Source organism: Microlunatus phosphovorus NM-1, from assembly GCF_000270245.1.
Lineage (GTDB): Bacteria > Actinomycetota > Actinomycetes > Propionibacteriales > Propionibacteriaceae > Microlunatus > Microlunatus phosphovorus.
Genome location: NC_015635.1, coordinates 1,555,938 through 1,612,726, shown reverse-complemented (window position 1 = coordinate 1,612,726; position 56,789 = coordinate 1,555,938). Strand labels below are relative to the sequence as shown.

The 56,789-nt window shown below is 67.5% G+C and carries 58 protein-coding genes and 1 pseudogene (2 of these 59 cut by a window edge); 29 read left to right on the top strand and 30 right to left on the bottom strand.

The features are described from left to right. The 3 genes and pseudogenes from MLP_RS07230 to MLP_RS27315 all read left to right on the top strand — a co-directional run. On the top strand, positions 1–560 hold the 3' portion of the coding sequence (locus MLP_RS07230) for a hypothetical protein (RefSeq protein WP_013862382.1). The gene continues 7 nt to the left of window position 1, outside the view; only the last 560 of its 567 coding nucleotides appear in the window; its start codon lies off the left edge, out of view; its stop codon occupies positions 558–560. A gap of 59 nt (positions 561–619) precedes the next feature. Further along, positions 620–1,189, top strand: coding sequence for a YbaK/EbsC family protein (locus tag MLP_RS07225; RefSeq protein WP_013862381.1), 570 nt, complete (start codon positions 620–622; stop codon positions 1,187–1,189). A 13-nt stretch (positions 1,190–1,202) separates the two neighbouring features. Beyond that, positions 1,203–1,859 (top strand): annotated as a pseudogene (locus MLP_RS27315) (DUF817 domain-containing protein); the annotation flags it as partial. Between the two features lie 129 nt (positions 1,860–1,988). On the opposite strand, the gene MLP_RS07220 reads toward MLP_RS27315, so the two are convergent. The 4 genes from MLP_RS07220 to MLP_RS07205 all read right to left on the bottom strand — a co-directional run bounded on the left by MLP_RS07220 (position 1,989) and on the right by MLP_RS07205 (position 5,376). Next, complete coding sequence (locus tag MLP_RS07220; protein WP_013862379.1) at positions 1,989–2,756, bottom strand: sulfite exporter TauE/SafE family protein; 768 nt, start codon at positions 2,754–2,756, stop codon at positions 1,989–1,991. Further along, positions 2,753–3,970, bottom strand: a complete 1,218-nt coding sequence (locus MLP_RS07215) for an SPFH domain-containing protein (protein ID WP_331442782.1) — start codon at positions 3,968–3,970, stop codon at positions 2,753–2,755. The genes MLP_RS07220 and MLP_RS07215 overlap by 4 nt, the downstream gene beginning before the upstream one ends. A gap of 51 nt (positions 3,971–4,021) precedes the next feature. Beyond that, positions 4,022–4,498 (bottom strand): NfeD family protein, encoded by a 477-nt coding sequence (locus MLP_RS07210; protein WP_041789820.1) that lies wholly within the window; start codon positions 4,496–4,498, stop codon positions 4,022–4,024. 92 nt (positions 4,499–4,590) lie between these two features. Continuing rightward, positions 4,591–5,376 carry an ABC transporter ATP-binding protein gene (locus tag MLP_RS07205; RefSeq protein ID WP_013862376.1) on the bottom strand — a complete coding sequence of 262 codons (786 nt, stop codon included), beginning with the start codon at positions 5,374–5,376 and terminating at the stop codon, positions 4,591–4,593. Between the two features lie 80 nt (positions 5,377–5,456). Between MLP_RS07205 and MLP_RS07200 the strand changes: the two genes are divergently transcribed. From MLP_RS07200 to MLP_RS27025, 4 genes are all read left to right on the top strand, one after another. Beyond that, entirely contained in the window at positions 5,457–6,176 is a 720-nt protein-coding gene (locus MLP_RS07200) for a hypothetical protein (protein WP_013862375.1), read from the top strand. A gap of 24 nt (positions 6,177–6,200) precedes the next feature. Then, a complete protein-coding gene (locus tag MLP_RS07195) occupies positions 6,201–7,163 on the top strand; it encodes a cyanophycinase (RefSeq protein WP_013862374.1) in 963 nt (320 codons plus the stop codon). Positions 7,164–7,247: 84 nt separating this feature from the next. Beyond that, on the top strand, positions 7,248–10,073 hold the full coding sequence (gene cphA, locus MLP_RS07190; RefSeq protein WP_013862373.1) for a cyanophycin synthetase: 2,826 nt from the start codon (positions 7,248–7,250) through the stop codon (positions 10,071–10,073). Between the two features lie 122 nt (positions 10,074–10,195). Next, the gene (locus MLP_RS27025) at positions 10,196–10,654 is read left to right on the top strand and encodes a superinfection immunity protein (protein ID WP_013862372.1); all 459 of its coding nucleotides are present in this window, start codon (positions 10,196–10,198) and stop codon (positions 10,652–10,654) included. Positions 10,655–10,777: 123 nt separating this feature from the next. Here the strand turns inward: MLP_RS27025 and MLP_RS07180 are convergent, their stop codons facing one another. From MLP_RS07180 to MLP_RS07170, 3 genes are read right to left on the bottom strand one after another with little or no spacing between them, the layout of a single operon-like run. Continuing rightward, positions 10,778–12,511, bottom strand: coding sequence for a Mur ligase family protein (locus tag MLP_RS07180; protein ID WP_041789819.1), 1,734 nt, complete (start codon positions 12,509–12,511; stop codon positions 10,778–10,780). A gap of 22 nt (positions 12,512–12,533) precedes the next feature. Beyond that, complete coding sequence (gene fabI, locus MLP_RS07175) at positions 12,534–13,304, bottom strand: enoyl-ACP reductase FabI (protein WP_013862370.1); 771 nt, start codon at positions 13,302–13,304, stop codon at positions 12,534–12,536. 46 nt (positions 13,305–13,350) lie between these two features. Further along, positions 13,351–14,070, bottom strand: a complete 720-nt coding sequence (locus MLP_RS07170; RefSeq protein WP_013862369.1) for a beta-ketoacyl-ACP reductase — start codon at positions 14,068–14,070, stop codon at positions 13,351–13,353. Positions 14,071–14,145: 75 nt separating this feature from the next. Here MLP_RS07170 and MLP_RS26165 point away from each other — a divergent pair, with 75 nt between their 5' ends. Both MLP_RS26165 and MLP_RS07160 read left to right on the top strand, forming a co-directional pair. Beyond that, entirely contained in the window at positions 14,146–14,583 is a 438-nt protein-coding gene (locus MLP_RS26165; protein WP_049804488.1) for a DUF3099 domain-containing protein, read from the top strand. Further along, positions 14,564–14,806, top strand: coding sequence for a hypothetical protein (locus MLP_RS07160; protein WP_013862367.1), 243 nt, complete (start codon positions 14,564–14,566; stop codon positions 14,804–14,806). Before MLP_RS26165 ends, MLP_RS07160 begins: the two co-directional genes overlap by 20 nt. Here MLP_RS07160 and moaA read toward each other — a convergent pair. Genes moaA through fdhD form a run of 3 tightly spaced genes read right to left on the bottom strand, consistent with a single transcriptional unit; the run spans position 14,803 to position 17,314 of the window. Further along, the gene (gene moaA / locus MLP_RS07155) at positions 14,803–15,867 is read right to left on the bottom strand and encodes a GTP 3',8-cyclase MoaA (RefSeq protein WP_013862366.1); all 1,065 of its coding nucleotides are present in this window, start codon (positions 15,865–15,867) and stop codon (positions 14,803–14,805) included. The two genes, MLP_RS07160 and moaA, sit on opposite strands and share 4 nt — an antisense overlap. 20 nt (positions 15,868–15,887) lie before the next feature. Further along, positions 15,888–16,460 carry a DoxX family protein gene (locus MLP_RS07150; RefSeq protein WP_013862365.1) on the bottom strand — a complete coding sequence of 191 codons (573 nt, stop codon included), beginning with the start codon at positions 16,458–16,460 and terminating at the stop codon, positions 15,888–15,890. A gap of 38 nt (positions 16,461–16,498) precedes the next feature. Then, a complete protein-coding gene (gene fdhD, locus MLP_RS07145) occupies positions 16,499–17,314 on the bottom strand; it encodes a formate dehydrogenase accessory sulfurtransferase FdhD (RefSeq protein ID WP_013862364.1) in 816 nt (271 codons plus the stop codon). Between the two features lie 45 nt (positions 17,315–17,359). Here fdhD and MLP_RS07140 point away from each other — a divergent pair, with 45 nt between their 5' ends. The 4 genes from MLP_RS07140 to MLP_RS07125 are packed head-to-tail and all read left to right on the top strand — an operon-like array spanning position 17,360 to position 19,982. Then, entirely contained in the window at positions 17,360–17,632 is a 273-nt protein-coding gene (locus MLP_RS07140) for a DUF6457 domain-containing protein (protein WP_013862363.1), read from the top strand. Between the two features lie 10 nt (positions 17,633–17,642). Further along, positions 17,643–18,416, top strand: coding sequence for an SURF1 family cytochrome oxidase biogenesis protein (locus MLP_RS07135; RefSeq protein WP_013862362.1), 774 nt, complete (start codon positions 17,643–17,645; stop codon positions 18,414–18,416). Continuing rightward, entirely contained in the window at positions 18,397–19,158 is a 762-nt protein-coding gene (locus MLP_RS07130) for an SDR family oxidoreductase (protein ID WP_013862361.1), read from the top strand. Before MLP_RS07135 ends, MLP_RS07130 begins: the two co-directional genes overlap by 20 nt. Then, positions 19,155–19,982: a methyltransferase domain-containing protein gene (locus MLP_RS07125; RefSeq protein ID WP_013862360.1), complete on the top strand. Its 828-nt coding sequence runs from the start codon at positions 19,155–19,157 to the stop codon at positions 19,980–19,982. Before MLP_RS07130 ends, MLP_RS07125 begins: the two co-directional genes overlap by 4 nt. 47 nt (positions 19,983–20,029) lie before the next feature. Here MLP_RS07125 and MLP_RS07120 read toward each other — a convergent pair whose 3' ends face one another. Continuing rightward, complete coding sequence (locus MLP_RS07120) at positions 20,030–20,257, bottom strand: helix-turn-helix domain-containing protein (protein WP_013862359.1); 228 nt, start codon at positions 20,255–20,257, stop codon at positions 20,030–20,032. A gap of 101 nt (positions 20,258–20,358) precedes the next feature. After that, positions 20,359–21,957: an ABC-F family ATP-binding cassette domain-containing protein gene (locus MLP_RS07115; protein ID WP_013862358.1), complete on the bottom strand. Its 1,599-nt coding sequence runs from the start codon at positions 21,955–21,957 to the stop codon at positions 20,359–20,361. Between the two features lie 92 nt (positions 21,958–22,049). Here MLP_RS07115 and MLP_RS07110 point away from each other — a divergent pair, with 92 nt between their 5' ends. From MLP_RS07110 to MLP_RS07090, 5 genes are read left to right on the top strand one after another with little or no spacing between them, the layout of a single operon-like run. Next, on the top strand, positions 22,050–22,616 hold the full coding sequence (locus MLP_RS07110; RefSeq protein ID WP_041789817.1) for a GNAT family N-acetyltransferase: 567 nt from the start codon (positions 22,050–22,052) through the stop codon (positions 22,614–22,616). After that, positions 22,613–24,538 (top strand): HNH endonuclease signature motif containing protein, encoded by a 1,926-nt coding sequence (locus tag MLP_RS07105; protein ID WP_231851431.1) that lies wholly within the window; start codon positions 22,613–22,615, stop codon positions 24,536–24,538. Before MLP_RS07110 ends, MLP_RS07105 begins: the two co-directional genes overlap by 4 nt. Before the next feature lie 30 nt (positions 24,539–24,568). Continuing rightward, positions 24,569–25,063, top strand: a complete 495-nt coding sequence (locus MLP_RS07100) for a GNAT family N-acetyltransferase (protein WP_041789816.1) — start codon at positions 24,569–24,571, stop codon at positions 25,061–25,063. A gap of 23 nt (positions 25,064–25,086) precedes the next feature. Further along, entirely contained in the window at positions 25,087–25,680 is a 594-nt protein-coding gene (locus MLP_RS07095; RefSeq protein ID WP_156821068.1) for an alpha/beta fold hydrolase, read from the top strand. 12 nt (positions 25,681–25,692) lie between these two features. Further along, positions 25,693–26,112, top strand: a complete 420-nt coding sequence (locus MLP_RS07090) for a DUF1810 domain-containing protein (protein ID WP_013862353.1) — start codon at positions 25,693–25,695, stop codon at positions 26,110–26,112. On the opposite strand, the gene MLP_RS07085 is transcribed toward MLP_RS07090, so the two are convergent. The 8 genes from MLP_RS07085 to MLP_RS07050 are packed head-to-tail and all read right to left on the bottom strand — an operon-like array spanning position 26,113 to position 32,802. Continuing rightward, positions 26,113–26,496: a metal-sulfur cluster assembly factor gene (locus MLP_RS07085; RefSeq protein WP_013862352.1), complete on the bottom strand. Its 384-nt coding sequence runs from the start codon at positions 26,494–26,496 to the stop codon at positions 26,113–26,115. It abuts the gene before it with no gap. After that, positions 26,493–26,951: a Fe-S cluster assembly sulfur transfer protein SufU gene (sufU, locus tag MLP_RS07080; RefSeq protein ID WP_013862351.1), complete on the bottom strand. Its 459-nt coding sequence runs from the start codon at positions 26,949–26,951 to the stop codon at positions 26,493–26,495. Before sufU ends, MLP_RS07085 begins: the two co-directional genes overlap by 4 nt. Positions 26,952–26,953: 2 nt before the next feature. Next, a complete protein-coding gene (locus MLP_RS07075) occupies positions 26,954–28,186 on the bottom strand; it encodes a cysteine desulfurase (protein ID WP_041791535.1) in 1,233 nt (410 codons plus the stop codon). A 53-nt stretch (positions 28,187–28,239) separates the two neighbouring features. After that, complete coding sequence (sufC, locus tag MLP_RS07070; RefSeq protein WP_013862349.1) at positions 28,240–29,013, bottom strand: Fe-S cluster assembly ATPase SufC; 774 nt, start codon at positions 29,011–29,013, stop codon at positions 28,240–28,242. Positions 29,014–29,019: 6 nt separating this feature from the next. Continuing rightward, entirely contained in the window at positions 29,020–29,361 is a 342-nt protein-coding gene (locus MLP_RS07065) for a non-heme iron oxygenase ferredoxin subunit (protein WP_013862348.1), read from the bottom strand. Beyond that, positions 29,358–30,596, bottom strand: coding sequence for a Fe-S cluster assembly protein SufD (gene sufD / locus MLP_RS07060; protein WP_013862347.1), 1,239 nt, complete (start codon positions 30,594–30,596; stop codon positions 29,358–29,360). The genes MLP_RS07065 and sufD overlap by 4 nt, the downstream gene beginning before the upstream one ends. Before the next feature lie 51 nt (positions 30,597–30,647). Further along, positions 30,648–32,117 (bottom strand): Fe-S cluster assembly protein SufB, encoded by a 1,470-nt coding sequence (gene sufB / locus MLP_RS07055; protein ID WP_013862346.1) that lies wholly within the window; start codon positions 32,115–32,117, stop codon positions 30,648–30,650. Between the two features lies 1 nt (position 32,118). Further along, the gene (locus MLP_RS07050; RefSeq protein WP_070100541.1) at positions 32,119–32,802 is read right to left on the bottom strand and encodes a helix-turn-helix transcriptional regulator; all 684 of its coding nucleotides are present in this window, start codon (positions 32,800–32,802) and stop codon (positions 32,119–32,121) included. A gap of 225 nt (positions 32,803–33,027) precedes the next feature. Here MLP_RS07050 and MLP_RS07045 point away from each other — a divergent pair, with 225 nt between their 5' ends. Genes MLP_RS07045 through MLP_RS07020 form a run of 6 tightly spaced genes read left to right on the top strand, consistent with a single transcriptional unit; the run spans position 33,028 to position 38,586 of the window. Next, positions 33,028–34,107, top strand: a complete 1,080-nt coding sequence (locus MLP_RS07045; protein ID WP_013862344.1) for an inositol-3-phosphate synthase — start codon at positions 33,028–33,030, stop codon at positions 34,105–34,107. A gap of 17 nt (positions 34,108–34,124) precedes the next feature. Beyond that, positions 34,125–35,207, top strand: coding sequence for an ATP-dependent DNA ligase (locus MLP_RS07040; protein WP_041791527.1), 1,083 nt, complete (start codon positions 34,125–34,127; stop codon positions 35,205–35,207). 31 nt (positions 35,208–35,238) lie between these two features. Then, entirely contained in the window at positions 35,239–35,961 is a 723-nt protein-coding gene (locus tag MLP_RS07035; protein WP_013862342.1) for an ABC transporter ATP-binding protein, read from the top strand. Beyond that, positions 35,958–36,722 (top strand): ABC transporter permease, encoded by a 765-nt coding sequence (locus tag MLP_RS07030; protein ID WP_013862341.1) that lies wholly within the window; start codon positions 35,958–35,960, stop codon positions 36,720–36,722. Before MLP_RS07035 ends, MLP_RS07030 begins: the two co-directional genes overlap by 4 nt. Beyond that, the gene (locus tag MLP_RS07025) at positions 36,710–37,612 is read left to right on the top strand and encodes a COX15/CtaA family protein (RefSeq protein ID WP_013862340.1); all 903 of its coding nucleotides are present in this window, start codon (positions 36,710–36,712) and stop codon (positions 37,610–37,612) included. Before MLP_RS07030 ends, MLP_RS07025 begins: the two co-directional genes overlap by 13 nt. Next, positions 37,609–38,586, top strand: coding sequence for a threo-3-hydroxy-L-aspartate ammonia-lyase (locus tag MLP_RS07020; protein ID WP_013862339.1), 978 nt, complete (start codon positions 37,609–37,611; stop codon positions 38,584–38,586). The genes MLP_RS07025 and MLP_RS07020 overlap by 4 nt, the downstream gene beginning before the upstream one ends. A 125-nt stretch (positions 38,587–38,711) precedes the next feature. On the opposite strand, the gene MLP_RS07015 is transcribed toward MLP_RS07020, so the two are convergent. Both MLP_RS07015 and MLP_RS07010 read right to left on the bottom strand, forming a co-directional pair. Then, positions 38,712–39,602 carry an alpha/beta fold hydrolase gene (locus MLP_RS07015; RefSeq protein ID WP_013862338.1) on the bottom strand — a complete coding sequence of 297 codons (891 nt, stop codon included), beginning with the start codon at positions 39,600–39,602 and terminating at the stop codon, positions 38,712–38,714. After that, a complete protein-coding gene (locus MLP_RS07010; RefSeq protein WP_013862337.1) occupies positions 39,599–40,366 on the bottom strand; it encodes a 3-hydroxybutyrate dehydrogenase in 768 nt (255 codons plus the stop codon). The genes MLP_RS07015 and MLP_RS07010 overlap by 4 nt, the downstream gene beginning before the upstream one ends. A gap of 56 nt (positions 40,367–40,422) precedes the next feature. Between MLP_RS07010 and MLP_RS07005 the strand changes: the two genes are divergently transcribed. Together MLP_RS07005 and MLP_RS27020 are read left to right on the top strand one after the other, a co-directional pair. Further along, positions 40,423–41,484: an alpha/beta hydrolase gene (locus MLP_RS07005; RefSeq protein ID WP_013862336.1), complete on the top strand. Its 1,062-nt coding sequence runs from the start codon at positions 40,423–40,425 to the stop codon at positions 41,482–41,484. Between the two features lie 364 nt (positions 41,485–41,848). Next, the gene (locus MLP_RS27020) at positions 41,849–42,814 is read left to right on the top strand and encodes an aminoglycoside phosphotransferase family protein (RefSeq protein ID WP_013862335.1); all 966 of its coding nucleotides are present in this window, start codon (positions 41,849–41,851) and stop codon (positions 42,812–42,814) included. Between the two features lie 656 nt (positions 42,815–43,470). Here the strand turns inward: MLP_RS27020 and MLP_RS06995 are convergent. The 5 genes from MLP_RS06995 to MLP_RS06975 form a co-directional block, all read right to left on the bottom strand. Further along, positions 43,471–43,968 (bottom strand): hypothetical protein, encoded by a 498-nt coding sequence (locus tag MLP_RS06995; protein WP_041789814.1) that lies wholly within the window; start codon positions 43,966–43,968, stop codon positions 43,471–43,473. Continuing rightward, entirely contained in the window at positions 43,965–49,829 is a 5,865-nt protein-coding gene (locus MLP_RS06990) for a polymorphic toxin-type HINT domain-containing protein (RefSeq protein WP_156821067.1), read from the bottom strand. Before MLP_RS06990 ends, MLP_RS06995 begins: the two co-directional genes overlap by 4 nt. An 87-nt stretch (positions 49,830–49,916) precedes the next feature. After that, positions 49,917–50,669, bottom strand: coding sequence for an HpcH/HpaI aldolase family protein (locus MLP_RS06985; RefSeq protein WP_013862332.1), 753 nt, complete (start codon positions 50,667–50,669; stop codon positions 49,917–49,919). A gap of 119 nt (positions 50,670–50,788) precedes the next feature. Next, positions 50,789–51,520 carry an HAD family hydrolase gene (locus MLP_RS06980; protein ID WP_013862331.1) on the bottom strand — a complete coding sequence of 244 codons (732 nt, stop codon included), beginning with the start codon at positions 51,518–51,520 and terminating at the stop codon, positions 50,789–50,791. Beyond that, complete coding sequence (locus MLP_RS06975) at positions 51,517–52,767, bottom strand: MFS transporter (protein ID WP_013862330.1); 1,251 nt, start codon at positions 52,765–52,767, stop codon at positions 51,517–51,519. The genes MLP_RS06980 and MLP_RS06975 overlap by 4 nt, the downstream gene beginning before the upstream one ends. A gap of 71 nt (positions 52,768–52,838) precedes the next feature. Here MLP_RS06975 and MLP_RS06970 point away from each other — a divergent pair, with 71 nt between their 5' ends. Continuing rightward, complete coding sequence (locus tag MLP_RS06970) at positions 52,839–53,099, top strand: type II toxin-antitoxin system Phd/YefM family antitoxin (protein ID WP_013862329.1); 261 nt, start codon at positions 52,839–52,841, stop codon at positions 53,097–53,099. A 69-nt stretch (positions 53,100–53,168) separates the two neighbouring features. Here MLP_RS06970 and MLP_RS06965 read toward each other — a convergent pair whose 3' ends face one another. After that, on the bottom strand, positions 53,169–54,083 hold the full coding sequence (locus MLP_RS06965) for a phosphotransferase family protein (protein WP_013862328.1): 915 nt from the start codon (positions 54,081–54,083) through the stop codon (positions 53,169–53,171). Positions 54,084–54,118: 35 nt separating this feature from the next. Between MLP_RS06965 and MLP_RS06960 the strand changes: the two genes are divergently transcribed. Beyond that, positions 54,119–54,580, top strand: a complete 462-nt coding sequence (locus tag MLP_RS06960; protein ID WP_197536516.1) for a GNAT family N-acetyltransferase — start codon at positions 54,119–54,121, stop codon at positions 54,578–54,580. Positions 54,581–54,738: 158 nt separating this feature from the next. Here MLP_RS06960 and MLP_RS06955 read toward each other — a convergent pair whose 3' ends face one another. Both MLP_RS06955 and MLP_RS06950 read right to left on the bottom strand, forming a co-directional pair. Beyond that, positions 54,739–55,248 (bottom strand): 2'-5' RNA ligase family protein, encoded by a 510-nt coding sequence (locus MLP_RS06955; protein ID WP_013862326.1) that lies wholly within the window; start codon positions 55,246–55,248, stop codon positions 54,739–54,741. Between the two features lie 11 nt (positions 55,249–55,259). Further along, on the bottom strand, positions 55,260–56,192 hold the full coding sequence (locus tag MLP_RS06950) for a heme o synthase (RefSeq protein WP_083843996.1): 933 nt from the start codon (positions 56,190–56,192) through the stop codon (positions 55,260–55,262). A 296-nt stretch (positions 56,193–56,488) separates the two neighbouring features. Here MLP_RS06950 and tkt point away from each other — a divergent pair, with 296 nt between their 5' ends. Then, on the top strand, positions 56,489–56,789 hold the 5' portion of the coding sequence (gene tkt / locus MLP_RS06945; RefSeq protein ID WP_013862324.1) for a transketolase. Its footprint extends 1,883 nt past the window's final position; only the first 301 of its 2,184 coding nucleotides appear in the window; the start codon lies at positions 56,489–56,491; the stop codon falls past the right edge of the window.

Genomic DNA, 56,789 nt, shown 5'->3' with positions numbered 1-56,789 from the left:
GTTCGGCCATTGCCCTGCTCGCCCTCTGGCTGGCGCTGTCCGTGCTGAGCCTGTGGATCTGGTTGCCGGCCGGACGCGGACCCGCGGCTGCGCCGCGCACGAGCCGGTCGGTGCGCATTGCCGTCCTGACCGCGATGGTCGTGCTGATCGGCGCATGTGCGGTCTTGTCAGCCGTCTCGGGCCGGCTCGATGAATCCTGGCGCTGGGTGGCCGGCGCACTCGGCATCGCTGTCACCGTGCTGGGCGGCGGTGCCCTCACGACGATCATCTTGGCCCTCGCCGGCGACACCACCGGCAGCAGCGCCCGGGTGCAGCGTGACGTGCTCCGCGGTGGCGCGTGGATCGGCGCCCTGGAGCGCCTGGCGGTGCTCGGCGCCCTGATCGCCGGCTGGCCCGAGGGCCTGGCAGTGATCGTGGCGATCAAGGGATTGGCTCGCTATCCCGAACTCCGGACGGCATCCAGCGCCGGCAGCGGCGCCAGCGAGCGGTTCATCATCGGCACGTTGGCCAGCCTGGGCTGGGCGGCAAGCTGTGCCTGGGTGCTGACCAACCTGCTCTAGCAACCTGACTCAACCCCACCCAGCCCGATATAGCCCCACTTCTGCCTTAGCCTCGATGGGTGACCACCCCAATCCTCGGCACCCCAACACTCGGCACGCTGACTTGGCAGCCGGCCGCCGAACGCGCCGATCTCCTCGCCGAACCCGTGACGGCCGCGGTCAGCAACGTCCCTGCCGACCTGCGGGCCCGCCTCTATGTGGCAGAGATCGACCCTTCGCTGGCGGACACGGCCGCGTTCTGTGCCGCGTACGAGATCGGTCTGGATGCTTCGGCCAACTGTGTCGTGGTCGCCGGGCGGCGTGGCGAGTCCAGCAGCACCGCCGCCTGCCTCGTGTTGGCAACCGATCGAGCCGATGTGAACAAGACCGTCCGCAAGCACCTCGACGTTCGCAAGATCTCCTTCGCCCCGATGGACGACGCAGTGTCCCAGACCCAGATGGAATACGGCGGCATCACCCCGGTCGGGCTCCCCCGGTCCTGGCCGATTCTGGTCGACACCCGGGTGATCGCCCAGCCCTGGCTGGTGATCGGCAGCGGGCTACGACGCAGCAAGCTCGCCATCGCCGGCGAGGACATCCCGACCCTGCCCGGCGTCGAGGTGCTCGACCTGACGATCAGCCAGTCCTAGCAACCTCGGACTGATGCGGGCAGCCGTCGCTCAACTGGTCCGCTTCGGCTGGATCGAGACCCAGTGCTGTCTGTTCGCGATCGCCATCTTCCTCGGGCTGGCGGTGAGCAGATCCGTTCCCTTGCCCATTCCGCGCTACGACGCGCTGCTGGCGTACGGAATCCTGATCACGGCGGTGTTCTTCGTGCTCCGCCTGGAGACGGCTCGCGAGGTCGCCGTGATCGTGGCCTTCCACGCCCTGGGACTTGCACTGGAACTGTTCAAAGTGCGGGTCGGTTCCTGGTCCTATCCCGAGGACGCCTGGACCAAGATTGCCGGAGTGCCGCTCTACTCCGGCTTCATGTACGCGGCGGTCGGCTCCTACATCTGCCAGGCATTCCGGCGCTTCGACCTGCGCGTGAACCGCTTTCCCTGGCTGCCCGCCGTGATCCTGGCGGCGGCGGCGTACGCGAACTTCTTCAGTCACCACTGGCTGCCGGACCTGCGGGTCCTGATCGCGATCGGCTTCGTCATCGTGCTGTGGCGGAGTCGGGTTGGCTTCACCGTGGGCCAGCAACGGTATGCGATGCCGCTCAGTCTGTCGTTCGTGCTGATCGGGTTCTTCCTGTGGGTCGCGGAGAACGGAGCCACCTGGCTCGGCGCCTGGCAGTATCCGGATCAAGCCGACTTCTGGCAGCTGGTGCACGTCGGCAAGTGGGGCTCGTGGGCGTTGCTGGTGAGCCTGAGCTTCGTCCTGGTCGCCGCGGTCAAGCTGGGCGAGGGCCGGTTTTACAGCTCACCGCCGCACCAGGTTCACGGCTCAGCGCACCAAAGAGACGATCGCGAGCACGCCAACAGTCACGATGACCACCCGATAGACGACCGGCGGCAGCTTGCGACCGATCCGTGCCCCGACCTGCGCGCCCAGGACCGAGCCGATGGCCAGGGCCAGCACGATGGACCAGTCGACCTCGGAGATGATCACGAAGACGACCCCGGCGACCGCGTTGGCGATCATCACCAGCACGTTCTTGAGCCCGTTGATCCGGGCCATGCTCTCGGCCAGCGCGACGCCCATGATGGCCATCACCAGCACGCCCTGGGCGGCGCCGAAATAGCCGCCGTACATGCCGGTGAAGACAATCGCGGGGAACAGCCAGGCCGGCCCGACCGCCGACACGTCACCGGCACCGAGTCGCTCCCGACGGGCGGCGATCTGCCGTGTCAGCCAAGGTCCGATGATCACCAGCACGCAGCCGAGACCGATCAGCACCGGCACGATCGCCTTGAACGCTGACGGCGGCAGCCAGAGCAGCAGCAGGGCGCCGACGATGCTGCCGAGCAGCGACGCAAGTCCGTAGCGGAGCACCCGCGGTCGCTGTCCGGCGAGATCCGGTCTGCTGGCCAGCGCCGCCGACAACGAGCCGGGGGCCAGGCCGATGCTGTTGGACACGTTGGCGAGCACCGGTGGCACACCGAACGCCAACAACGTGGGAAAAGTGATCAAGGTACCGGTGCCCACGACGGCGTTGATCAGCCCGGCACCGCCGCCCGCCAATGCGACGAGCAGCAGCTCCCACCAGCTCACTGCAGCTGCTGGCCCTCCGGCTGAGGCTGGGCCTCCGGCTCAGGCCAGGCCGCCGGCTCCGGCTGACCGGTGCCGATGCCGCGCTGCTCGCCCTCCCCTGGCAGTCGAAGCGACGCCGGCCTCGGTCGTCCAGCACGCTCCAGCTCCTGCGCCTCCGCGATCGCCTGCTGCATCAGCCGCGCAGACTCCTTGGCGTCTGCTTCGGCCTGCTCGGTGATCTCGGCCTGCACATCGACCGGCTCCGGTGCCGCGAACTTGGACCTGTCGACCGTCGCTGCCTGGTCGATGCCCTGCACACCGCCGGACATCGAACCGGTGAGCGAGCCGACCGCGCCGCCCAGACCCTCCAGCGCCTTGCCGATCTCGCTCGGCACGATCCAGACCTTGTTGGCGTCGCCCCGGGCGATGCTGGGAAGCATCTGCATGTACTGATAGGCCAGCAACGCCTGGTCCGGCTCACCGGCATGGATGGCATTGAAGACCGTCGTGATGGCCTGGGCCTCGCCCTCGGCGCGCAGCATCTGCGACTGCCGGTCCGCCTGGGCCCGCAGCACCGCCGCCTCGCGATCACCCTGGGCTCGCAGGATGGCCGATTCCTTCTCACCGCCGGCCGCCAGGATCTGGGACTGCCGCTGGCCTTCGGCGATCAGGATCGCGGCTCGCTTGTCCCGCTCGGCCCGGGCGCCCTTCTCCATCGCATCCCGGATGGTGGCCGGCGGCTCGACCGTACGCAGCTCGACCCGGTTGACCTTGATGCCCCACTTGCCGGTGGCCTCGTCCAGCACCACCCGCAGCTTCTGGTTGATCTCCTCGCGGCTGGTCAGGGTCTGCTCCAGATCCAGTCCGCCGATGATGTTGCGCAGCGTGGTCATGGTCAGCTGCTCGATGGCCTGGATGTAGTTCTGTGCCTCGTACGCCGCCCGCCGGGCATCCAGGATCTGGTAGTAGATCACCGAGTCGATGTTCACCATCAGGTTGTCCTCGGTGATCACGCCCTGCGGCGGGAAGGGCACCACGGCCTCGCGCATGTCGAGGGTGTAGCGGACCCGATCCAGCACCGGCACCACCAGGTGCGGTCCGGGCTCGAGGATGCGGTGGAATTTGCCCAGCCGCTCGACCACGCCGATCTGCTGCTGGCGTATCACCTTGATCGTCGCGCCCAGGAACAGCGCCACGGCCACGGCGACCGCCACGATCACGATCAGTACTGCCAGATCCATCTCACTCACCCAATCGGTTTGCTGTGCATATCAGCCGGCGAGTGCTCAGGGCAGCTCGCCGTGCTTGGGATAGACGACGGCGATCGCACCGTCGATCTCGTAGACCTCCACCTCGTCACCCTTGTCGATGACCTGGCCTGGCGTCATCGTACGAGCCGACCAGCTCAGGCCGGCGACCTTGATCTCCCCGCCGTCATAGCTGATCTGCGACACCGCAGTGCCGGTGCTGCCGACCATGGTGTCGGTGGACGACCGGTAGCCGGGCATCCGGCGTACCTTGTCGAGCAGGGTGGGCCGGAGCAACGCCAGGCTGCCAATCGACACCCCTGCCGCGACCAGCAGCTGCAGCCACCACAGGTCCGGAGCGATCAGCGCCACCCCGGCACCCGCCAGCGCGCCGGCCGCGAGCATGATCAGCACCAGGTCGAGGGACAAGATCTCGGCGACCGCGAGCAGCGCAGCAACACTGAGCCAGATGACCCAGATGTGCTCGCCCAGCCAGTCGGTCAAGTTGATCTCCATGTCGCGCCGCCTTTCCATCCATCGTGCCAGACAGCGGCAATTGATCTGATCAATGTGGTCCGATCAGAGGTGTCCCGGTCGGGCGTGCCCGATCAGGCGACCGCGCGCGCTGCCCAACGACCGTCCGTCCGCGTCAGCGCGAGCGGCAGGTCGAAGGTGGCGGACAGGTTATCGGCGGTCAGTGTCTCTTCCACCGGCCCGGCCGCGACGATCTTGCCCTTCTTCAACAGCAGGGCGTGGGTGATACCGACCGGGATCTCCTCGACATGGTGGGTGACCAGCACCGAGGCGGGTGCGTACGGATCCTGCGACAGCTCGCTGAGCGTCCGGACCAGGGCCTCCCGGCCGGCCAGGTCGAGACCCGCGGCGGGCTCGTCGAGCAGCAGCAGCTCCGGATCGGTCATCAGCGCCCGGGCGATCTGCACCCGCTTGCGCTCACCCTCGCTGAGGGTGCCGAACGTCCGGTCGGCGAACTGACCGATACCGAGCTGAGTCAACAGCTCGTCGGCGCGCTCGTGATCGAGCTCGTCGTAGTCCTCCCGCCAGCGGCCGAGCACGGCATACGAAGCGGACACCACGACGTCGTGCACCCGCTCACTGCGCGGGATCCGCTCCGCCAAAGCCGCCGAGGTGATGCCGATCCGAGGTCGCAGCTCGAACACGTCGACCAGACCGAGCACCTCGCCCAGCAGCCCGGCCACGCCATCGGTCGGGTGGATCTGCGCGCCCAGCACTTGCAGCAGGGTGGTCTTGCCAGCGCCGTTCGGGCCGATCACGACCCACCGATCTGACTCCTCGATTCGCAGGCTCACCGAATCGAGCAGGGTCGACCCCCCACGGACGATGCTCACGTCGGCCAGATCAACCACTGCCACCATGCGAGCCAACCTATCGTTCTCGCCCGGGAGCCGTTTCATGCAGGAGCGACGTGTCACGCCACCCTCCTATGCTTCGCCTCGTGACGTTGCCTGCCGCCGTTCGCCTGGTCACCCATCTCAACGCCGCCGCGACCGACCCGAGTCTGCGCGAGCGGGCGCCGTATGCCGTGCAGGGCGGCGATGTCGCCCATCACGTGATCGACGCCAACCACCTGATCGGGCTCGACCCCTGGCAGGCCGAACCGCTGGCCGAAGTCTTCGACCGACTGGTCGACCATCCCGGCCGGCCCTGGCTACTGGCGCTGCCGAGCCCTGGTCGGCTCGCGCCGTTGCGTGGACCGGCCGAGCTGACCCGGTCGGCGCTGGCCGCCGGCGCGGCCGTGGTGGCCAGCGGCGGCGGATTGGCCCTCGTACCGCATCGGGTGGGTCCGGCCGTGCAGTGGATGCTGCTGCCCGCCGAGCCTCCCGCCGGGCTGCCGACCTCGTACGAGGCTGAACGCCAGCTGAGCGAGACCGTTCTGGCCGCGGCGCGAGTGTTGACCGATCTGGACGTGGCCGGCGGCACGAGGCCGAAGGACACCGCCATCGAGCTCGCCCCGGGCATCCCGCCACGGCAACGGCTGGCCGCCGATCGCGCTGCCAGACTGTGGACCGCGTGCTCGGCGGCCCTGGACGACGACGGCAGCGCCCTGTCGGTCTACGAGGCCGACCGCCGCCGACAGGCCCTCCAAGCGGTACGGGATGCCGCCGGAGAGGCGCTGATCGCCGCCCTCAACTGGCAGCAGATCCCACGGTGCTGATCCTTCTCTCCTATCCTGTCCGGCATGCTCGACAGCCACGCCGCCGGACCGGGCGGCACCCTGGGCACCTTGTTCGCGATCGGCGGAGCGGAGGCGAAGCTGCGACGCCGCACGGTGCTGCGCGCGTTCCTGGCCGCCGCCGGCGGCTCACAGGCCCGGATCGTCGTCGTACCGAGCGCCTCCTCACTCGGCCCGGAGGTCGTGGAGGTGTACGAGGCGGTCTTCAGCACCCTCGGTGCCGCCTCGGTCGTCTCGGCCCGGCCGGAGAGTCGAGCCGACGCCCGAGACCCCGAACTGGTCGCCCTGCTGGATGACGCAACCGGCGTCTTCATGACCGGCGGCAACCAGCTCAAGCTGAGCAACTTCATCATCGGCACCCCGTTCGCCGACGCCGTCCACGCCGCCTACCAGCGCGGCGCGGCCGTCGGCGGCACCTCGGCCGGCGCCAGCATCGTCGCCGAGCACATGATCGCCTTCGGCAGCGGCGGCTCCACCCCCAAGCAGCGGATGAGCCAGCTGTCGGTGGGCCTGGGTCTGCTCCGCGGGGTGGTGATCGACCAGCACTTCGAGCAGCGCAACCGGTACGGTCGGCTGCTGTCGCTGGTGGCCCAGTCGCCGTCGCTACTGGGGATCGGCGTGGATGAGGACACCGCCGCGATGGTCCGGCACGGCGACCAGCTGGAGGTCGTCGGCCGCGGCGCGGTGACGATCATCGATGGTTCGCACCTGGTCAGCAACGCGTACGCGGCCAAGCGGACCGCGCCGCTGCTGGTGTCTGGCGCCAGGATCCATGTGCTGCCGGCCGGCAGCCGGTTCGACCTGTCCAGGCGGGTGCTGGTCGAGGAGGCCGAGCCGCTGCCCGACGCCGAGCTGGCCGATGTCCGCGCCGCCGAGTCCGACCTACGCGGGCTGGCCCGGGACATCGCCGCCGAGGGCGTCTCCCCCACCAACTACGCACGGCATCTGCGCCGCACTCGCCCGAGCTGACCGGCACAGGACACACTCCCCGATTTGGTGCAAAGATCAGCGACGGAGCCCCACCGCCGAACCACCAATCCTTCAGGAGTTCTCGTGAGTGAGAGTGAGACTGTCGCCGCTGTGCGTCGTCCTGAGTTGAAGATCTTGTCCAGCCGGGTCTTTCGTGGCCCCAATGTGTGGCACTACGAGCCGGCGATCCAGCTGGTGGTCGATCTCGGCGTGCTGGAGGACTTCCCGACCAACACCATCCCAGGGTTCACCGAGGGACTGTTGGAGCGACTGCCGGGGCTGCGCAACCACACCTGCAGCCGCGGCCACCGCGGCGGGTTCGTCGAGCGGTTGGAGGAGGGCACCTGGCTCGGGCATGTCGCCGAACATGTGGCACTGCAGCTGCAGCAGGCCGTCGGCCACGACATGCGGCGCGGCAAGACCCGCGGCGTCAAGGGTGTGCGCGGTCAGTACAACGTGATCTACGCCTACTCCGACGAGACCGTCGGCCTGGCGGCCGGCCAGCTGGCGGTCCGGCTGGTCAACGATCTGGTCGAGCACGACCCGGAGTTCGACTTCGATGCCGAGTTCGAGCGCTTCATCATCCGCGGCGAGCGGGCGGCGTTCGGGCCGTCCACCCAGGCGATCATCGACGAGGCGGTCAGCCGCGACATCCCCTACATCCGGCTGAACACGTCCTCGCTCGTCCAGCTCGGCCAGGGTGTCCACGCGAAGCGGATCCGGGCGACCATGACGTCCAACACCTCCTCGGTGGCAGTGGATATCGCCAGCAACAAAGAGCTCACGCTGACCCTGCTGGGCAATGCCGGTCTGCCGGTGCCGCGGTCGCAGTCCGTACGCCGGGTCGATGATGCCGTCCGGCTGGCGGAGCGGATCGGCTATCCGGTGGTGGTCAAGCCGCTGGACGGCAACCACGGCCGCGGCGTGATCTTGAACCTGACCGATGCCGACGCCGTCCGGGCCGGCTTCGAGGTCGCGTACGAGGAGTCCCGCAACGGCTGGGTGATCGTCGAGACATACGTGACCGGCAAGGACTATCGCTGCCTGGTGATCGACGGCAAGATCGCCGCGATCGCCGAACGGGTCCCAGCGCACGTGATCGGTGACGGGACCTCGACCGTCGCCGGACTGGTCGAGCAGACCAACGCCGACCCGCGCCGCGGCGTCGGGCACGAGAAGGTGCTGACCAAGATCAAGGTGAACGAGGCCGCGATCGAGCTCGTCGCCCAGCAGGGTTTCGCGATGGACGACGTACCGCCGCAGGGCGAGATGATCAAGCTCACGCTGACCGGCAACATGTCCACCGGCGGCATCTCGATCGACCGGACGATGGAGGCGCACCCGGAGAACATCGAGATCGCCGAGGAAGCCGCCCGGGTGATCGGGCTGGACATCGCCGGCATCGACTTCATCGCTCCCGACATCACCCAGCCGGTCCGCGAGACCGGCGGCGCGATCTGCGAGGTCAACGCCGCACCCGGTTTCCGGATGCACACCCATCCGACGATCGGCGACCCGCAGTACATCGCCAAGCCCGTGATCGACATGCTGTTCCCGCCGGGCTCGCCCAGCCGGATCCCGATCATCGCCGTCACCGGGACCAACGGCAAGACCACCACCTCCCGGATGATCGCCCATATCTTCAAGGGCATCGGGCGCAAGGTAGGGATGACCTCCACGGACGGCGTGGTGATCGACGAGCGGCTGGTGATCCGTTCCGATGCGTCGGGCCCGCGCTCGGCGAAGATGGTGCTGCAGAACCCGCGCGTCGACATGGCGGTGTTCGAGGTCGCCCGCGGCGGCATCCTCCGTGAGGGACTGGGTTATGAGCGCAACGACGTCGGCGTGGTGCTCAATGTCCAGCCAGATCACCTGGGTCTGCGCGGCATCGAGACCGTGGAACAGCTGGCCGACGTGAAGGCTGTCGTCGCCGAGGCCGTGCCCCGCAACGGCTACGCGGTGCTGAACGCCGACGATCCGCTGGTCCGAGCCATGCGCCGTCGGTGCTCCGGCCGGGTCGTGTGGTTCACCCTGGCCGAGCCGGGCACCGAGATCCGTGAGTCGGTGGAGGATCACTGCCGGCGTGGCGGCCGGGCGGTGATGCTCGACCGCAGTGAGCTCGGCGACATGATCAAGGTCGTCGAGGGCCGCCGCTCGATGCAGCTGGCCTGGACCCATCTGCTGCCGGCCACCTTCGGAGGGCGGGCCATGATGAATGTCCAGAACGCGATGGCCGCTGCGGCTGCGGCCTTCGCCGCCGGCGCGTCCTTGCACGACATCCGGCAGGGATTGCGCTCGTTCTCGACCAACTACTACCTGTCCCCCGGCCGGCTGAACGAGGTCATCGTCGAAGGTCGTACGGTCGTCGTCGACTACGCCCACAACGTCCCCGGGCTCATGATGCTCGGCGATTTCGTGGACAAGACCGGTGCGGCCTTGGACAAGGCCTCCGAGCTGGGCCGGGTGAGCCGGATCGGCGTCATCGCCACCGCCGGGGACCGGCGCAATGCCGACATGCGCGAGCTCGGCGAGGTCGCCGCCCAGCACTTCGACGTGGTGATCGTCCGCGAAGACAACGCCCTCCGCGGTCGACGTCGTGGAGAGGTTGCCGATCTGATCGCCCAGGGTGTCCACGACGCCATGGCCGAGGGCGCGCGCTGCAAGCAGGTCGAGATCGTGCTGGACGAGCTGGAGGCCACCCGGCATGCCATCGCCCGGTCCAACCCGGGCGACCTGATCGTCATCTGCGTCGACCAGCACGGCTCGGTGATGTCGGAGCTGGAGAGCTACAGCCGGCAGGCCCAGCCCGGTGCCCGCCGCGACGACCACGCCAACACCAACGCGGTGTCCGATCCTGACTTCATGGCCGAGGCAGTTCCCTCCGAGGTCGTCGAGCCGCCGCTGTTCTGAGGTGTGCGCAAGGTCCTTGTCGATCACGAGGGAGCCCGCTCATTTCTACGCGGCACGGATCTGCCTCTAGAGTGGTAAGGACGCCTGATCGCATTCCCCAGGCGTGTGTGTAGGAGTTTGTGATGAGCTATCCGCCTTCCCCGTCGCCCTACGGGTCCCCAGCGCCCTACGGCTCGTACGGCGCCCACACCCAGATCTCCGTCCGACAGCATGAGTCCTCGACCACGCACATCGTCATCGCCTGGATCGTCGCCGTGCTGACGGCCGGCTACATGCTGCCCTGGGCGATCGCGGCCACTCGGAACAAGAGCAACACCCTGGCTATTGCACTTGTCAACGTACTGCTCGGGTGGACTCTGGTGGGCTGGATCGTGGCTCTAGTGATGTCAGCGAGTAGCGAGCCGCGTCCCGTCGTCTACCTGAACACGGCGGTACTTCCGGCCCCCTATCCGGCGCCCCCAACGCAATACCGGGCCTACGCCCCGGCGCCATATCAGCCGGCGGATCAAGCCACCGAGCCCACCGCAGTCCTGCCGCCGTACGACGACCAGCCTTGGTCGAGGCAGAACGACCTCCGCTGACATCTTCGAGATCTGTCACTCCGTCTCTCGAGCCAGCACACCACGCCAACGAGAAGTAGCGTGCGGTTTCGATCCGGCACTCTTCGGAACCACACGCTACTTCTCGATGGGGTGGCGGAGGCACTACTCGGACGCCCGACGCACCTTCGTACGCAGATCGGCAATGGAGTCGCGCCGGCCGCCATGCTCGGCAAGCCAGGAGTCGACCTGGACTCGATCCTGGTGGGTCATCATCGCGATCACATCGCCGGGTCGTGCCTGGCCGACCAACGACGCCAACGCCGCAAGCTCGCCAGCGTGCTCGGCGGTGATGGTCACGCCGGCATGCGCGGCACCCTCCTTGATCAGGGCACCCAGCTCGACCATCGGACGACCCCGCAGGTACTCGTCCTTGTGCGCGATCTCGACCACATCACCGGCGAGGGCAGCAATCTCGCCCACGGTGACGAACACGTCGTCGCCGCGGTCGCCGGCGGTCCCCACCCCGAGCAGCAGCCGACCAGAAGCAGGTTTGATCCCCCGGGCGATCTCGATCAGGGCCTGCAACCCGGCTTCGTTGTGGGCGAGGTCGATCACCACCGAGATCTCCCCTCCGCCGCCGCCGTCACCGGCACCGAGCGGCACCGTCCAGATGTTCATCCGGCCGGGGTTGTTCACACCGGGATCGAAGGCTCGCAGCCCGTCGGCCACCTGGTCGACGGTCAGCCCGATGGCCAGCGCCGCCGAGGTGACCGCCAGCACGTTCTCCACGTTGACCCGGCTCAGTCCGGCCAAGGTCATCGGGACATCGACGACCTCCACCACCGGCAGCGGGTCGGACCCGGATCGGAGCACAGCCACCCAGCCGTCGATCACGGTGCTCACGCGCCCGCCGGCGTCGAGCACCGTCCGAGCAGCCGGCGAGTTCGGATCGGTGGTGAACACCCACACTCGCGCCTTGGTGCCCAGCCGCATCGCGAAGGTCCGCGGATCGTCGGCATTCAGCACGCACCAGCCGTCCGGCTTGGTGATCTTGGTGATCACCGCCTTCACCTCGGCCAGCTGATCCAGCGTCTCGATGCCGCCCATGCCGAGATGATCGGCGCTGATGTTGGTGACCACGGAGACGTCGTTCCAGGCCACACCGACGCCGCGGCGCAGGATGCCGCCGCGGGCGGTCTCGGTGACCGCGAGCTGCACACCCGGCTGACGCAGCACCTGTCCGGCGCCGCTCGGCCCGGAATAGTCGCCGGCCTCTACCAGCTCCCCGTTGAGATAGACGCCGTCGGTGCTCGACCAGCCGACGGACAGCCCGGTTCGCTGGGCAATGAACCCCAGCATCCGCGAGGTCGTCGTCTTGCCGTTCGTGCCGGTCACTGCCACGACCGGGATCGTGGGTTTGATCAGCCGCGGTCCAGAACCCGGTCGCGTCGCGGCCAGCTGGTCGGCCGCCTGCTGCAGCACTGCGCCGACATCTGCGCCCTCGGGGTCGCTGATGGCGTCCAGCACCGCCGCCAGCCCGTCGGCCAACACCTCGGCCCGGGCAGAGTTTCGCCAGGGATAGGCGACCACCAGTTCGCTCACCGAGGTCCCCGGCCGAGACCGTACGGCCAGTCGTTTCGCCCCGCCCGCGATCGCCAGCCGACGGACCAGATGGGCGATCGCCCGTGCCACGAACCGTTGCCGGAAGGCCGATCCCGCCGGCCCGGGGCGAGACCGGGGCAATCCCACCTCGTCTGCGAATCCCCGCGCTCGGTCCAAATCAAGATCGAGCAGCCGGCCGATGTCGAGCGTGACCTTGGCCGCAGGTCGCGGGAAATAGAGGTTCGGACCGTCCAGCAGCCGAACCTCGACCAGCGACCCGTCGCCCGCGCTCACGACCGGTCCTTGCCCATGGCGGTCAGGCGCCCATCGCGTGCACGCCGCCGTCGACATGCACGATCTCGCCGGTGGTGGCAGGGAACCAGTCGCTGAGCAGCGCGACCACGGCCTTGGCGGTCGGCGCCATGTCGCGGGCGTTCCAGCCGATCGGCGCCCGCTGCTCCCAGACCTCGTTGAACTCGTTGGCGCCGCCGATCGCCTTCTTGGCCAACGTCTCCAGCGGCCCGGCCGCGACCAGATTGACCCGTACGCCGTCCGGCCCCAGATAGCGCGCCAGATAGCGGCTGGTGCTCTCCAACGCCGCCTTGGCCACGCCCATCCAGTCGTACACCGGCCAGGAGATCGTGGCGTCGAAGGTCAGGCCGACGACCGAGGCGGGATTCGCCAGCAACGGCTTGACGGCCATCGTGAGCGAGCTGAACGAGTACGCCGACACCTGCACGGCGGTGGAGACATCGTCGTACGGAGTGGTGAGGAATTTGCCGCCGAGTGCGGTTGCCGGATTGGCGAAGGCCAGCGAGTGCACCAGGCCGTCGAGGTGGTCGACGTGCTCACCGACCCGATCGGCCAGGCTCGCCAGATGCTCCTCGTTGGTGACATCCACCTCGAGCAGCGGCGGCACCGGATCCAGCTTCTTGATCACCCGCCCGGTCAGGCTCATCGCCCGGCCGAAGTTGGAGACGATGACGTTCGCCCCCTCTTGCTGGGCGATCCGGGCCACATGGAACCCGATCGAGGTGTCGAGGGTGACACCGGCCACCAGGATGTTCTTGCCCTCAAGGATTCCCACGTGCTGTCCTTCCGATGTTCGTGAAACCGTCAGTCGATGAAACGGGTCAGTGACCCATGCCCAAGCCGCCGTCGACCGGGATCAACGCGCCGGTGATGTAGCCGGCCGCATCGCTGGCCAGGAACTCGATGGTCGCAGCGATGTCGTCCACCGCACCCAGCCGGCCGAGCGGGATCTGGCTGGTGTACTTCTTCACCAGATCCTCACCGAGGACGGCGGTCATGTCGGTCTCGATGAACCCTGGCGCGACCACGTTCGCGGTGACTCCCCGCGAGCCCAGCTCGCGCGCCAGGGAGCGCGCCAGACCCACCAGACCGGCCTTCGACGACGCATAGTTGACCTGGCCGGCCGAGCCGAGCTGGCCGACCACGGAGGAGATGAAGATCATCCGGCCGAAGCGAGCACGCATCATGCCGCGGGTGGCGCGCTTGGCGACTCGGAACGACCCGGTCAGGTTCGTGTCGATCACCGCGGACCAGTCGTCGTCGCTCATCCGCATCAACAACGTGTCCCGCGTGATGCCGGCATTGGCGACCACCACCTCGACGGGCCCGAGCTCGGCCTCGACCGCACTGAACGCAGCATCCACCTGACCTGGGTCGGTGATGTCGCACTGCACACCCAGCACGCCGGCCGGCACGTCACCGCTGCGGTAGGTGGCGGCCACCCGATGGCCTGCCGCGTGCAGCCGCTGGGCGATCCCGCGGCCGATGCCTTTGCTGCCCCCGGTGACCAGCACCACTCGGGGTTTTTGGGCCGCTGCCACGGACGTCGTCGGTTCACTATCAGTCACGGCCACAACCTATCGACAACGGGCGCGTAGGCTGAACTGGTGGGCAGCATGAAAGCTGGCACAGGTCCCCAGCAGTCGCACGGCCGGGCCGGATATCGCTCGGGCGGCGTCGCGTTCGGCTCCTTCGAGCCGATCACCGACGCGCGCTCCGGCGCGAGTGAGGAGTTGGCGCGACGCCAACGCCGGTACGCCCTCACCATGGCCTTCCGGACCGCCTGCTTCATCGCGATGATCTTCACTCCGGGGGTCTTTCGCTGGATCTTGTTCGCCGCTGCGGTGCTGCTGCCTTATGTCGCGGTGATCTTTGCCAATCAAGTCAACGAGCGCGGCCAGGGCAGCTACAGCGGCAGCGGCGCCCCGAGCGACGCACCCCAGGTGACAACCGGGGACGAACGGCCGAGTCTGACCACCGGCGAGATCATCAGCAGCGAGGTCGACAAAGACATCGACGAGGAGACCGGCAGCCATGGTCATCGGGTTCCCTAGGAGACCGAACGGACCTGAGGGGCCGGCTGAGTTGGTCTGCTCCGCTAGAGGCTGTCAGGCTCCGGCCGCGTACGACGTGTTGTGGAACAACCCGAAGATCCACACCCCGGACCGCCGTAAGCACTGGCTCGCCTGCCCGGACCACCGCGACTCGCTGAGCGCATTCCTGTCGGCCCGCGGATTCCTGCGCGAGGTCGAGGAGCTGCCCGCACAGGCGGACTAGCCGCCGATGGCCGACATCGGCCGGTCGGGCTGCAGGAAGGACGGGTCGTCGATGCCGTGTCCGGGCCGCTTGATCGCCACCACCCGGACCCACTGGTCGGCGATCTCGGAATCGGACGCCCCTGACCGCAGCGGCGCCCGCAGATCCGATTCCGTCCGGGCGAACAGGCAGTTGCGCAGCTGGCCGTCGGCGGTCAGCCGAACCCGGTCGCAGGCACCGCAGAACGGCCGGGTCACCGAGGCGATGATGCCGACCGCATGCTCGGTCCCCTGGACCCGGAACAGCTCGGCCGGCGCGCTTCCCCGGCGCTGCCGATCGATCGGGTCCTCGACCAGCCGTACCTGCTCGCTGAGCCGAGCGCGGATCTCGTCCGCGGTGACCATCTCGCTCCGCTTCCAGGCGTGCTGGGCGTCCAACGGCATCTGCTCGATGAACCGCAACTGGACGCCGGTGCGCATCGCCCACTCCAGCAGCGGATACGCCTCGTGGTCGTTCACCCCACGCAGCAGCACACTGTTGATCTTGACCGGAGTCAGCCCGGCCGCGACGGATGCCTCGACGCCGGCGAGCACATCCGCGAGCCGGGGCCTCCGGGTGATCTGCTTGAACGTCTGCGGATCGAGGGTGTCCAAGGAGATGTTGATCCGGGCCAGGCCGGCGTCGGCCAGCCGCCGAGCCCGCTTCGCCAATCCGATGCCGTTGGTGGTCAGAGCGATCGTCGGTGCCGGGTCGAGGTCTGCGATGGCCGCGACCAGCCATTCCAGATCCGGCCGCAGCAGCGGTTCGCCGCCGGTCAGTCGGACCATCGTGATGCCCAGCCTGCTGACCCCGATCCTGATCAGTCGGATGATCTCCTCATCGCTCAACAGATCAGCACGCGGCAGCCAATCGAGGCCCTCCGCCGGCATGCAGTACTGGCAGCGCAGGTTGCAGCGGTCAGTCAACGAGACACGCAGATCGGTCGCCACCCGACCGTACGCATCCTGAAGTGGCTGCTGAGTGACGGGGTCAGCTGCCGGATCCGCGAAGCGGATCCTGGGAATCGGCAGCAGCGTGGTCATCCGACGAGCCTAGTCCGCTCTCACGCGTCCTTGTCCTCGCCGGCAGAGTCGTGCGCGGCTGCCGCAGCACGGTCGGCCAGGGTCTTCTGTCGGCTCCAGAACGTGTACGCCGCGCCGGCGGCCGCAGCAAGGTAGGCCAGCCGGGTGAGAGTCCGGCCGGAGAACACCTGCCCGGTCGCCTGATCCAGCGAGATCCGCCCGGGGCCGGTGAGCGCCAGCACCGACGCCACCAGCCCGTAGGCAGCCGGCAACTCCAGGCCACCGTTGGTGGCGAAGAAACCCTTGGGTGCGTTGACCGCGGAAGCGATCGACATCGTCGCGGAAGCCGCGGCCCCAGCCGGACCGGTGCCCAGACCGAGGGCGAGCAGCGCACCCGAGCCGGCCTCGCCAACCCCCGCCAGGGTGGCGTTGAGTTTCGCAGGCTCGAAACCGGCCGAGCCCAGGAACGTGGCGGTGCCCTCGATGCCACCCCCACCGAACCAGCCGAACAGCTTCTGTGTGCCGTGGGCGACCAACGCACCGCCGACACCAACCCTGAGCAGCAGCAGGCCCGCGTCGCGAGCCCCGGCGCACTGTCTCGATCCACGTGCCATTGTGTCGACCTTCCGTCGAGTGTTTGAGGGCTCCGACGCTACGCCACCCGCTGGGGATGGGTGTAGACGTTCATCGAGTGGTCGCGCAGGAAGCCGACCAGAGTCAGCCCGCTCCGTTCGGCGAGTTCGACGGCCAACGAGCTCGGCGCCGACACCGCGGCGACGATGCCGATCCCGGCCAACACCGCCTTCTGCACCAGCTCGAAGGAGGCCCGACCGGAAACGAACAGCACAGTGTCGGGCAGCGGCACCCGCCCCTGGCGGAGGGCCCAGCCGACCACCTTGTCGACCGCGTTGTGCCGGCCGACGTCCTCGCGGACGCAGCGCACCGCGCCGGAGACGTCAAGGATCGCGGCGGCATGCAGGCCGCCGGTCTTGGCGAAGACCTTCTGCTGCGGTCGTACCAGCTGAGGTGCTGCCAGCAGCAGGTCTTGCGACACCGGGGTCGCGGACAAGTCATAGCGAGCCACCTTGGTCACCTGGTCGATGCTCGCCGCGCCACAGACTCCGCAGGCGCTCGAGGTCAACACGTTGCGCTGCAAGCCCGGATCGGGCGACACCGCCCCCTCCCCCAGCGTGACATCGATCACGTTGTAGGTGTTCTGGCCATCCGGACCGACACCAGCGCAGTAGCGCGCCAGGACCACCTGCGCGGCCTCGGAGATCACCTGCTCGCTGTGCAACAGCCCATGCACCAGGTCGATGTCATCACCCGGCGTACGCATCGTCACCTGAAAAGGGCGACCATTCAGCCGGATCTCCAACGGCTCCTCGACCGCCAGAGTGTCCATCCGGTCCGCTCGATCATCGGCGCCGAGGCGGACCACCCGCTGGCGCTGCGTGACTCGGCCCATGGAAACATCCTGTCAAACACATCCCAACCCGAGGAATCGAGAATCGTGACGGATCTGAGCACCTGGCTGGACCGTGCCGCCGCCGAACTCGGCATCACCGACGCTCGGCTCGACAACAACGACATCCACACCCTGCTGGACCTGGCGCGCGACTGTGCGCATGAAGTGGAGCGAACCGCCGCACCGCTGACGACCTACCTGCTCGGCGTCGCCGTCGGCCGTGGGATCGAGACCCTCGGTGGCGCCGCCGCAAGGGTGACCGAACTGGTCCTGGCCGACGATCCCACCGATGCCGGCTCGTCCGAGGGCAGCGCCTAACCTGGAGGCCGTGCGACGACTCTGGCTGCGGTGGGCGCTGCTCGTCGTCTTCGTGGTGGCGCTCGGGATCGTGTTCGTCAACCTCGGCCAGTGGCAGTTGCGTCGGCTTGCCGAGCGGGAAGGTCACAACGCCGCGACGATCAGGAACGAGCAAGCACCGGTCAAGCCGTACGAGCAGGTCTTCACCCATCCGATCGTCGATGACGACCAGTGGCAGCTGGTCCGTGCCACCGGCACGTTCGATGCTGCGCACCAGCTCGTGGTACGCAATCGCAACAATGGCGACGACCGAGGCGTCGAGATCCTGACCCCGTTGCAGACGGCGTCCGGCACGCTGCTCGTCAGCCGCGGGTTCATCGCCACCGCGCCGGGCACTGCTCCGATGAGCACTGGGCCGGCGCCACCGAACGGTGAGGTGACCGTCATCGGCCATGTCCGCCGCAGCGAGCACGGACGCAGCGGGGCGATCACCCCGCAGGACGGCACCGTGCGGCTGATCAACTCCGAAGCCATCCAGCAGTCCCTCGGCTATCCGGTGGCCGACGGCTACATCGGAGCGACGGAGGTCACTCCGGCCCAGACCGGCGGTCTGGTCCCGATCGAGGTGCCGGAGCTGTCCAGCGGACCGCACTTCTGGTACGCGATGCAGTGGTTCATGTTCGCCGGGGTCGGCCTCCTCGGCATCTTCGTGTTCATCCGCTCGGACCTGCGCGATCGTCGCGCGGCTCGGGCGAAGCAAGCTGCCACCGTGTCAGGATCGGCGCATGGATCTGAGACTGCGTGACCGGGTATTCGTCGTCACCGCGGCGAGCAGCGGCCTGGGTCGGGCGACTGCTGCTCAGCTCGTCGCCGAGGGTGCGCGCGTCGTGCTCGTCGCGCGGCGGGAATCCGCACTGGCCGAGACCGTGGCCGAGCTCGGCGCGGAGAATGCCGTCGCGTTGACCGCTGATCTGGCGCATTCGGAGACCGCCGAGTTGGCGGCCCAGCTCGCTCTGGACAGCTTTGGCCGCCTGGACGGCGCGCTGGTGAGCGTCGGTGGGCCGGCCGCGGGTTCCGCGCTCGGCACCTCGGAGAAGGACTGGCTAGCCGGGTTCGAGTCGGTGTTCCTGGCCGCTCTGCGGGTGACCCGGGCCGTGGTCGCGCATGGCACCGCTGCCGACCTGGCGATCGCGTGGGTGCTCTCCACCTCAGTCAAGGCTCCGATCGGCGGCTTGGCGGTGTCCAACGGCCTGCGGCCCGGGTTGGCCATGCTGGTCAAGCAGCTGGCCGATGAGCTCGGCCCTCAGGGGACTCGGGTCGTCGGGCTGATGCCGGGGCGGGTGGAGACCGACCGAGTCGCCTACCTCGACTCGCTTGCTTCCGACCCGGTGGCGCTGCGGGCCCGGCACGAGTCCAGTATTCCGCTGCGCCGCTACGGCCGGCCGGAGGAGTTCGGTCGCATCGCGGCGTTCTTGCTGTCCCCCGCGGCCTCGTACGTGACCGGTTCGGTCGTGGCCGTGGACGGCGGGGCCACCCGCGCGCTGTGATCGACGTCGTTCTCGACCTGTTGCGATGCCCGCACTGTGCCGGTGCGTTCGAACTCCTCGGCCGGACTCTGCGGTGCCAGCAGGGACACGCGTACGACCTGGCGAAACAGGGCTACGCCAACCTCACCGGGGCGGCGCAACCTGCGCACGCCGACACTCCCGCCATGGTCGATGCCCGGGCCGAACTGCTGGGCAGCCGACGCTATGCGGCGATCACAGAGGGAATCGTCGCGGCGCTGCCGACCGATGTCGAGACGGTGCTGGATGTCGGCACCGGGACCGGCCACTACGTCTCGCAGGTGTTGGGAGCGCGCACCGAGACACGAGCCCTCGGCCTCGACATCTCGGTGGCAGCCTGTCGCCGCGCGGCGCGCGCCCATCCGCGGCTCGGGGTGATCACCGCCGATGCCTGGACCCAGATGCCCGTCGCCTCCGGATCTGTGGACCTGATCCTGAGCGTGTTCTCGCCACGCAATGCCGAGGAGTTCGCCCGGGTGCTGCGACCTGGGGGCACGCTGATCACCGTGACACCCTCCGCGGACCACCTGATCGAACTCAGGGAGGCCTGTGGGCTGCTGGGCGTCGAGCCGGGCAAGGAGGATCGGCTCACCGAGTCACTCGGTCAGGTTGGGCTGATCAGGGTTGATCAGGCCGCGGTGACCGAGCAGAACGCCTGGTCAGCCGACGACGCGGTCCGGGCGGTGCTGATGGGGCCGAATGCCTTCCACAGCACGACGGCCGACGTGCGCGCAACCATCGACGGTCTGACCTGGCCACGCCCGATCACGCTGTCCTGTCTGGTCACGCTCTGGCGTCAGACTTAGCTGCAGGATTATCCCCGTAGTCGGTGATGATCCTGCAGCTTGTGCGCTCAGCCGGTAGCGCGGGCTCTTTTCGTCGTCCCACGAGTAGCCCCGCCCCGTCCCCGCAGGGCTATGCCGCTCTCGACCAGCACGCCGTGCACGAAACCGTACGACCGGCCGGCCTTGTCGGCGATCTGGCGAATGCTCTGCCCGGACTCGTACTTCTTGACGTATTGCGCGGCGAGCTTCTCGCGCTGGGCGCCTGTGATGCGGGCTCCCCGGACAACCTTGGCCATCGCGCCTCCTCGAGCGATCGGGGTGTGGATCGGTGATGAACACCGATCAGTCACTTTCTAGCATCTTTCCTGCCCGAAAGCGCCCACGAGGGTCGCGTAGTTCAAGCCAGCGAGATGAGATCCGCGTAATCGGGGTTCCACAGGTCCTCGACGCCATCGGGCAACAGCAGCACCCGATCGGGATCGAGCGCCTCCACCGCCCCCTCGTCGTGGGTGACCAGCACAACGGCGCCGGCATAGCGCCGGATGGCATCGAGGACTTCCGCCCGCGAGGCCGGATCGAGGTTGTTGGTCGGCTCGTCCAACAACAGTACGTTCGCACTGGAGACGACCAGCATGGCCAGTGCCAGCCGCGTCTTCTCGCCACCGGACAGCACGGCGGCCGGCTTCTCGACGTCGTCGCCGGAGAACAGGAAGGAGCCAAGGACCTTGCGCACGTCGGTCTCGTTGAGGTCGGGCGCGGCCGACTTCATGTTGGCGAGCACCGTACGCGAGGTGTCGAGGGTTTCGTGCTCCTGGGCGTAGTACCCCAGTCGCAGCCCGTGTCCGGGCCGCACTTCCCCGGTGTCGGGCTCCTCGATGCCGGCCAGGATCCGTAGCAGAGTGGTCTTGCCGGCGCCGTTCAAGCCGAGCACGACGACCTGGCTGCCGCGGTCGATCGCCAGATCCACTCCGGTGAACACCTCGAGCGAGCCGTACGACTTGCTCAGGTCGGCCGCCGTCAACGGGGTCTTGCCGCTCGGTGCCGGGTCCGGGAATCGGATCTTGGCGACCCGATCCGCGGCACGCTCTCCCTCGATGCCGGCCAGCAGCCGCTCGGCCCGCCGCGCCATGTTCTGCGCAGCGGTCGCCTTGGTCGCCTTGGCGCGCATCTTGTCGGCCTGGGTGAGCAGCTGATCGGCCTTGCGCTCGGCGTTCAGTCGTTCGCGCCGGCGTCGCTTCTCGTCGGTCTCCCGCTGCAACAGATAGCGCTTCCAGTCCATCGAGTAGATGTCGAGCTCGGCGCGGTTGGCATCGAGGTGGAACACCTTGTTCACCGTCGCGGACAGCAGCCCGACATCGTGGCTGATCACGATCAGGCCGCCGGAATAGCCCTGCAGATAGCTGCGCAGCCAGCCGATCGAGTCGGCGTCGAGGTGGTTGGTCGGCTCGTCCAGCAGCAGAGTCTCGGCACCGGCGAACAAGATCCGCGCCAGCTCGACCCGTCGGCGCTGACCACCGGACAGCGTACGGAGTGGCTGGTGCAGCACTCGCTCGGGCAGCCCGAGGTTGCTGGCGATCCGGGCCGCCTCCGACTCCGCGGCGTAGCCGCCGGCTGCGGCCAGCTCGGCCTCGGCCCGCGCATACTTCGCCATGGCCTGATCGCGCACGGCTTCGGAATCGTCGCCCATCTTCAGCTCCGCGTCACGCAGCCTCGCGACGACAGCATCCAGCCCGCGGGCGGCGAGGATGCGGTTCTTCGCGAGGATGTCCAGGTCGCCGGTCCGCGGGTCCTGCGGCAGGTAGCCGATCGGACCGCCGCGAGTGACAGTGCCGGCCGCCGGCTGGCCCTCCCCGGCCAGGATCTTGGTCATGGTCGTCTTGCCGGCGCCGTTGCGCCCGACCAGACCGATCTTGTCTCCGGCAGCGATCTGGAAACTGGCATGCTCCAGCAGCAGTCGCGCTCCGGCGCGAATCTCGAGGTCTCGGGCAACCAACATGGCGGGTCAACGTTTCCACATTCGGCACCGGCACCCAAACCGATTCCATCTGCGTCGTCGCGTCGGATAGAACTCCGGATAGAAAGGTGGCCATGAGTGCGAGTGTCGCGCTGGCGTACGGCGGTGTCGTGCTGCGCCCGTTCGAGGACGCGGACGTCGAGATGCTCCGTGACCTCGCGACCGATCCGTACCTTCCGCTGATCGGGTCCCTGCCCGCGAACGCGACCCGCCAGGAGGCACTGGAGTTCATCGCCCGCCAGCACCAGCGACTCGCGACCGGGGTCGGCTACTCGTTCTGTGTCGCCGATCGCTCGGATGGCTCAGCGCTGGGGACGGCTGGACTGTGGGTCGCCGGCCTGGCGGAGGGACGAGCGACGGCGGGGTATGCGGTGGCGCCGTTTGCCCGACACCGCGGTGTTGCCAGGCAAGCCTTGAGCGCGCTCACGGCATTCGGCTGGACCATTCCTGAGCTCTTCCGAGTCGAGCTGTACATCGAGCCGTGGAACACCGGATCGATTCGGGTGGCCGAGGCCGCCGGCTATCTCCGTGAGGGCCTGCTCCGCAGCCATCAGCCCATCGGCGATCGACGCGCCGACATGCTGCTGTACGCCACTGTTCGACCCCCTGATCAGGGCGGAGAACCGCCAATTCCGGGGTGATCACCAGCAACCCCAGACCGGTCCCACACTCTCGGTTTTCTCTATTTGGTAAGGAAAAAGTCTGGCTATCGCCCACTTGTTCGACTAGAATAGGTGACATGTTCGAGGATCGGTTGGAGGCATCGCTCGGGAACCCCCGCGCCCTGCTCAACCTGGCCGCGGACACCATGCTCGCCGAACGCACCGCCGGCTGCCGCAAACTCCTGATCGCCGCCGCCTGGGCCGACTGCCACAGCGCACCCGCCGACCTCGAGTTGGTCGACGGTGAACCGGTGCAGGACCTCTGTGAGGAACGATTCGTGCGACTGGGCGGGGCGGCGACACCGCTGGTCGCCGAGTTCAGTCCGTCGGAACTCGGACACACCTTGCAGACCAGCCTCGACTCCGCGCGTCGGCTGGTCGCCTGCGCCCTGACCATCCGACACCGCCTCCCCCGCCTGTGGGACCGCGTCAAAGCCGGTGACGTGTGGGCCTGGAAAGCGATGCAGTACGCCGACAAGACCCGCCACCTCGGCGGCCTCTCATCCTGGCTCGTCGACCTGAAAATCACCCAGCACGTCGAGACCATGGCCTGGCCGAGGTTCCTCGACCTGCTCGACGCCACCCTCCTCGAGGTGGACGAAGCCACCTACCAGCAACGAGCCGACGAAGCCGCCACCCTCAAAGACGTCCGCACCTACCGAGGCGAACACGGACTACGAACCCTGATCGCCAAAATCGAAGCCGGGGACGCCCTCGCCTTCCAAGCCCTCGTGGACCGAGTCGCCGAATGCCTCGCCGACGACGGCGACGACGACCCCATCGGGGCCCGCCGCGCCAAAGCCGTCGGCATCATCGCCCACCAAGCACGCTTGAGGGATCTGCTCGCCCGGCACGCCGACCAACCCCACGACCCCCGCCACCCCGAAGACCGCGTCAACACGCACCTCGACAACCCCACCGACCCCTGGGCCGAAGACGACCTACCCCCGGCCGGCTGGGAAACCAGCCAAAACGGGAACTACCACCAACCCAGCTTCGACGACCTCGACGACTCACACGCCTCCCAGACCCCCAACAACGAGCCAGCCCCCGAAGACCAGGAAGAAGCGCCAATCAGCGACGCCGACCGCGCCTGGCACGAACAACAGCGCGACAACACCGATCGCGCCGACGGCGATGCCCACGATGGCGACTACCGGGAGCCTGCCGACCTCGGCGAGACACCGCAGGCGGCGACGGATGAGTCAGCGCGGATACCAGTCCCGATCCCCGCAGCCTTCGACCGTGCCGCCGCCAGAGACCACGACGGACGAGCCGGTCACTGCTGCGGCTGCGCCTGCGGATCCACTTTCGACCTGCGACCCATGACCTCGGCGGAACTGAACGCGAACCGGACCCGCGCCGTCGTCCACGTGCATGTCAGCGACCACACCCTGATCAACCACCACGGCGTGCTCCGCACCGCCGACGGACCCATCACCCTCGAACAATTCCGCCGCTGGCTCACCGACAGCGACGCCAACATCACCATCCGGCCCGTCCTCGACCCCGCCGACGTGGCCGCCGTCGACAACTACGAGATCCCCACGACGATCCGCGAAGCCGTCCAAGCCCGCCATCCGGGATCGGTCTACCCCTACAGCCCGGCTACCGAAATCACCACCGGCGGCCGGCTCGATCTGGATCACTCGATTCCGTACCAGAAGAACGGGCCACCCGGACAGACCCGAGTCGGCAACCTCGGACCCCTCACCCGCAGCGAACACCGAACCAAAACCCTCGGCGGCTGGCAAACCCGCCAACCCGAACCCGGCACCCACCTCTGGCGATCACCCCACGGCTGGATCTCCCTTGTCACCAACCAAGGCACCCTCCTCCTCGGCGACAACCCCTTCGCCCAACAGGTCTGGCAAGCCGCCCGACCCCACCAAATCGCGTGAACGTGAGTGCTGCCCACTTACGATGCTGTGATGGTGCCCCCGTCCACGGCTCGGCTGCGCTTTCGCCAGATGACCGAGGACGACCTTGACGTCATGGCCGACTTGCTCGGCGACCCACGGGTGATGGAGTTCTACCCTTCGCCAAAGACGCGCGAGGCCGCCCGGGCCTGGATCGAGTGGAACGAGGCCAACTACGCTGCACACGGATACGGACTATGGATCGTCGAGGACCACAACAACACGTTCATCGGTGACTGTGGACTCACTTGGCAGCAGGTCTGTGGGCGACGTGAACTCGAGGTCGGCTACCACGTGCGGACCGAACTGCAGGGTCGAGGCTTGGCCACCGAAGCCGCCGCGGCATGCCGCGATCACGCCCGGTCGATCGGGGTCGAACACCTGGTTGCGATCATCCATCCGGAGAATGTCAGGTCGCAACGGGTCGCAGTGAAGATCGGTCTTAGCCTCGAGGCCGAGGACTCGACCGGCGGGATGCGTCGGCTTGTCTATGGCGGGAATCTCTAGCATCGCTCTCATACAGTCGCGGTGTGACCGAGCGATACGTCGTCAGCACGTGGCCACCATCTCCACACTCAGGCGGTTCCTGCGGGCGTGCCCTGGTGCTTCCCGGCAGTGGGTACACCGTCGATCATCCCCTCCTCTTCTGGTCCTGCCAGGTGCTGGCCCAAGCCGGATGGGACGTGATCACGATGAGATGGGACGCCACGGACCTCACGAGCGACGATTGCCGGCAGTTCGTCGAAACCGGCGCTGACCTCCTCGACGGGCAACTCGCCGACGCCGACCGTACGTTGGTGCTGGCGAAGTCTCTCGGGAGCTTCGCCGCGGCCTGGGCATCGGCTCGGAGGTATCCGGCGATCTGGCTGACTCCGGTGCTGACCAACGAGTTCGTGGCTGCTGCGCTCCGCACCTATGCAGCGCCCTCGCTCCTGGTGGGCGGCACCGCGGACCCGCTGTGGCGCCGACCACTCGAGCAGCCCCACGATCAACGGGTAATCGAGGTTCCAGAGGCCGACCACGCACTGCACAGCTCAACCGGCTGGCGCCAGTCTCTCGACGTCCTGCACGAGACGCTGACCGCTGTCGAAGCGTTCGCGGCCTCAGCTACCGGCCAAGGGTGACAACATCCTCCCGTGAGCTATGACCTGGAACGCTTCGTCACGGCGCAGAACAGCCAACAAACCTACGAGCACGCGCTGGCGGAGCTGCGGGCCGGACGTAAGACGAGTCACTGGATGTGGTTTGTCTTTCCGCAACTCGCCGGTCTCGGCCGCAGCGCGATGGCACGGGCGTACGCGATATCCAACCTTCACGAGGCGCAGGCCTACCTCGAGCATCCCGTGCTCGGACCGCGTCTGGTGACGGCCGCCGAGTCGGTGCTCACCCAGCGCGCGCATACGGCGGAGCAGATCCTCGGGGACATCGATGCGCTCAAGCTGTGGTCGTCGATGACCCTGTTCGCGCATGCCGATGCCGGTCAGACGGTGTTCCGCAGCGTCCTGGACGCGTTCTTCGACGGCGAGGAAGATCCCGGCACCCTCGAACGGCTCTGACTACACGTTGAAGCCGAGCGCCCGCAGCTGTTCGCGGCCGTCGTCGGTGATCTTCTCCAAACCCCACGGCGGCATCCAGACCCAGTTGATCGCGAAGCCGTTGACCAAACCCTCCAGCGCAGTATTGGTCTGATCTTCGATCAGATCGGTCAACGGACACGCCGCCGAGGTGAGCGTCATGTCGATGGTGAGGGTGTTGTCGTCCTCCAGATGCAACCCGTAGATCAGGCCGAGATCGACGACATTGATGCCGAGCTCGGGATCGACGACATCCTTGAGCGCCTCCCAGAGATCCTCTTCGCTGGGCGCGGCGTTCAAGTCGGCCAGGTCAACGTCGGGCAGTTGGTCGTTCACCAGGTCCGATGGGCGTACGGTCTCGGTCATGCTGTCTCCTCTGTCATCTTCTGGGCCTCGATCCGCAGAGCCGCGTCTTTGAACGCCGACCAGCCGAGCAGCGCGCATTTCACGCGAGCCGGGAACTTCGCGACGCCGTTGAAGGCGATCGCATCCTCCAATTGTTCCTCGTCCGGCTCGTAGGCGCCTTTGCTCTGCATCATGGTCAGGAACTCGTCGTGCAGTTCCAGTCCTTCGTTCACAGCTTTGCCGATCACCAGGTCGGTCATCACCGAGGTCGACGCCTGGGAGATGGAACAGCCCACCCCCTGGTAGGAGACGTCGGCCACCACTCCGTCGGAGATCTGGACGCGCAGTGTCACCTCGTCGCCGCAGCTGGGGTTCACGTGATGCACCTCGGCGCCATACGGCTCCCGCAGCCCACTGTGATGCTTGGCGCGGTAGTGATCCAGGATGATCTCCTGATAGAGATCCTCGACCTTCACCCTCAGCCTCCGAAGAACCGCTGGGTGAAGCCCAGCCCATCCACCAGGGCGTCGATCTCGCCCTTGGTCGTGTACAGATAGAACGACGCGCGGGTCGAGGATTGCACCCCGAACCGCTCATGCAGCGGCCTCGCGCAGTGGTGCCCACCGCGGACCGCGATCCCGCGGCTGTCCAGCAGCTGGCTGACATCATGCGGGTGGATGCCGGGCACGGTGAACGACACCGCTCCCCCACGGTCCACCGGCTCGCTCGGGCCGAGGATCCGCAGTCCTGGCACGGTCTTGAGACCCTCCAGCGCGTACGCGGTGATCTCCTGCTCGTGCGCGGCAATGGCGTCCATGCCGATCGCCGACAAATAACCGACCGCTGCACCCAGACCCACGGCCTGAGCGATCGGCGGTGTCCCGGCCTCGAACCGGTGCGGCGGCGGCGCGTAGGTCGAGCCGGTCATCTTGACCACCTCGATCATCTCCCCGCCACCCAGGAACGGCGGCAGCTCGGCCAGCAGGTCATACCGGCCCCAGAGCACACCGATGCCGGTCGGACCGACCATCTTGTGCCCGGTGAACGCGACCAGATCGGCTCCGAGATCCTGCACATCGATCGGCAGCTGCGGCACCGCCTGGGACGCGTCCAAGATCACCGTGGCGCCGACGGCATGGCCGAGGGCGGCGATCTCGCGTACCGGGTTGACCGTGCCCAGCACGTTCGACACGTGCGCCACCGAGATGATCTTGGTCCGCTCGTTGATCAGGCCCTCAGCCGCAGCACCGACCAGGTCGAGCCGGCCCTCCTCGGTCACGTCGAACCAACGTAGGGTCGCGCCGGTCCGCTCCGCCAGCAGCTGCCACGGCACGATGTTGGAGTGGTGCTCGAGCACCGAGATGACGATCTCGTCGCCCGGCTTCAGCCGGGAGCCGAGAACGTGGGCACACAGATTGAGCGCCTCCGAAGCGTTCTTGGTGAAGACCACTTCCTCTGGACGCGCCGCCCCGATGAACCCGGCGATCGCCTGCCGGCCGCCCTCGAACGCAGCAGTCGCCTCGGCACCCAGCACGTGCATGGCCCGGGCCACATTGGCGTTGTGGTTGAGATAGTGATCCTCGATCGCCTCGACCACACAGCGCGGCTTCTGCGACGTGTTCGCGCTGTCGAGATAGACCAGCGGCCGACCGTCGACCTCCCGCTCCAGGATCGGGAAATCGGCACGGATGTGCTCGACGTCGAACTCGATGTCGTCCACCTCGACCTCCTTCCCGACCTCAACCACCGGCGCCGAGGCGTTCATCAGCCCTGCACCGCTCCCGCGGCCGCGCGCACGTACCGGTCGTAGCCCTCGGCCTCGAGCCGCTCGGCCAGCTCCGGCCCGCCCTGCTCGGCGATCCGGCCGGCGACGAACACGTGCACGAAGTCGGGCTTGATGTAGCGCAGGATCCGCGTGTAGTGGGTGATCAGCAGCACGCCCCGATCGCCCTGAGCGGTGAACCGGTTGACGCCCTCGGAGACGATCCGCAGCGCGTCGATGTCGAGGCCGGAGTCGGTCTCGTCCAAGATCGCGAAGCGCGGGTTCAGCAGCTCCAGCTGGACGATCTCGTGCCGCTTCTTCTCACCACCGGAGAAGCCCTCGTTGACGCTGCGCTGGGCGAACTCGCGGTCCATGTGGACCCGGTCCATCGCGGCGTTGACCTCCTTGACCCAGGTCCGCAGCTTCGGCGCCTGCCCGTCGATCGCGGTCTTGGCGGTCCGCAGGAAGTTGGAGACCGAGACACCCGGCACCTCGACCGGATATTGCATCGCCAGGAACAGACCGGCTCGGGCCCGCTCGTCGACGGTCATCTCCAGCAGGTTCTGGCCGTCCAGGGTGACGGTGCCGGAGGTGATCGTGTACTTCGGGTGACCGGCGATCGAGTACGCCAGCGTCGACTTGCCGGACCCGTTCGGGCCCATGATCGCGTGCGTTTCGCCGCTGCGGATGGTCAGGTCGACGCCGGCGAGAATCTCCTTCTCGCCGCTCTCGGTGTCGACGCTGACGTGCAGGTCACGAATCTCGAGTGTGGACATGAGTTATCAGGACTCCTGTAATGCTGGGATATCGGGGGTGGCGGTCAGGTCGACGAGTACGTCGTCGCCGACCAGTCGGCAGCGGTAGACCGCCACCGGTTCGGTGGCCGGGAGGCCGAGTGGTGCACCGGTCTGCAGGTCGAAGCGTGATCCGTGCAGGTAGCACTCGATCTCACCGTCGCCCACGTCGCCCTCCGACAGCGGAATGGCGGCGTGGCTGCATTCGTCGGCGATCGCGTAATAGCGGTCACCCGAATGCACGATGGCCACGTCGACGCCGTCCACCTCGACCGGAATGGCGGTCTCGGGAGCGACATCGGCGGCGGCGCAGGCACGGATCAAGCTCACGCCGCAGCCTCAGGATCAGTGGGGTTCCCCACTGTGACGGCCAGCTCTGCCTCGAGGGCGGTCAGCAGCGTTTCCTCGATCGAGGGCACGCCGATCTTGCGGATGATGTCGGCGAAGAAGCCACGCACGACCAGCCGGCGCGCCTCCTCCTCGGCGATGCCGCGGCTGCGCAGATAGAACAGCTGCTCGTCGTCGAACCGCCCGGTGGTCGAGGCGTGCCCGGCACCCTCGATCTCGCCGGTCTCGATCTCCAGGTTCGGCACCGAGTCGGCCCGACAGCCGTCGGTGAGCACCAGGTTCTTGTTCGACTCGTAGGTCTCGATGCCCTCGGCGACCTTGCGGATCAGCACGTCACCGATCCAGACCGAGTGCGCGCCCTTGCCCTGCAGGGCACCGCGATAGTCGACATTGGACCTGGTCTTGGGCTGGTTGTGGTCGACGAACAGCCGGTGCTCCAGGTGCTGGCCGGCATCGACGAAGTACAGCCCGAGCATCTCCACCGTGCCGCCCGGGCCGGCGTACTCCACACCCGCGTTGACCCGGACGACCTCGCCACCGAAGGACACCGCGACGTGCTTGAGCGAGGCGTCGCGCCCGACGCGGACCGCGTGTTGAGCGAGATGGACGGTGTCGTCGGCCCAGTTCTGGATCGTCGTCACGTTCGCCTCGGCGCCGTCCTCGACCAGGATCTCCACCACTTGCGCGTACGTGGCCGAGCCCTCGTGCACGAGCAGCACGGTGGCCTTCGAGAACCGGCCGAGCTTGATCACCAGGTGACCGGCTTCGGCCGTCTCGGCAGCGCTGCCGCGCACGGTGATCAGCACTGGCTCGGCCACCTCGACCTCGGCCGGCACCTCGACCACCACGGTGGCATCGGTCTCGGCGAAGATCCGGGCGCTGGTCCGATCGATCGGCACATAGCCGGAGATCCCGTGCCACGCCTTCGCCTCCGAGCCCGACAGCGCACGGATGGACAGGTCGTCGTGGTTGCTCCACTCCACACTCACCGATCCGGTGCCGAACGGTGCGTCGGCGTGCAGTTTGCGCAACCGGCGCAGCGGGGTGAACCGCCACACCTCCTCGATCCCACGCGGGATCGGGTGGTCCTCGACCACCCAGGACCCTGCGGGATGCAGGTGGCTGGCCACCTTGTCGGTGGTCTCCACCGCGCGTGCCACGTTCGGCACGGCGTCAGTCAGTCCGACGCTCGGGGCAGCCTCGTCTACAACAGTCATCGCTTCGTCAGTTCACTTTCGTCGAAAGTCAGGGATGCAGGTGGGCCGGCGTCAGCCGACCGCGCCCTCCATCTGCAGCTCGATCAGCCGGTTCAGCTCCAGGGCGTACTCCATCGGGAGTTCCTTGGCGATCGGCTCCACGAAGCCGCGGACGATCATGGCCATCGCCTCGTCTTCGCCCATACCGCGGCTCATCAGATAGAACAGCTGGTCGTCACTGACCTTGGACACGGTGGCCTCATGCGCCATCGACACGTCGTCCTCGCGGACGTCCACGTACGGGTAGGTGTCGGAGCGACTGATCTGATCGACCAGCAGCGCGTCACACTTGACCACCGAAGCCGAGTGCGAGGCACCCTCCAGCACCTGAACCAGACCACGGTAGGAGGTCCGGCCGCCGCCGCGGGCCACCGACTTGGAGATGATCGAGCTCGAGGTGTGCGGGGCGCAGTGCACCATCTTCGATCCCGCGTCCTGGTGCTGACCCTCGCCGGCGAAGGCGATCGACAAAGTCTCGCCGCGAGCGTGCTCGCCCATCAGGTAGACCGCCGGGTACTTCATGGTCACCTTGGAACCGATGTTGCCGTCGATCCACTCCATGGTGGCGCCGGCCTCGCAGGTGGCACGCTTGGTGACCAGGTTGTACACGTTGTTCGACCAGTTCTGGATGGTCGTGTAGCGGCAGCGCGCACCCTTCTTCACGATGATCTCCACCACCGCGCTGTGCAGCGAGTCGGAGGAGTAGATCGGCGCGGTGCAGCCCTCGACGTAGTGCACGTAGGCGTCCTCGTCGACGATGATCAAAGTCCGCTCGAACTGGCCCATGTTCTCGGTGTTGATCCGGAAGTACGCCTGCAGCGGGATCTCGACGTGCACGCCCTTCGGCACGTAGATGAACGAGCCGCCGGACCACACCGCGGTGTTCAGCGAGGCGAACTTGTTGTCCCCGACCGGGATCACGGTGCCGAAGTACTCCCGGAACAGGTCCGGGTGCTCCTTCAGCGCGGTGTCGGTGTCGAGGAAGATCACGCCCTGCTTCTCGAGTTCCTCGTTGATCTTGTGGTAGACCACCTCCGACTCGTACTGAGCCGCCACGCCGGCAACCAGCCGGGCCTTCTCCGCCTCCGGGATGCCCAGCTTGTCGTAGGTGTTCTTGATGTCCGCCGGCAGATCCTCCCAGGACGTGGCCTGCTTCTCGGTCGAACGGACGAAGTACTTGATGTTGTCGAAGTCGATGTCGCCGAGCTCGGCGCCCCAGGTCGGCATCGGCTTGCGCTGGAACAGCTTGTGCCCCTTCAGCCGCAGATCGAGCATCCACTGTGGCTCGCTCTTCAGCCCGGAGATGTCGGCGACGATCTCGGGAGTCAGACCACGCTTGGCGGCGGCACCGGCGACATCGGAGTCCGACCAGCCCCACTGGTAGCGGCCGAGGGCATCCAGGTGCTGCTCCTGGGTGTGCCCGAGTCCCGGAGTCGAGGGGCCAGGGGTCGCCACGGTCGACGGCTCGTATGTCTGGGTCATATCAGGAGGACCTTTCGATATCGGTGGTCTGATCGGAGCCGGCAGCTTCGGGGTCGGGCCGGCGCGGTGGATTGGGGATGTGGCCTGGCCGAAGGCCAGTGGGGATGTGAGTCGTGCAGACACCGTCGCCGTGGGCGATGGTGGCCAGTCGCTGGACGTGGCCGCCGACCAGCCGAGCGAACGCCTCGGTCTCGGCTTCGCAGAGCTGCGGGAAGCGCTCGGCGACGTGGGCGACCGGGCAGTGGTGCTGACACAGCTGCTCGCCCGCGACCGAAGGCTGCACCGACGCCACGAAGCCGTCGGTGGTCAGCGCGTCGGCCAGCATCTGCGCCGGGCTGGTCCCTTCCGGCGCATCCGCGAGCGCATCCGCGTACCGGGCCTCCATGTCGGCCACCCGGCTGGCGGCGAATTGGGCGATCGCCTCGTCACCGCCCTGCGCCGCGAGGAAGTCCAACACCTGAACGGCCAGGTCGTCGTAGGCGGCGTAGAAACCGCTTCGTCCTGCATCGGTGAGCGCGAACACCTTGGCCGGACGGCCACGACCACGTGCCTTGTACGTCCGCTGCTCGCGGGCCTCGAGATGTCCACGGCTGACCAGCACGTCCAGGTGCCGCCGGATGCCTGCGGGTGTCAGTCCGAGGCGCTCGGCCAGTGCGGCCGCAGTGGACGGCCCGTGCTCCAAGATCGAACGGGCGACACGCTCACGGGTGGACTCGTCGCTTTCCCGGCCGTCGAGCGGTGCTGTGGGTAGGGTCGACCCAGGCGCAACGGAAGCGGTCTGGGCGGTTTTCACAACACCAGTGTGCGCTTATTACCGGGAGCCGTTCAAGGAAGGCCAACCTTAGTGGGCCGACTCACACCACCGTATCGGCGTCGTTGACGGCCGCACGGCCCGGGTAGCGTCGGGCACATGAACTCGATTCGGGTCGCCATTGCCGGTGTCGGCAACTGCGCCGCCTCACTGGTCCAGGGAGTCCACTACTACGCCGACGCCGATCCGGACGGGAGCATCCCGGGGTTGATGCACGTACGGTTCGGCGACTATCACGTGGGTGACGTCACCTTCGTCGCGGCGTTCGACGTCGACGCCAAGAAGGTGGGACTCGATCTGTCCGACGCCATCGGCGCCAGCGAGAACAACACGATCAAGATCTGCGACGTGCCGTCACTGGGCGTCACCGTGCAGCGTGGACCCACGCTCGACGGTCTGGGTCGCTACTACCGCGAGACGATCGACGAGTCGACCGACGAGCCGGTCGATGTGGTGACCGCGCTGCGCGAGTCGGGCGCCGAAGTGCTGGTCTGCTATCTCCCGGTCGGCTCGCAGGATGCCGTTCAGCACTACGCACGGTGTGCGATCGAGGCCGGAGTGGCGTTCGTCAATGCGTTGCCGGTGTTCATCGCCAGCGATCCCGCCTGGGCCGAGCGATTCACCGCGGCCGGGCTGCCGATCGTCGGCGACGACATCAAATCCCAGGTCGGGGCAACCATCACCCACCGAGTGCTGGCCAAGTTGTTCGAGGACCGTGGCGTCGTGCTGGACCGGACCTACCAGCTCAACGTGGGCGGCAACATGGACTTCAAGAACATGCTGGAGCGCGACCGGCTGGAGTCGAAGAAGATCTCCAAGACCCAGGCCGTCACCTCCAACATCGACCACGATCTCGGCGCCCGGAACGTGCACATCGGACCGTCCGACTACGTCCAGTGGCTGGACGACCGCAAGTGGGCGTACGTCCGGTTGGAGGGTCGTGCGTTCGGCGACGTGCCGCTGAACCTGGAGTACAAGCTCGAGGTGTGGGACTCCCCCAACTCCGCCGGGGTGATCATCGACGCGATCCGCAGCGCCAAGATCGGCCTCGACCGAGGCATCGGCGGACCGCTGCTGTCCCCCTCGTCCTACTTCATGAAGTCGCCGCCCGAGCAGCACGACGACAACACCGCACGAGAGCTGGTCGAGAAGTTCATCCGGGGCGAGGTCGAGCGGTAACCCCTATCGTGGTCGGCGTGGACCTTCCGGTGATGCCGCCCGTCAAACCGATGCTGGCCAAGTCAGTGCCGACGATCCCCACCGGGGATTTGTCGTACGAGCCCAAGTGGGACGGGTTCCGCTCGATCGTCTTCCGCGACGGGGACGAGGTGGAGATCGGCTCTCGCAACGAGCGGCCGATGACTCGCTACTTCCCTGAGCTGGTCGAGGCTTTGCGGGCAAACCTGCCGCAGAAGTGCGTGCTGGACGGCGAGATCGTCGTCGTCCGTGGCGACCGGCTGGAGTTCGAGGTGCTGCAACAACGGATCCATCCCGCGGCCAGCCGGATCAAACTCTTGTCCGAGCAGACACCGGCCACCTTCGTGGCGTTCGATCTGCTGGCGCTCGGCGACGAGGACTACCTCCAGCGACCGTTCGCGGAGCGACGGGCGGCACTGGAGCAGGCGCTGGCCAGCGCCGAGGCGCCTATTCACGTCACGCCGACCACGCGCGACCCGGCCATCGCGCAGAACTGGTTCGAGCAGTTCGAGGGCGCCGGACTCGACGGTGTGGTCGCCAAGCCGTTGGCCGGGACCTACCAGCCGGACAAGCGGACCATGTTCAAGATCAAGCACCAGCGCACGGCCGACTGCGTGGTGGCCGGCTATCGAGTACACAAGAGCGGTCCCGACACGATCGGCTCGCTGCTCCTGGGTCTCTACAACGACGACGGCGTGCTCACCTCGGTCGGCGTGATCGGCGCCTTTCCGGCAGCCCGGCGCAAGGAGCTCTTCACCGAGTTGCAGCCGCTGGTCACCACCTTCGACGACCATCCGTGGGCCTGGGCGAAGGAGGAAGTGGGCACCCGGACACCGCAGCACTCCGCCGGCAGCCGGTGGAACAACGGCAAGGATCTCTCCTTCGTGCCGTTGCGACCTGACCTGGTGGTCGAGGTGCGCTACGAGCACATGGAGGGGGTCCGGTTCCGGCACACCGCCCAGTTCAATCGTTGGCGTCCGGACCGCGAGCCACGGTCGTGTACGTACGAGCAGTTGGAAGAGCCGGTCAGCTATGACCTTGCCGACATCCTCGGACTCGTGTCGGACTCGCCGGAGCAGTGACGACCAACAGACTTAGACTCAGCGAGTGCCCATGCTCACACTTGCCCTGGTCGTCGACCAGCTGACTGTGATGTTGGGCGGCCGACGGATCCTCGACGGGCTCACTCTCGCCGCGCAGCCTGGTCGGCTGACCGCGGTCCTCGGCCCGAACGGCGCCGGCAAGACCACGCTGATCCGCTGCTGCACCGGACTGCTCAAACCCGACGCCGGATCGGTCACGGTCCTCGGCCAGCCGGCCGGCAATGCTCAGGTCGCGGCGCGCGTCGGACTGATGCCGCAGAGCACCGGCGCCTGGTCCGGCATCAAGGCTGTCGAACTGCTGCACTATCTGGCCGGGCTCTATGCCCATCCCCAGGACGTCGATGCGCTGGTCGACCGCTGCGGGATCGGCCCGTTCGCCAAGACCCCGTACCGGCGCTTGTCCGGCGGCCAGCAGCAGGCCGTCAACCTGGCCGGGGCACTGATCGGACGGCCCGAACTGGTGTTTCTCGATGAGCCGACCGCCGGTATGGATCCGCATGCGCGACGGGCGACGTGGACTCTGCTGACCGAGTTGCGTACGGCAGGCGTCGCGATCGTGCTCACCACCCATGCCATGGACGAGGCGCAGACCCTGGCCGATCAGGTCTACATCGTGGACTCAGGCCGAGTGACGGTGGCCGGCACCGTGGCGGAGCTGACCTCCGACGAGCAGAGTCTCGAGGACGTCTTCTTGACCCATACCCGCAGTGGCCGACACGAGGCGGCACGATGACCGCCACCCTTGATCTCACTCCTGCCCCCGGCGCCGCACCTGCCGGACGCCGGGTTCTCGGTCATGCGCGCACCGAAGCCACTCTGCTGGTCCGCAACGGCGAGCAGTTGCTGCTGGCGCTGGTGATCCCGATCGGTCTGCTGGTGCTTGGCCGGATCATCGGCGGTACTTTCGGCGAGCTATCCGTGCTCGCACCCTCGGTGCTGGCCTTGGCCGTCTGGTCCTCGGCCTTCACCTCGGTGGCGATCGGCACGGGCTACGAACGACGGTACGGCGTGTTGGAGCGGCTGGCCTGCACACCTCTCGGCCGCTCCGGACTCCTGACCGGAAAAGCCTTGGCCACCAGCGCAGTCGTCGCCGGTCAACTGCTGGTGATCGCGGTCGCGGCGCTGGCACTGGGCTGGCGGCCGGAGTTCACACCGGTCGGCGTGCTGCTCGCGGTCTTGGCTGTGGTGCTCGCGGGCGTCGCCTTCAGCGGGCTGGCCTTGGCCTTGGCCGGGCGGCTCCGCGCAGAGGCGACGTTGGCGCTGGCCAATGTGATCTACGTACTGCTGCTGGCCGGTGGCGCGCTGGTGCTCCCCCTGGATCGCTACCCAGGTGCGCTGCAGACCGTGGTCGCACTGCTTCCGACCGCAGCTCTGGGTGAGGGACTGCGCGCGTACGCCGTTGCGGGCGCGCCGCTCTGGCCGCTCTTGTCGTTGCTGATCTGGAGCGGGCTCGGATTGCTCGCTGCCTGGAAGGGATTCCGATGGACGTCGTGACCGCCTCCTCACAGTCGTCCACCGCCGGTCTGCGGCGGTTCGTCACCGGCGAGACCGCGCTCCGTCGCTGGGCCATCGCCTCGTTGGTCGCCAATGCCGTGCTGGTGATCACCGGCGGCGTGGTGCGACTGACCGGGTCTGGGCTGGGCTGCCCGACCTGGCCACGTTGCACCGAGGACTCCTATGTCAACCACCCCGCCCTGGGCATCCACGGGGTCATCGAGTTCGGCAACCGGACGCTGACCTTCGTCCTGATCATCGTCGCCGTGCTGACCTGGATCACTGCGATGCGAGCCCGACTCGATGGCCAGCCGCGCCGCGGTGTGCGCCGGGTCGCGACGGTGATGGCACTCGGCATTCCCGCCCAGGGAGTCATCGGCGGCATCACCGTGCTGACCAAGCTCAACCCCTTCGTCGTGGCCTTGCACTTCCTGTTGTCGATGGTGCTGGTCGCCCTCGGGGTCTGGCTGGTCCGCGCGGCGTACCGGCTGCCTCGGCAACAGGTGCGTCCGGCGGCAAACGTGGTCGTCTGGTTCACCTTCGTGGCGATGTGGATCGGCGTCTGGCTAGGCACGATGACCACCGGCTCCGGTCCGAACGCCGGCGACCTCGAAGCTCGCCGCACCGGCTGGGACATCCTCACCGTCGCCCACCTGCACGCGAACGCGATCTATGTCACGATCGCCGGCACCCTCGTCCTGCTCTGGCTGGTACGCAGCCGCGCCGTCGTACTGTTGCTGCTGGTCGAGCTGGTGCAGGCCGGCATCGGGGTGACGCAGTACAACCTGGGACTGCCGATCGGGCTGGTCGCCGCTCACTTGTTCGGTGCAGCCCTCAGCATCGCGGCAGTCTCGAACCTGCGATTCGCGACGGTCGCCCGATCATCGTGAGTGCCTTGGACACCGCACCGAGGCTGCCGACCTATGCCGATGTCGAGGCGGCCGCGCGTCGGATCGCCGGGGTTGCTCACCGGACGCCCGTCATGACCTCACGCACCGCGAACGAGCGGACCGGTGCCGAGCTGTTCTTCAAGTGCGAGAACCTGCAGCGCAGCGGCGCCTTCAAATTCCGAGGCGCGCTGAACGCGATCCGGTCGCTCCCCGCCGAGCAGCGGGAGCGAGGTGTCGTCGCCTTCTCCTCCGGCAATCACGCCCAGGCTATCGCCTACGCCGGCCAACTGGAGGGCGTCCGGACCGTCATCGTGATGCCCACCGATGCGCCGACCCTGAAGCTCGCGGCGACCAAGGGCTACGGCGGCGAGATCGTGCGCTACGACCGCTATCGGCAGGACCGCGAGGAGATCGGCCGCCAACTCGCCGTCGAGCAGGGCCTGGCTCTGATCCCGCCCTTCAACCACCCGGACGTGATCGCCGGTCAGGGCACCGCGGCCAAGGAACTGTTCGAGGAGACGGGGCCGCTGGACGCGCTGCTCGTCTGCACGGGCGGCGGCGGACTCACGTCGGGCTGCGCCCTGGCCGCGCAGGCGCTCTCGCCCGGCTGCCAGGTGATCGGTGTCGAGCCGCAGGCCGGCGACGACATTCAGCAGTCGCTCGCAGCCGGGCGCATCGTCACCATCCCGGTGCCGAGATCCATCGCCGACGGTGCGCTGACGACGGCGCCGGGATCCCTCACCTTCGCGCTGCTGCAGCAGCTCGGCGTCCGGGTGGTGACGGTGCCGGACGAGGCCCTGATCGAGACCATGCGCTTCTTCGTCGAGCGGATGAAACTGGTCGTCGAGCCGACCGGCTGTCTCGCCGCCGCCGCAGCCTTCTCCGGCGCCGTGCCGGTCGAGAGCAAGCACGTGGGCGTGATCATCTCCGGTGGCAATGTCGATCCGGCAGCGCTCGCGGGCTATCTGACCTGACCTCAGCAGGTCTTCGGGGTGTGCGCGGGATGGAGCCGGCAATGCCGAAGTGAGCCCGCACTCACTGGTGCGCCAGAGTGGCTTCAAGTGACCTGAAGCCACGCCAGCGCACCAGTCGATGAGTCTCAGCCCATGACTCCTCGTACGGCAGCGGCGATTCGCTCGGCGCCGACGCGGCTGGTGACCAGTGTGTAGTGGTTGAGTCCGGGCACGCTCTCCACCAGCACGCGCGACAGCTGGGCGCGCCAATATGACTGCTCGGCGGGCGAGTACAGCCCGGGCTCGACACCCAGGAGTCCCTTGTCCACCAGCTGCAACCGCGCGGGCCCGGAGTAGCCGGCCAGCACGTCATCGCCCGGCGGCCGCTCGAACAACTCGGCGGAGTCCTGGCTCACCGCGTCCGCAGAAACCGACGAGTGCAGCTCGGGCGCCTCCCCGACCAGGTCGTAGTCCAGGTAGGTCTCGATCATCGGGCTCCAGTCGGCGTGCAGGGCCGGATGAGGACGCCAGAAGTCCAGGTACGCCTCGCGGCTCAGGAAGGTCATGCCGAGCCGCTGCAGTGCCGGGCCGAGGCTGGCCGTGACGGCCGTCGCGACGTCCATCTCCGGGGGCAGTTGCAGCGGCAGCCCGCCGTCGATGAGCACCAGACCGGTGACCAGGTCCGGCCGGGTCCGCGCCAGTTCGGCGACCACGAAGCCACCCATCGAATGCCCGGCCAGGACCACCGGGCCACCGCTGACGGCCTCGATGAGGGCCGCTACGTCGGCGGCGTGCCGCGCCATGCCGAAGGGGCCGGGCAGGTTCCGGCTCTCGCCGCGGCCGCGCAGGTCCGGTGCGACCACCCGGCACTCCGGCAGGGCGGCGGCGATCGAGGCCATCGCCAGATGGTTGGAGGTGATGCCATGCACCGCGATGACGACCTGACCATCCTCTGGGCCCCAGCAGCCCACCGCGAGGTCGCCGCCCTCCACCGGGATCGACAACCGGCGATAGTCCGAGGAGATCGACGCGCTCATTGGGCGGTCCACCCACCGTCCATCGTGTAGGAGGCGCCGTTGACCATCGCGGCGTCCGGCCCGACCAGCCAGCCGACCAGCGAGGCGACCTCCCCCGGCTCGACCAGCCGTTTGATCGCGTTGTGGGTCAGCATGATCGTCTCCACCACTTGCGACTCGTCGATGCCATGGATCCGGGCTTGGTCGGCGATCTGCTTCTCCACCAGCGGAGTCCGTACGTAGCCCGGGTTGATGCAGTTGCTGGTCACGCCGTGCGGTCCGCCCTCGAGCGCAGTGACCTTGGACAGGCCTTCGAGCGCGTGCTTGGCGGTGACGTACGCCGATTTGAACTCCGAGGCGCGCAGCCCGTGCACCGAGGAGATGTTGACGATCCGACCGAAGCCGCGCTCGTACATGCCGGGCAGCGCACTCTGGATCAGCCGGAACGGCGTCTCGACCATGATCATCAGCATCTTGTGAAAGATCTCCGGCTCGAAGTCGACGATCGGACTGACCCGCTGGATGCCCGCATTGTTGATCAGCACGTCCACTCGGCCCGGGCCACCGGTCAGCGCATCCGGATCGGACAGATCCACCACCCAGGCGTCGCCACCGATCTCCTGAGCCACTGATTCCGCGCCCGCCGGATCGACATCGGCGATGGTGACCCGGGCGCCGAGGTCGGCCAGCCGGTGGGCGATGGCCGCGCCGATACCGCTCGCGCCACCCGTCACCAGCGCAGTTCGTCCTGTCAGCGGTGGTGTGTCCTCAGCCCTGGTCGTCACAACGGATATCTTGCCGCGCCCACCCCAGCGGTGTCCGGTCTGGTTAGCATCGAGCCGTGACCACCACCCTGCTCCCGGGCATTGCGGCCCGCACCGTCGAGACCGACCGACTCAGCAGCAACGTCCTCTACCGAACCGACTATGCGCCTGGATTCCGGCCGGTCGTCTTCATCCACGGCAACGTGTCCTCGGCTCTCTTCTGGCAGCCGCTGATGCTGTCCCTGCCACCAGAGATCGACGCGTACGCCATCGACCTGCGCGGCTTCGGCGACTCACAGACGGCACCGATCGACGCGGCCCGTGGGCTGTCCGACTTCAGTGACGACCTGGCCGAGGTAGTAGCGGCGCTCGGAGTGGAGCGACCGCACCTGGTCGGCTGGAGCATGGGCGGCGGGGTCGTGCTGCAGTATGCGCTGGATCACCCGGTCGCCAGCATGACGCTGATCTCGCCGGTGTCGCCGTACGGCTTCGGCGGCACCGCGCTGGACGGCAGCCTGCTCACTCCCGACGCGGCGGGCACCGGTGGCGGCGGCGCCAATCCCGACTTCGTCGCCCGGCTGCGGAGTGGCGATCGGAGCAGCGACTCCCCCACCTCGCCGCGCAACGTCTACCTCGGCGCCTACGTGAAGCCGGGCTTCACCAGTGAGCATGACGAGCTGTGGGTGACCTCGCTGCTCAGCACCAAGACAGGCGAGGACAACTACCCCGGCGACCTGGTGCCGAGCGACAACTGGCCCGGATTCGCGCCGGGCGATCGCGGGGTGCTGAACACGATGGCGCCCACCCATCTGAACCTGTCCGGCATCGTCGATCTCGACCCGAAACCGCCGATCCTGTGGATTCACGGCGCCGACGACGTGATCGTCTCCGACACGTCCCTGTTCGACCTCAACTATCTGGGTCAGCTCGGCGTCATCCCCGGCTGGCCAGGGGTCGAGGTCGCACCACCGCAGCCGATGATCGCCCAGACCCGAGCGGTGTTCGACGCGTACGCGGCCAATGGTGGCAGCTACCAGGAGATCGCCGTCCCCGACTGCGGACACTCGGCTCATCTGGAGCATCCCGACACCGTTCGGTCTGCCCTGCTGGAACTGGTCGGTTCTGACAAGCGCGGTTAGCCACCCGGCACGGAGTGGGTACCTGGCGAAGATCCGTTGTCATAGTGCTGAGCTTCTTCGATCACAACGCCCGCTCGTGTCATCACCTCAAGGCCGGACGATCAGGGTTGGGCGTCGGTCATCCGCCCATTCCCGCTGCCGTTCCTTGTCGTGTCTGCAACACTAGGCCGATGATGTCGATCATTTGATCCGCCCGAGTTCGAGAGCTCGGGCAGCGACGGAACCGGCTGCAGACATCGCGTCTGCCCACAGCACATGGACCACCTGGAGGTCGATGTGCCTGTTCTGTTTGCCCCAATCCAGCAGACTCACGCATCACTACGTGGATTCGGATGAGTCGCTGACGATCTCCAGGAGCCCAACAATGTCAGCAAGTTCACCATTTACCTCCCGCGATGGGAACGCCCGCGTCACACTCGACAGGCTGGTCACCGCCGCATCACTCCCGCCAGTCACGTCAACGTACGAACTGGACGAGCAAGGATTCGACAATCGGTTGCTCGTCGGCCGCCTCGCCGACGGCCGACACGTCTTGTTGCGACAAAACTCAGAACCAGGTCCCGCTCCAGTCGCACGCGCCAGATTCTTGGCACGCCATGACGTCGGAGCACCACAGCTGTACGCCGCCGACAATGCGGGCGCTCTGCTTGTCGAGTTCGTCCCGGGCGAGACCCTGGCCGCAATGGCCAAGCGCGAAGCATTGGGAGACCCGATATGGCGGATGGTCGGGAGCGCGTACAGACGGATTCACGCCGTACGGTTCCCGGCACCACTTCGGGGAAACTTCGGCCCACAACGGCTCGAACTGATCCCCGAAGACCCCGTCGCCCTCTTGCATGGCAAGGTTGACCTCGGCGAGGCAGCGGTTCGCGCATATCGGCCAGCCATGCTGCCACTCTTGGACAGGTTTCGAGAACGGATCGACGCCAGGGCAGAGGAATTGCGGGATGAGGCGCCTTGTCTGTCCCACGCCGATGCCAACTTCCACAACCTAGTCGTGGGTGCCGATCGAGTCACCCTGATCGATTGGGACTATCCAAGTGTGCGGTACCCGTTGGAGGAACTCGAAGCCCTCGAAACCCACGCTTACCTCAACGGCGTTCCGGAGCTGCCAGACTCCTTCTTTGCCGGGTACGGTCGCGAGGTCTCTCGGCCGCTGCTCCGCATCCACCGGATCGCCAGCTGCCTAGAAGGATTTCCCTCCAGAGAATGGTCTGACATGGCCGATGACAACCGTAATCCCGAACAGCTCCGAGCCATGCTCAAGGACTGGGCTCAAAAGCAACGTGAGTGGATCTACCGTCTCGAAGACCACCTTGGTCAGACGTGACGGTCATCGCCATCCAGCCGCCAACGCGAGCCAGAGTCACGATCGGCGCCCCGGCTGAACAACTCCCAGGCGACAGTGGTTTGCTAATCCCGACGGTCCAGAAATCACCAAACATCGGCACGGGGATGATCCATGCCGACAGATTCTGCCAGTGCCGGTAACAAGGCTCATGGAAGCGGTCACGAAGCCTGAGTTGGTCAGCTCAGGATCAGGCTGCCGAGAGGTATCTACTGCCTACCTCCTGACCGCGCCGAGGCACGCTGCTTCAACAGCTCCGGCCAAGGGCCAGAAGCGTCCGTGATGGCCTCGTCCAGTGGCCACGATGGAGCAGACTCCACGATGTGCACCAGGGTCCAAGCCACTCCGTGTGAGTCGGTGCCGTCCGTGGAAACAGCCTGACCAACTCCGCAGCCTCCGCATCGGTCACATCTGCAGCGCTGAAGAGTTCGCCGACAAGTTGCACCCAGCGTCCAGCACGGGCAGGCTGGGCCTCCAATTCGCCATCGGTCGGCAAAGGCCTGCGCATAATCAGTTCCTGAACGCCTCGTCGCATGCTCGCCACCGTCACGCTCAAATGCCACGCCGACTCGAGAACTCGAGCATCCTCGAGCACGAACGCCCTGGCTGCTGACCCCCACAAGTCTGACCACGACGAGTCACACGAACGACGCGTGTACGACGCGGAACTCTGAAGTCCACGATGCCAGCCCGGCCCGAATCTCCGCGTCCGTCGCCACAGTGAAGTCAGGCGGCGGCTCGTCTCCCCCAGGGATGTCACCGACATAGAACTCGGCAGCTGAACCGGACACATGAATGCTGCTCCCCGATGTGAGCTCAGCGGTGCAGGAAAACCCACTCCCCGAAAGCTCAGGACGCCAACCCATAACCGCACGCCAGCTCCGCTGTGCTCTCAACTCGGTTCGCCACTGGAATTGGGTCACACCGGAAATCGCGACGACTGCTGTGTTGCCCATCTCCAACTCCACAGCACCTCTACAGTCGAGCAGCAACCAGACCGACGACGTCGTTGCGTCCATCTTGACATCGATCAGCGCCGCCTCCAGCAAAGCATCACAGTCGGTCAGAGCATCAGCCTCAGGCATCGCAGCCAGTGACCAACGCCCATCCCACCTCAGCAGATCCTCGATAATCACGGCTGAAACTCCCAGTGCCACCACGGGTCGGATTTCCCGACAGTCTGCCCTGTGTAGGGGTTGATCGTCTGCCCCCCACTATTCAGATACGAGGCGTATCCATCGGGCTTCGGATACTTGCCGCCTATGACGGGATCCATGATCCGAACATCAGAGGCAGCCTCACTCAGGCCGTGCCCACCACTTCCTCCGCGGAAGATGAAGCCTTTCCCGCTTTCTACCGGGAATGGTCCCTCAGCCCCCTTCGGAACAATAACTGTCTCACCGTTGGGTTTCACGATGAAATCCGGTGAGACATCACAACTATTATGCACCCGAATCCAGTGCTCACCTACCCCGACGTGGTAGTTGTGCAGGTCCTCGACGTGCAGGTTGTACACCGTCGCGGTCTCACCGGTGGGCACCACCTCGATCACCTTGGCCGCGATCCCCTCCGGATCGACCAAGAGATCACCGGAGACCAGCGACCGAACCGGAACCCAACCCTTGCCCTCGACATAGAACGGATGCTCGGCAGTCGAGGTGACCGCGCCCGCCGAGGTCTCCACCACGTACGTCTCCACCTCGTCGTGGACGTAGGTGTCCACCACCGGCTTCGCGTACGTCTCACCGGTCGTCGGATCGGCCGCGAGCACCTCGTCGCCGACGACGATCTCCTCGATGGGCTTGGACGACCCGTCGCCGAGCAGCACCTGGGTGCCCGCGACAAAGCACGCTGACCCGGTGACCTTGGTGAACACTCCGCCGGCGGCGCCACCGGTCACCCCACCGGCCAGCATCCCACCCCCGGTCGCTTGCGCGAATCCGGCCACGGTGAGCGGCTGACCCGAGGTCGCATAGCTCAAACCGCCGGACACGCCGCCGTCGGCCATGCCCGCCGCCGCACCAGTCAGCATGTTGCGGCCGAAGCAGTTCAGCCCGGTCCGCATGCCGGCCCGAGCGACCGCGACGCCCGCTCCCCCACCGGCCAGACCGGCCACCCCGCCGATCGCACCGTCCACGGCGACCCGGCCCCAGTCGACCGAGCCGTTCTGGGCCTTCTGCATCCCCGCCGACGCACCGGCCGACAACAGCGCGCCGCCGATCATCGCCGCACCGATCGGACCGCCGACCCCGGTGGCCATCACCAGGACGCCACCGACGATCAGCGCACCGGCGGCGATGTACTCCCAGTTGTCCTTGACCCAGTTCGTCGCCGCCGAGGCGGCGTTGCGGAGCGAACCGTTGTTGGAGTCCCGGTATGCCTGCAGCTCGGCGTCGGTGACCGGCCGCAGTCCCCACGGGTCGGACGCGTTCAGCGGATCGTTCCCGGCGAAGCTGTACGGATTGCCCGCCCAACCGGCGCCCGGCACCGGCGGCAGCGGATCGGTCGACAAGAACCCCCGGGCCGCCGGGTCGTACACCCGCGCCTGCAGCCATTCCAGTCCGTCGACCAGCAGACCGCCCTGCCCACCCAGCATCACGCCCGCCAGCAGTCCGGGCGGCGCCGCCTCGGCCGGCACGTCCCAGGGATCGGTCCCACCGGGCCGAGGGCGCCAATCCGGAGCAAGCCAGTGCGCTTGCGACGGACCGTCGGGCAGCACCCCGGTCAGCGGGCCGAACCCCGCCAGCGACACGTCCCCGACTCGTGCCAGGGTCGGCACCGCGGCCGCCGAGTCCCACAGCACCGGCGCGTCGTCCACGTCGGCCAGTTCGCCCAGTGCGTCCACGGTCAGCCGCTGGGTCCGCGCCGAGACGGAGTCGCCGACATGGCTGATCGTGGTGATCGAGGACAGGAATCCCCGCGGATCCCAGGCGAAGCGCCGCTCGCCGGCCGGCCCGGCCTCACGGACCCGACGACCCGCGGCGTCGTAGCCGAACTCGGTGCGGCCGTCTCGGTCACGACGGGCAAGCAACTGGCCGGCTGCGTCGTAGTCGTACGTGGTGACGACCCCGTCGGCGTTTTCACGGACCAACCGGCCGGAGGCATCGTACGCATAGCTGGTGACCGACCCGTCGCTCCGGCGCGCCTCGATCAGCTGGCCAGCGGCGTCATAGCCGTACGCAGTGCGCACGCCGTCGGTGGTCTCCGCCAGCACCCGACCAGCGTCGTCTCGTTCGATCTCGGTGCGCTGAGTGACACCCTCCCGGCTGACCTCGAGCCCGATCACAGCACCGCCGCGCCAGGTCCACGACGCATACAGACCCGGTGCCGCCATCGACACGATCCGCCCGATCGCGTCCCGCTCGATCACCGCCCGACCCAGCCCCGGTGCCTGGACGGCGGCCACTCGACCCGCTGCGTCGTACTCGTAGCGGGTCTGCTCGCCGTGGATGCCGGTGAACGAGGTCCGTCGGCCATCGCCGTCGTATGCCCAGGACAGACCGACGCCGCCGCGGCTACGCCGGACCAGCTGGCCGGCCGCGTCCCAGACCAGCTCGTGGACGGTCTCCCCCTCTCGCACCCGCATCGTTCGCTCCGCGAGATCCCGTTCCACGCTGGAGAGCACTGTCCCGTCCGCGATCGTGTCGCGCAGCCGGCCGGTCGCGTCGTACGTCCACGAAAGCGTCGCACCGGTGGGATCCACGCGCCGGGTCTGCCGGCCCGCCGCGTCATAGCTGTAGCGGGTGGTTCGGCCGAGCGGATCGGTCTCGGTGAGGACGCGGCCCATCGGGTCGAAGGAACGCTCGGTGCGGGCACCCAGCGGGTCGACGGTGGCCACGCACCGTCCGGTCGGGTCGTAGTCGAAACGGCTCACACCGCCGAGTGCGTTGACCACCTCGACCAGCTGTCCCGCCGCGTCATAGCGGAACCGGCGTCGGCCGTACCAGGCGTCCGAGCTCCAGGTCAGCCGGCCGGCCGCGTCATAGCCGAAGCGGGAGGTCCCCTTCCCGGGCTCGGACCGCTCGGCTAGCCGGCCTGCCGCGTCGTACCGCGTGTGGACCTGCTCACCGGTCGGCCACAGCTCGCTCACCACCCGGCCATCGGCGTCATAGCCGAGTTGATAGCGCGAACCGTCGGTGTCGATGATCGCGGAGCGCCGACCGCAGGCGTCGTAGTCGTAGTGGAAGGTGGACCCCATCGGGTGGGTGATGTGCACCGGCCTGCCGGCGCGGTCCCGCTCGATCCGGGTGACTCCGCCAGTCGCGTCGATATGCTCGATCAACCGACCGCAGCGGTCATAGCGATTCGAGGTGGGTGCCCCGTCCGGGCCGGTCTCGACGACGGTGCGACCCAGCGCGTCGTACTCCGCGGTGGTCCGTGACAGCAGATCGCCGGCCTGCACCGGGCGTCCGGCCGGATCGCGCTCGATGCTGCGGAGCACACCGGTCGCATCGCTGGTCCGGGCGAGTCGACCATCGACGTCGTAGTCCAGCCGCCAGCTCCCGCCGGCGGCGTCGGTGACACCGACCAATCGCGACATGGCGTCATGGGCGAAGGTCCAGGTGGTGCCGTCCGGCAATTCCACCTGGGCCCGGTTCCCCAGATCGTCGTAGGTCGAGCCGACGGCACGGCCGAGCGGGTCGATGGTCCGCTGCTGCTCACCGTGGCTACCGTGCTCGATGGTGGTCCGGCCGCCCGTGGGATCGGTGACCGCAGTCAGGCGACCGCCAGCGGTGTGCTCGAAGCGCCACATCCCGCCCTCGGGATCCTGCCGGGACAGCAGCGGACCGGTGCCGTCATAGCGGAAGGTCGTCCGGTGGCCGAGCGGGGTGATCGCCGCCGTCACCCGGCCCAGCGCATCCCGCTCCAGCCGCGCCACATTGCCGTCGGCGTCGATGGTGGCGACCAGGTCGCCACGACGGTCGTACTCGAACCGGACTGTGACGCCCTCGGGATCGACGACTTCCTGCAACAGACCGCGGTCCCAGTGCAGCCGCGTGATGCCGCCTTCGGGATCGGTGACCCGGATCGGGTTGCGGCCCGGTCCCTCGTAGTCATAGCGAGTCACCGCGTCGGTATTGGTTCGACCGGTGTCGGTTTGGTCGGTGTTGGTCACCGTGACCTCGACGACACGATCCAACTCGTCGTACGACCACGCGAGGTCAGCGCCGGTGGGGGTGACCTGGCGGATCCGGCGACCGCGCTCGTCGTAGAACATCGACAGTGTTGCGCCGTCGCGCTGGGTGACCAGCACCGGGTTGCCGTACCGGTCGTAGCTGGTGGACTGACGGTGTCCATCGGCGTCGATGACGCCGATCAGCCGGCCACGCCCATCCGCGATCCAGGTGTTGGCGCGGGTCTCGTCGGCGTCGGACACCTCGGTCACCCCGCCCGGCAGGTAGACGAATCGAGTGGTTCGCCCGAACGGTGACCGCTGACTGATTACCCGGGCATATTCGTCATAGGTGTTCTCGGCCTCGACCACCCCGTCGGCGTCGATCACCGCCTCGATCAGGTCGGCCTCGTTCCACCGGTAGTGTCGATGCCGTTGCGGGCCGGTCGCTGCGACCAGTCGACTCGCATCGTCGTAGTCATACCGGACCTGCCGACCGTCGTCGGCACTCACCCCGACGACTCGGCTCGACTCGTCGTCCCATTGCAGTGAGATCCGGCGGCCGAACTCATGGGTCAGGGTCGTCAGCCGGCCCGTGCTGTCGTAGTCGAACTCGACCACGGTGCCCGGCCCGGTGCCGATCCGAGCCGGGCGGCCGTCGGCACGAAGCTCCCAGCGCAGCCCGGACGAGTTGGTCACCCGGAAGCCGGCTTCTCGGGTGTCTGCTCGCGTCAGCCAGAGGTTCTCCCCCACGGCCCGGTCCCAGCCCGCGCCCAGGCGCGGAAAGACGACCTCACGACCGTCGGGCAGTCGCAACCGCGCCGCTTCGGCATCGACCTGGAGACCGGACTCGGTCCAGGAGTTCCAGCCTGTGCCGAATGCGCCAATCGTTGCGTTCATCGAGTTGTAGCTGCGGATCAGCTGGAGCGCTGTCGCCGGCCCGGTGAACGTGAGGTCGCACTCGGTCTCGGTGAAGTTGCCGGTCGAGGTGTTGACCGGATCATTGGCGTAGCCGGTCGTCGGCGGGCTGCCGTACGCGGTCGGCGGGTCGATCTGGATGTCGCGGCGACTGGCGGAGATGTGGTTGGCACGGAGTGCAGCCTCGATCGTCTGGTTGGACAGACTCGAGACGTTTCCCTCACCGCCGGCTTTGGCGAACGCGTCGGCGACCGTGATCGCCCAAGCCGCGTCCTCGGCATTCAGCCGGAGCCACTCGCGCAGTCCTTGGATCGGTCCGCTCGCATCGAGTTTCGCCCAGCCGCAAGAGACGACGAAGTCGTCACACTGTCGTTCGAGCCGACCTGCCGAGCCCGAGAGTTGCTCGTCGCCGCCCTTGCTGCTGGTCGCGAAGCTGCGCAGGTCAGCGGGACGGGCCGACGACGTACCTCCGCCGGCGCCTCCACCACTGCCCGGGGCCGGAGTCTGTCGACTACCTCGAGAGGGCTGAGGCACCGATGCGCGCGGTCCCGAATCGGACAAGGTCACCGCCGGCGGGTCCTCCTCGCCGGTGATGTGCTCCTGGATCCACTTCTCGAACCCGTTCCGATTGGCCTGCCGCTCCGCCCACGCGCGTGCGGTGGCACGGCGCTGGTTCTCCTCGCGCGCCGCCTGCTCCACCTTCTCGATCTCGGTGGCGACCTGGCGGAGTGTGCTCACGACCTCATCCAGGTCGGTCAGCTGGGTCCGGCCGTTCTGCCGGAAGACGTCGGAGAAGTGACCCCGGAAGTCGTTGAGCCCGGTGGTACGCCAGGTGGCTCGCGATCCGCGTTGCCCGGAGACGGTCGTGGCCTCGGCCCGAAAGGCTCGCTTCACCGCCGACGACACGGCGAAGTCGAAATCGACGTCCGGCATCGCCTTCAAGGAATCGATATTGGCCGTGCTCACATCCACGTCTGCGCAGGTCCCGTCATCTCTTTGCTACGAACACCGCACCTTAGTCGGACTATGGGTCAGGCGCCGATCCGAGCCGTCTCAGAAACTGGTGCGGCCCGTGGCCGCGGTACCGAGCACCACCGACGCCCCGTGCGCAAGCAGCGTGGCGTCTGTCGTGACGGCGACGGCCTCGAAGCCCAGCTCTCGCAGCCGCTCCGCCCGTTGGAGATCGCCGGCAAAGGCACCTGCCCGCCGGCCCGTACGCCGCGCGGCCGCAACGATCGAAGGAAGTGGATCGCTGGGCCCGTCGGCTGCCAGCAGTGCCCGCAGCTCGATGCCCAGACCGATGGAGAGGTCGAAGGGCCCGACGAGAACTCCGGCCACCCCCTCGACGGCGAGGATGGACTCCGCCGCCTCGACTCCCGCATGGGTCTCGAGCATCACCCAGAGTTCGGTGCGCGACGCCGCCAAGGAGACGGTCTCGCCGCCCCACAAACCGGCAAGTGGGCCCCAGCTACGACCACCCAGTGGCGGATAGTGCGCGGCGCGCACCGCCGCTTCGGCTTGCTCCACGGTCTCGATCATCGGAACGATCACGATGTCGGCACCGGCATCAAGGGCTCTTCCGATGCCAGCACTAGAGAGCTCGGCGACCCGCACCGCGACCGGCGGCCGCGCCGGAAGCACGGCCAGTGCCCGCATGGTGGCGACGATCGCCGCGTCGTCGAACGCCCCGTGCTGCGCGTCGAGGCAGAGCCAGCCGAACCCCGTCTGCGCGATCTGAACCGTGGTCAGCGGTTCGCCGAGCATGCACCACGCGCCGTCTGCACGGCCGGTCTCGAGCACGGGCATATCGACCTTCCGTCTGGGACTGCTAGGAGCAACCGCAGGAACAGCGTAAGTGTTGTCTGAGCGGGCCGAACGCGCCCGAGCGGGTCGACGAGGTGCCGTGGAGATCTTCGTCGACATCGTCAAGCAGGGTTGAGGTCGGGTCTCAACTTCCCCAGTAGCAGTTGCGGAACCTCGCTGAGGTCGTCGATCACATCGGCCGGCCGGTACGCGTCCGGGTCGGTACGCAGATGCGCCACACCGTACGCGGCGTTGGTCACGAGCACCGGCCGCATGCCGGCCGACTTGGCCCCGAGGTGCTCGCCGCTGCCTCCATCTCCGACGAACCAGCATTCAACGGGATCCACGCCCAGCTGGTCGGCGATGTCCAGATAGCCCGCAGGATGCGGTTTTCGCTGACCGGTCACGGCCGAGAACGACACCCCGTCGACATGGCTCGGCCACATCGTCTCGGTCCAGACCTCCGGCAACTCCGAGCTGCAGTCGGTGAGCACTCCGATCCGACAACCCCCGTCGCGCAACTGGGCAAGGACCGCCACGGCGCGTGGGTGCGGCGCGGCGAGGTCTTGGTATGACTGCAGGTGGACCGTGAGCGCGTGATCGAGTGTCCGGTCGTCCACGTCACAGCCGCATTGCCGAGCCAGGTGCTTCAGCGTGGAGCGGGTGTCACCGAACTCACCTCGGCATCGCCGATCGAACGACTCCGACGTCGCTGCCCAATAGCTCGCGGCATCCACACCAAGTGCCGCCGCCGTGGTCTCGATGACCGTACGACGGCCGTTCTCCCGCGCCGGGTCGGTGAGCGTGCCGTAGAAGTCGAACACGACGGCGTGCGGCGGCGCAGATGTCGTCATGGTCGCCAAGGTTCGCCGGAGGATCGGGGAAAGGTCAAGTACGTCACGATCCCGCTGGCTACGTAGAGGCCGGCCGCGACGAGCAGTACGCCGGTGACACCGAACTGCCCGCTCACCGCCGCCGCCGCCGCGGAGCCGATGGTCATGGCTGCCGCGTTCGTGGTGCCGAACGATCCGAACACTCGCCCGAGGTAAGCGTTCGGGATGCTGGTCTGGATCGTGGTTTGGATTGAGGCGCCCCACACGACGGCTGCGATGCCGAGAAGTCCCGCTGCCACCAGAGCAACCGGGACCCGCGGAACCAGGACGATCCCGGCGACCAGCCCGCCGGCGACCACCGCGGTGCCAGCGAGTCGGTGCAGTTGTGGTACCTGCCCCAGCGGACCCGAGAAGAGACCGCCGAGTAGTCCTCCTATTCCGCGGGCGGCGACGAGCAGCCCGAAGGTCATCGCGGCGTCAACGAAGTTCTGCGCTACGAAGGGGGCCAGCAGTGCGAAGAACATCGAGTCGCCCAGCAGCACGATCGCCGCCGCGACGAACACCACGACGACCGCAGGCGACCCATGGACCAGCCAGAGCCCGCTCAGCCACTCACCGACGAACCTATGACGGACCGATTCCGTCGGCGGGTGTGCGACCAGGGCCGGGCGTCCTGTGCCGCGGATCAGCCAGATCAACATCGCGGCAACGAGATACATGCTGACGTTCAGCGCGATCACGCCGGAGATCCCGGCGAATGCGGCGACCACGCCACCGATCGCCGGCCCGATGATCCGAGCGAGATTGTCGTTGAGGGCATTCATCGAGTTCGCGGGCAGCAACTGATCCCGCTCGACCAAGGTCGGCAGCAGGGCGTTCTCCGCCGGGCCGACCACCAAACCCGCCATCGACACCAGGACCACCGACAGGTAGACGATCCACAACGTCGATGACGATGTGCCCACCAGAGCGGGAATCACGAGCGGGAGTGTCAGCACCGCCATCGCCACGTTGGCCGTTACCAGAACGCGCCGCCGCTGCCATCGATCGACCAACACCCCAGCCACCGAGGTGAACAGTCTCGGGGCGAACTGTGCCGTCGCGATCACCCCGGCCGCGGCCGTCGAACCCGTCTGCTGGAAGACGAACAACGGCAGCGCGATCAGCATCGCCCACATGCCGGTGTAGGAAGCCAGGCCACCGAACCACAGCAGTGAGAAGTCGCGCGAGCGAAATACGGCGAGCCCTGCCGCGACACCGCGCTCCACGCTGCCTTCCCTCCACAGCCCTAGTGCTTCCGTACGTTTTGTACAGAATGATCGGATCGTACACTGGTTGCATGGTGGTCGAGATCCCGGTGACTGAAGCCAGGGCCCAGTTCGCGGAGCTGGTCAATCGGGTGGGATACGGCGGTGAGGAGATCGTGCTCACCCGCCATGGCAAGGCTTTGGTGGCGCTGGTGCCGGCAGCAGCCCTTCGCATCCAGTCCGGCGCAACCGACGAGATCATCCTGGACCTGACCTCGACGCGAGACCCCGCCGGAACCGACTTCGGCCTGGCAGCTCAGCAGGGCTACCCACCGCCACGCGCCAACGGGTGAGTTCTGGTCACTGGTCCACCGCTGACGTGGACCAGTAACCAAAAGTTGTGCGAGTTGGGCCGGTAGGTCCTACGACGGAGCGGCCAAGTCAACCAGCAGTTCAGTGTCCCTGCGGACCCGCTCTCGGTAGAGGTCGAACCAATCCCCGCCGGCGCGGTGCTCGTACGCCAGTGCACCAACATTGTGCAAGATCCGGTAGCGAGCCAATGTCCGGTGGAGCGTCGGAGTCAGCTCGATGCCATAGCCGGCACTGAACGCCTGGAGTGCTTCCGGACCACTCATCGAGAGTCTGGCCAGGTCCACGAGAGGATCGCCCACGCCCGCGTCGCCCCAATCGATGATGCCGGCGAGCCGCATCTGGCCCCCGTCCTCCAGGGCGAACAAGTGGGCGGGCTTCAAGTCGTTGTGCAGCAGCACTCCCTGGCCCCGATAGCCGAGCACCTCCTCCACCGCGACACAGTCACGGGCGGCAACTGCCAGCCGAGCGTCGATGACGCCGGCAGTGACCAACTCCGGAAGTCCCGACAGTTCATCCAGGACATACTCTCGCCACGAGTCGAAGCGGCCCCGGGCCCGGTGTCCATCGGCTTCGACGATCAGCGGACCCCAGCCCGGCAGCTGCTGAGCATGCACGTGACGAATCGCGCGTCCGGCCTCGCCGAAGATGACAGGAGCATCGCTCGGCACGCCGGGCAGGAAGCTCAAGATCAACACCGCCACACCCGCGTCACCATGGTCCTGTTCGAGAGAGACGACCTCCGGCACCGGGACCCCGATCCGGGCGAGTCGTCGGCAAGCCCAGGCTTCGGCGACCATCTCCGAGCGAGGCCCGATCTTGACGATGAACCGCCGGTGGTCGGCTGCCCGGACCAGGTAGTCCAGATTCGCGACAGATCCCGGCAACGGGACCAGTTCGGTCGCGGGCGAACCGACCACGGTGGAAATGAACTCCGCGAGCGCACGTTTGTCTGGTTCCGTCGGCACCTGCGAACCGTAGCGCCGTCGTCGATAATCGCGTGGTGGTCTTCGAGCGCATGTCGGCGGCAGATGTCGATGAGCTTCGTGGCTTCCTCCACGAGGTCGATCTGACCTTGGCCGGTCTCGACGCCCCGACCGTACGACTCTGGGTCGAGCGCAGTGACAGCGGCCAGATCATCGGTAGCACCGGATTCGAGCTCAGCGAGAACCGAAATCATGCCTTGATTCGCAGCGTCGCGGTTGCTCCGCTGCACCGCACTGCTGGGGCGGGCACCCGGCTCGCGCGGTACGCCATCGAGCAGGCGAATGCCGCCGGGGCAACCCGCGCCTGGCTCTTTTCCCGCCGGTCGGGCCCGTTCTGGCAGAAGCTCGGCTTCACCGGCGCCGATCGACATGAGCTCGCAACAGCGCTCCCGAACACCTATCAGGTCCAGCTGTTCATCGAAAGCGGCCAACTCGACCGCGAAGTCGCCTGGTCGCGGGCGCTCTGCGACTGCGGCTGAGGAGCCCTTCTGGGAGGATTTCCTGCAAGGTGAGCGCCACCCAACAAACAGTTGCGCGATGCAGAGCACGCTTGGGCCGATTCAAGTACCAGTCAAGGAAGGCGGCCGCCGAGGGGTCGAGTCAAGAGCGAAGGGACCGCCGGTTACTTGGCGGGCGGTCAAAGCAGCCAGGCGGTGCGGTTGACACCATCCCAGCGGCGACACCCCGACACCTTCGTGAGGAGAGGCCGATCGGCCGTCGGACTGAGTGCGGTCAAGGCGTCGCCGATCCGATCGACCAGGATGCGCCGTGCCACCGTTACGTGAGGACTCCAGCGGCCCGGCCCGAACTGCCCGGCCGCCTCAGCTCCGCAGATCTCCGCCACCCGCGTCTGCAGGCAGAGCAAGGCGAGCGAGGGCGTCACCTGGCGTACCAGGATCACTCGGCCCCGACGCGGCCCGAAGATCATCAAAGCGCCGATGCAGACTTCGAGATCCAAACTGTCCAGCACGCCCGACAATGCCGGCTCCCGCTCGGGTGACAGATCATCGGCAGCAAACAAGGTGATGTGCGGACGTACGGACGCCGGTGGCGGCTTCGCCAGGCCCGCGTCAGCGAGCAGTTCCCATTGATGACGGATCGTGCTCTCAGCCTGCTCATCCAGCAGCAGCTCGACTGATTGCGCCATGACCGCGCAGATCAGCGCAGCAGCGGATCGATCGCGGCGGCGACGAAGATCAGAGCCAGATACGAGTTCGACCAGTGGAACAGCCGCATCGGCTTCAAAGCGGCATCCCGGAGCCCGGCATTGGCACGGCGCAGCAGGCCAATGGACTCCCAGATCAAAGCGGCCCCGGCAACAGCGGCGACCAGCGGATAGAGCCAGCCGGTCGGCGCCACGGGCCACAGGGTGAGCGACACCAGCACGGTCACGACCGAGTACGCGAGGATCTGCCGGGCCACCACGGGCGCCTCGCGGACCACCGGCAGCATCGGCACACCGGCCCCGGCGTAGTCCTCGCGGTAGCGCAGCGCGAGCGCCCAGGTGTGCGGCGGCGTCCAGAAGAATACGATCGCGAACAGCAGGAAGGGCGCCAGCGCGATCGAGTTGGTCACCGCCGTCCAGCCGATCAGCGGCGGGAAGCAGCCGGCGATACCGCCCCAGACGATGTTCTGCCACGTCCGCCGCTTCAAGATCATCGTGTAGACGAACACGTAGAACACGTTCGCGGTCAGCGCCAGCAGTGCCGACAAGACATTGACCAGATAGCCCAGCCAGAGCGCCGATGCCAACCCGAGCACGAAGCCGAAGGCGGTGGCGGCCGCCGGCGAGACCACGTGCCGCGGCAGCGGCCGGCGCCTGGTCCGACGCATCTGCTCGTCGATATCCCGGTCCAGCACGCAGTTGAAGACGTTGGCGCTCGCCGCCGCAAGACAGCCGCCGATCAGCGTGTTCAGCACCAGCAACAGCGGCGGAATGCCACCCGCCGCCAGGAACATCGCCGGCACCGTCGTCACCAGCAGCAGTTCGATGATCCGCGGCTTGGTCAGCGCGACGTAGGCCGACAAGACATCACGCGCCCGGACGGAGCCGCGCGTCGATGCCTCTGGAGCGACCGGCTCAGGTGCCATCGCGCCGTCGCTCGACGTCGAGCCGGACACGTCGATGCTCGTCACCAGCGCAGTCTCTCTCGTCTCCTCGAGGCTGCCGGACCGGGGGTGGAACGACAGTCGTGGCTGAGTCTAGAGCCCAGCAGGCAGATTCTCACCTTCGCGGCTCACCTCACCCCATCACCGCCTCCCATCTCAGCCGAGAACGAGCCCCGATGCGCTCGCCGCCAGCGTCTCGGTAGGCTGCGGTTGACGTTGCCTTGCCTATGCACCGCCGACGACGGATCCGCGTGCCCCACCTCGGAAGGACTTCAGACGTGAACCCTCGCCAAGCCACTGCCCCGATTCTCCCGGACGGCTGGTCCGATCTCGATATCACCGCCATCGACACGGTGCGCCTGCTGGCGGCCGATGCGGTGCAGAAGGTCGGCAACGGCCATCCCGGAACGGCGATGAGCCTGGCCCCGGCCGCCTATCTGCTCTACCAGAAGGTGATGCGGCACGACCCGACCGACCCGGAGTGGACCGGCCGCGACCGGTTCGTGCTCTCCTGCGGTCACTCCAGCCTCACCCAGTACATCCAGCTCTACCTCGGTGGCTTCGGATTGGAGCTGGATG

What these genes read in the sequence shown, in the direction of transcription:
- MLP_RS07210 (WP_041789820.1), bottom strand. Translation starts at nt 4,498, where the DNA reads ATGGAGATCAACTTGACCGACTGGCTGGGCGAGCACATCTGGGTCATC.
- MLP_RS07205 (WP_013862376.1), bottom strand. Translation starts at nt 5,376, where the DNA reads ATGGTGGCAGTGGTTGATCTGGCCGACGTGAGCATCGTCCGTGGGGGG.
- MLP_RS07195 (WP_013862374.1), top strand. Translation starts at nt 6,201, where the DNA reads ATGCTCGACAGCCACGCCGCCGGACCGGGCGGCACCCTGGGCACCTTG.
- MLP_RS27025 (WP_013862372.1), top strand. Translation starts at nt 10,196, where the DNA reads ATGAGCTATCCGCCTTCCCCGTCGCCCTACGGGTCCCCAGCGCCCTAC.
- MLP_RS26165 (WP_049804488.1), top strand. Translation starts at nt 14,146, where the DNA reads ATGAAAGCTGGCACAGGTCCCCAGCAGTCGCACGGCCGGGCCGGATAT.
- MLP_RS07160 (WP_013862367.1), top strand. Translation starts at nt 14,564, where the DNA reads ATGGTCATCGGGTTCCCTAGGAGACCGAACGGACCTGAGGGGCCGGCT.
- moaA (WP_013862366.1), bottom strand. Translation starts at nt 15,867, where the DNA reads ATGACCACGCTGCTGCCGATTCCCAGGATCCGCTTCGCGGATCCGGCA.
- MLP_RS07150 (WP_013862365.1), bottom strand. Translation starts at nt 16,460, where the DNA reads ATGGCACGTGGATCGAGACAGTGCGCCGGGGCTCGCGACGCGGGCCTG.
- fdhD (WP_013862364.1), bottom strand. Translation starts at nt 17,314, where the DNA reads ATGGGCCGAGTCACGCAGCGCCAGCGGGTGGTCCGCCTCGGCGCCGAT.
- MLP_RS07130 (WP_013862361.1), top strand. Translation starts at nt 18,397, where the DNA reads ATGGATCTGAGACTGCGTGACCGGGTATTCGTCGTCACCGCGGCGAGC.
- MLP_RS07120 (WP_013862359.1), bottom strand. Translation starts at nt 20,257, where the DNA reads ATGGCCAAGGTTGTCCGGGGAGCCCGCATCACAGGCGCCCAGCGCGAG.
- MLP_RS07115 (WP_013862358.1), bottom strand. Translation starts at nt 21,957, where the DNA reads ATGTTGGTTGCCCGAGACCTCGAGATTCGCGCCGGAGCGCGACTGCTG.
- MLP_RS07110 (WP_041789817.1), top strand. Translation starts at nt 22,050, where the DNA reads ATGAGTGCGAGTGTCGCGCTGGCGTACGGCGGTGTCGTGCTGCGCCCG.
- MLP_RS07100 (WP_041789816.1), top strand. Translation starts at nt 24,569, where the DNA reads ATGGTGCCCCCGTCCACGGCTCGGCTGCGCTTTCGCCAGATGACCGAG.
- MLP_RS07085 (WP_013862352.1), bottom strand. Translation starts at nt 26,496, where the DNA reads ATGACCGAGACCGTACGCCCATCGGACCTGGTGAACGACCAACTGCCC.
- sufC (WP_013862349.1), bottom strand. Translation starts at nt 29,013, where the DNA reads ATGTCCACACTCGAGATTCGTGACCTGCACGTCAGCGTCGACACCGAG.
- sufD (WP_013862347.1), bottom strand. Translation starts at nt 30,596, where the DNA reads ATGACTGTTGTAGACGAGGCTGCCCCGAGCGTCGGACTGACTGACGCC.
- sufB (WP_013862346.1), bottom strand. Translation starts at nt 32,117, where the DNA reads ATGACCCAGACATACGAGCCGTCGACCGTGGCGACCCCTGGCCCCTCG.
- MLP_RS07045 (WP_013862344.1), top strand. Translation starts at nt 33,028, where the DNA reads ATGAACTCGATTCGGGTCGCCATTGCCGGTGTCGGCAACTGCGCCGCC.
- MLP_RS07035 (WP_013862342.1), top strand. Translation starts at nt 35,239, where the DNA reads ATGCTCACACTTGCCCTGGTCGTCGACCAGCTGACTGTGATGTTGGGC.
- MLP_RS07030 (WP_013862341.1), top strand. Translation starts at nt 35,958, where the DNA reads ATGACCGCCACCCTTGATCTCACTCCTGCCCCCGGCGCCGCACCTGCC.
- MLP_RS07025 (WP_013862340.1), top strand. Translation starts at nt 36,710, where the DNA reads ATGGACGTCGTGACCGCCTCCTCACAGTCGTCCACCGCCGGTCTGCGG.
- MLP_RS07015 (WP_013862338.1), bottom strand. Translation starts at nt 39,602, where the DNA reads ATGAGCGCGTCGATCTCCTCGGACTATCGCCGGTTGTCGATCCCGGTG.
- MLP_RS27020 (WP_013862335.1), top strand. Translation starts at nt 41,849, where the DNA reads ATGTCAGCAAGTTCACCATTTACCTCCCGCGATGGGAACGCCCGCGTC.
- MLP_RS06985 (WP_013862332.1), bottom strand. Translation starts at nt 50,669, where the DNA reads ATGCCCGTGCTCGAGACCGGCCGTGCAGACGGCGCGTGGTGCATGCTC.
- MLP_RS06980 (WP_013862331.1), bottom strand. Translation starts at nt 51,520, where the DNA reads ATGACGACATCTGCGCCGCCGCACGCCGTCGTGTTCGACTTCTACGGC.
- MLP_RS06970 (WP_013862329.1), top strand. Translation starts at nt 52,839, where the DNA reads ATGGTGGTCGAGATCCCGGTGACTGAAGCCAGGGCCCAGTTCGCGGAG.
- MLP_RS06955 (WP_013862326.1), bottom strand. Translation starts at nt 55,248, where the DNA reads ATGGCGCAATCAGTCGAGCTGCTGCTGGATGAGCAGGCTGAGAGCACG.
- MLP_RS06950 (WP_083843996.1), bottom strand. Translation starts at nt 56,192, where the DNA reads ATGGCACCTGAGCCGGTCGCTCCAGAGGCATCGACGCGCGGCTCCGTC.